Annotated in this window: 47 protein-coding genes, 1 rRNA gene and 1 pseudogene (1 of these 49 only partly in view); 33 read left to right on the forward strand and 16 right to left on the reverse strand. The window is 67.9% G+C overall.

Translation table 11 applies throughout. The features are described from left to right. Window positions 1-132 precede the first annotated feature (132 nt). From rrf to GRX31_RS14060, 11 genes are all read left to right on the forward strand, one after another. Window positions 133-245: ribosomal RNA gene (gene rrf / locus GRX31_RS14010) — 5S ribosomal RNA — on the forward strand. Window positions 246-542: 297 nt separating this feature from the next. Then, entirely contained in the window at window positions 543-944 is a 402-nt protein-coding gene (locus GRX31_RS14015) for a MerR family transcriptional regulator (RefSeq protein ID WP_013800379.1), read from the forward strand. Window positions 945-980: 36 nt separating this feature from the next. Further along, a complete protein-coding gene (locus tag GRX31_RS14020; protein WP_016452801.1) occupies window positions 981-1439 on the forward strand; it encodes a PaaI family thioesterase in 459 nt (152 codons plus the stop codon). A 43-nt stretch (window positions 1440-1482) separates the two neighbouring features. Then, window positions 1483-2670 (forward strand): isovaleryl-CoA dehydrogenase, encoded by a 1188-nt coding sequence (locus GRX31_RS14025; RefSeq protein ID WP_160853221.1) that lies wholly within the window; start codon window positions 1483-1485, stop codon window positions 2668-2670. Window positions 2671-2726: 56 nt separating this feature from the next. Then, a complete protein-coding gene (gene can / locus GRX31_RS14030) occupies window positions 2727-3389 on the forward strand; it encodes a carbonate dehydratase (protein WP_016450015.1) in 663 nt (220 codons plus the stop codon). Window positions 3390-3422: 33 nt separating this feature from the next. Further along, window positions 3423-5210, forward strand: a complete 1788-nt coding sequence (gene aceK, locus GRX31_RS14035; RefSeq protein ID WP_034363206.1) for a bifunctional isocitrate dehydrogenase kinase/phosphatase — start codon at window positions 3423-3425, stop codon at window positions 5208-5210. Window positions 5211-5254: 44 nt separating this feature from the next. Then, on the forward strand, window positions 5255-6442 hold the full coding sequence (locus GRX31_RS14040; RefSeq protein ID WP_016450017.1) for an acetyl-CoA C-acyltransferase: 1188 nt from the start codon (window positions 5255-5257) through the stop codon (window positions 6440-6442). A 180-nt stretch (window positions 6443-6622) separates the two neighbouring features. Then, window positions 6623-7246 (forward strand): pyridoxamine 5'-phosphate oxidase family protein, encoded by a 624-nt coding sequence (locus GRX31_RS14045; RefSeq protein ID WP_016450018.1) that lies wholly within the window; start codon window positions 6623-6625, stop codon window positions 7244-7246. A 28-nt stretch (window positions 7247-7274) separates the two neighbouring features. Further along, complete coding sequence (locus GRX31_RS14050) at window positions 7275-7937, forward strand: SDR family oxidoreductase (protein ID WP_061288570.1); 663 nt, start codon at window positions 7275-7277, stop codon at window positions 7935-7937. A gap of 47 nt (window positions 7938-7984) precedes the next feature. After that, window positions 7985-9115, forward strand: a complete 1131-nt coding sequence (locus GRX31_RS14055; RefSeq protein ID WP_047475068.1) for an acyl-CoA dehydrogenase family protein — start codon at window positions 7985-7987, stop codon at window positions 9113-9115. 141 nt (window positions 9116-9256) lie between these two features. Continuing rightward, window positions 9257-10048 (forward strand): alpha/beta fold hydrolase, encoded by a 792-nt coding sequence (locus tag GRX31_RS14060; RefSeq protein WP_016450021.1) that lies wholly within the window; start codon window positions 9257-9259, stop codon window positions 10046-10048. Window positions 10049-10050: 2 nt separating this feature from the next. Here GRX31_RS14060 and GRX31_RS14065 read toward each other — a convergent pair whose 3' ends face one another. Then, complete coding sequence (locus GRX31_RS14065; protein WP_043790438.1) at window positions 10051-10548, reverse strand: DUF421 domain-containing protein; 498 nt, start codon at window positions 10546-10548, stop codon at window positions 10051-10053. 157 nt (window positions 10549-10705) lie between these two features. On the opposite strand from GRX31_RS14065, the gene GRX31_RS14070 reads away from it, so the two are divergent. Both GRX31_RS14070 and GRX31_RS14075 read left to right on the forward strand, forming a co-directional pair. Beyond that, the gene (locus GRX31_RS14070) at window positions 10706-11119 is read left to right on the forward strand and encodes a YchJ family protein (RefSeq protein WP_043790439.1); all 414 of its coding nucleotides are present in this window, start codon (window positions 10706-10708) and stop codon (window positions 11117-11119) included. Further along, complete coding sequence (locus GRX31_RS14075; protein ID WP_160853223.1) at window positions 11103-12962, forward strand: ATP-binding response regulator; 1860 nt, start codon at window positions 11103-11105, stop codon at window positions 12960-12962. Before GRX31_RS14070 ends, GRX31_RS14075 begins: the two co-directional genes overlap by 17 nt. Here the strand turns inward: GRX31_RS14075 and GRX31_RS14080 are convergent. Then, window positions 12932-13669, reverse strand: a complete 738-nt coding sequence (locus GRX31_RS14080) for a response regulator (RefSeq protein WP_160853225.1) — start codon at window positions 13667-13669, stop codon at window positions 12932-12934. The two genes, GRX31_RS14075 and GRX31_RS14080, sit on opposite strands and share 31 nt — an antisense overlap. 187 nt (window positions 13670-13856) lie before the next feature. Here GRX31_RS14080 and GRX31_RS14085 point away from each other — a divergent pair, with 187 nt between their 5' ends. Then, window positions 13857-14906, forward strand: a complete 1050-nt coding sequence (locus tag GRX31_RS14085) for a hypothetical protein (protein ID WP_160853227.1) — start codon at window positions 13857-13859, stop codon at window positions 14904-14906. 99 nt (window positions 14907-15005) lie between these two features. Next, complete coding sequence (locus GRX31_RS14090) at window positions 15006-15698, forward strand: HAD family hydrolase (RefSeq protein ID WP_012207775.1); 693 nt, start codon at window positions 15006-15008, stop codon at window positions 15696-15698. Window positions 15699-15735: 37 nt separating this feature from the next. Here GRX31_RS14090 and GRX31_RS14095 read toward each other — a convergent pair whose 3' ends face one another. Together GRX31_RS14095 and GRX31_RS14100 are read right to left on the reverse strand one after the other, a co-directional pair. Further along, window positions 15736-16401, reverse strand: a complete 666-nt coding sequence (locus GRX31_RS14095; protein ID WP_017405399.1) for a glutathione S-transferase family protein — start codon at window positions 16399-16401, stop codon at window positions 15736-15738. 75 nt (window positions 16402-16476) lie between these two features. After that, complete coding sequence (locus GRX31_RS14100) at window positions 16477-17553, reverse strand: AraC family transcriptional regulator (RefSeq protein WP_160853229.1); 1077 nt, start codon at window positions 17551-17553, stop codon at window positions 16477-16479. Window positions 17554-17689: 136 nt separating this feature from the next. Between GRX31_RS14100 and GRX31_RS14105 the strand changes: the two genes are divergently transcribed. After that, window positions 17690-19408 carry an AMP-binding protein gene (locus GRX31_RS14105; RefSeq protein ID WP_160853231.1) on the forward strand — a complete coding sequence of 573 codons (1719 nt, stop codon included), beginning with the start codon at window positions 17690-17692 and terminating at the stop codon, window positions 19406-19408. Between the two features lie 44 nt (window positions 19409-19452). Here the strand turns inward: GRX31_RS14105 and GRX31_RS14110 are convergent, their stop codons facing one another. After that, window positions 19453-21186 carry a Na+/H+ antiporter gene (locus tag GRX31_RS14110; RefSeq protein WP_016450031.1) on the reverse strand — a complete coding sequence of 578 codons (1734 nt, stop codon included), beginning with the start codon at window positions 21184-21186 and terminating at the stop codon, window positions 19453-19455. A gap of 92 nt (window positions 21187-21278) precedes the next feature. On the opposite strand from GRX31_RS14110, the gene GRX31_RS14115 reads away from it, so the two are divergent. The 5 genes from GRX31_RS14115 to GRX31_RS14135 all read left to right on the forward strand — a co-directional run bounded on the left by GRX31_RS14115 (window position 21279) and on the right by GRX31_RS14135 (window position 27583). Next, window positions 21279-22886: a carboxyl transferase domain-containing protein gene (locus GRX31_RS14115; protein WP_016450032.1), complete on the forward strand. Its 1608-nt coding sequence runs from the start codon at window positions 21279-21281 to the stop codon at window positions 22884-22886. A 34-nt stretch (window positions 22887-22920) separates the two neighbouring features. Next, window positions 22921-23706 (forward strand): enoyl-CoA hydratase/isomerase family protein, encoded by a 786-nt coding sequence (locus tag GRX31_RS14120; RefSeq protein WP_034363212.1) that lies wholly within the window; start codon window positions 22921-22923, stop codon window positions 23704-23706. 66 nt (window positions 23707-23772) lie between these two features. Next, window positions 23773-24522 carry a DUF4126 domain-containing protein gene (locus GRX31_RS14125; RefSeq protein ID WP_043790440.1) on the forward strand — a complete coding sequence of 250 codons (750 nt, stop codon included), beginning with the start codon at window positions 23773-23775 and terminating at the stop codon, window positions 24520-24522. Between the two features lie 51 nt (window positions 24523-24573). Then, window positions 24574-26592: an acetyl/propionyl/methylcrotonyl-CoA carboxylase subunit alpha gene (locus GRX31_RS14130; RefSeq protein ID WP_160853233.1), complete on the forward strand. Its 2019-nt coding sequence runs from the start codon at window positions 24574-24576 to the stop codon at window positions 26590-26592. Between the two features lie 70 nt (window positions 26593-26662). Next, window positions 26663-27583: a 2-hydroxyacid dehydrogenase gene (locus GRX31_RS14135; protein ID WP_160853235.1), complete on the forward strand. Its 921-nt coding sequence runs from the start codon at window positions 26663-26665 to the stop codon at window positions 27581-27583. A 9-nt stretch (window positions 27584-27592) separates the two neighbouring features. Here GRX31_RS14135 and GRX31_RS14140 read toward each other — a convergent pair. Further along, window positions 27593-28434, reverse strand: a pseudogene (locus GRX31_RS14140) (tripartite tricarboxylate transporter substrate-binding protein). Beyond that, a complete protein-coding gene (locus tag GRX31_RS14150) occupies window positions 28431-29393 on the reverse strand; it encodes a 3-hydroxyacyl-CoA dehydrogenase family protein (RefSeq protein ID WP_016450038.1) in 963 nt (320 codons plus the stop codon). The pseudogene GRX31_RS14140 and the gene GRX31_RS14150 overlap by 4 nt, the downstream one beginning before the upstream one ends. 91 nt (window positions 29394-29484) lie before the next feature. Here GRX31_RS14150 and GRX31_RS14155 point away from each other — a divergent pair, with 91 nt between their 5' ends. From GRX31_RS14155 to GRX31_RS14185, 7 genes are all read left to right on the forward strand, one after another. Then, window positions 29485-30393: a LysR family transcriptional regulator gene (locus GRX31_RS14155; protein WP_012207762.1), complete on the forward strand. Its 909-nt coding sequence runs from the start codon at window positions 29485-29487 to the stop codon at window positions 30391-30393. Between the two features lie 109 nt (window positions 30394-30502). After that, the gene (locus GRX31_RS14160) at window positions 30503-31444 is read left to right on the forward strand and encodes a hydroxymethylglutaryl-CoA lyase (protein ID WP_016452781.1); all 942 of its coding nucleotides are present in this window, start codon (window positions 30503-30505) and stop codon (window positions 31442-31444) included. A gap of 2 nt (window positions 31445-31446) precedes the next feature. After that, entirely contained in the window at window positions 31447-31950 is a 504-nt protein-coding gene (locus GRX31_RS14165) for a YbaK/EbsC family protein (protein ID WP_012207760.1), read from the forward strand. Next, window positions 31947-32192: a DUF1289 domain-containing protein gene (locus GRX31_RS14170; protein WP_016450040.1), complete on the forward strand. Its 246-nt coding sequence runs from the start codon at window positions 31947-31949 to the stop codon at window positions 32190-32192. Before GRX31_RS14165 ends, GRX31_RS14170 begins: the two co-directional genes overlap by 4 nt. A 34-nt stretch (window positions 32193-32226) precedes the next feature. Continuing rightward, a complete protein-coding gene (locus GRX31_RS14175; protein WP_034363224.1) occupies window positions 32227-32862 on the forward strand; it encodes a DsbA family protein in 636 nt (211 codons plus the stop codon). Beyond that, window positions 32863-34716, forward strand: coding sequence for a putative nucleotidyltransferase substrate binding domain-containing protein (locus tag GRX31_RS14180; RefSeq protein ID WP_160853237.1), 1854 nt, complete (start codon window positions 32863-32865; stop codon window positions 34714-34716). After that, complete coding sequence (locus GRX31_RS14185) at window positions 34713-35402, forward strand: 3'-5' exonuclease (RefSeq protein WP_160853239.1); 690 nt, start codon at window positions 34713-34715, stop codon at window positions 35400-35402. The genes GRX31_RS14180 and GRX31_RS14185 overlap by 4 nt, the downstream gene beginning before the upstream one ends. Here the strand turns inward: GRX31_RS14185 and GRX31_RS14190 are convergent. The 4 genes from GRX31_RS14190 to GRX31_RS14205 form a co-directional block, all read right to left on the reverse strand. Beyond that, window positions 35378-36226, reverse strand: coding sequence for an AraC family transcriptional regulator (locus GRX31_RS14190; RefSeq protein ID WP_017407741.1), 849 nt, complete (start codon window positions 36224-36226; stop codon window positions 35378-35380). The two genes, GRX31_RS14185 and GRX31_RS14190, sit on opposite strands and share 25 nt — an antisense overlap. Next, window positions 36223-36858, reverse strand: coding sequence for a YbhB/YbcL family Raf kinase inhibitor-like protein (locus tag GRX31_RS14195; protein ID WP_016450045.1), 636 nt, complete (start codon window positions 36856-36858; stop codon window positions 36223-36225). Before GRX31_RS14195 ends, GRX31_RS14190 begins: the two co-directional genes overlap by 4 nt. Window positions 36859-37067: 209 nt before the next feature. Beyond that, entirely contained in the window at window positions 37068-38801 is a 1734-nt protein-coding gene (locus GRX31_RS14200) for a cation acetate symporter (RefSeq protein WP_016450046.1), read from the reverse strand. Continuing rightward, window positions 38798-39106, reverse strand: coding sequence for a DUF485 domain-containing protein (locus GRX31_RS14205; protein WP_012207753.1), 309 nt, complete (start codon window positions 39104-39106; stop codon window positions 38798-38800). The genes GRX31_RS14200 and GRX31_RS14205 overlap by 4 nt, the downstream gene beginning before the upstream one ends. Before the next feature lie 303 nt (window positions 39107-39409). On the opposite strand from GRX31_RS14205, the gene GRX31_RS14210 reads away from it, so the two are divergent. From GRX31_RS14210 to uvrA, 3 genes are all read left to right on the forward strand, one after another. Then, window positions 39410-41092, forward strand: coding sequence for an MFS transporter (locus GRX31_RS14210; RefSeq protein WP_016450047.1), 1683 nt, complete (start codon window positions 39410-39412; stop codon window positions 41090-41092). A 412-nt stretch (window positions 41093-41504) separates the two neighbouring features. Next, a complete protein-coding gene (locus tag GRX31_RS14215; RefSeq protein ID WP_016450048.1) occupies window positions 41505-42494 on the forward strand; it encodes a porin in 990 nt (329 codons plus the stop codon). A gap of 431 nt (window positions 42495-42925) precedes the next feature. Continuing rightward, the gene (uvrA, locus tag GRX31_RS14220) at window positions 42926-48883 is read left to right on the forward strand and encodes an excinuclease ABC subunit UvrA (protein ID WP_160853241.1); all 5958 of its coding nucleotides are present in this window, start codon (window positions 42926-42928) and stop codon (window positions 48881-48883) included. Between the two features lie 3 nt (window positions 48884-48886). On the opposite strand, the gene GRX31_RS14225 is transcribed toward uvrA, so the two are convergent. After that, the gene (locus GRX31_RS14225) at window positions 48887-50065 is read right to left on the reverse strand and encodes an MFS transporter (protein ID WP_160853243.1); all 1179 of its coding nucleotides are present in this window, start codon (window positions 50063-50065) and stop codon (window positions 48887-48889) included. Window positions 50066-50194: 129 nt separating this feature from the next. On the opposite strand from GRX31_RS14225, the gene GRX31_RS14230 reads away from it, so the two are divergent. Beyond that, window positions 50195-51160 carry a LysR family transcriptional regulator gene (locus GRX31_RS14230; protein WP_016452773.1) on the forward strand — a complete coding sequence of 322 codons (966 nt, stop codon included), beginning with the start codon at window positions 50195-50197 and terminating at the stop codon, window positions 51158-51160. A 22-nt stretch (window positions 51161-51182) separates the two neighbouring features. Here the strand turns inward: GRX31_RS14230 and GRX31_RS14235 are convergent, their stop codons facing one another. The 3 genes from GRX31_RS14235 to GRX31_RS14245 form a co-directional block, all read right to left on the reverse strand. Further along, on the reverse strand, window positions 51183-52043 hold the full coding sequence (locus GRX31_RS14235) for a hypothetical protein (protein ID WP_046237941.1): 861 nt from the start codon (window positions 52041-52043) through the stop codon (window positions 51183-51185). Between the two features lie 180 nt (window positions 52044-52223). Then, on the reverse strand, window positions 52224-53552 hold the full coding sequence (locus GRX31_RS14240; protein ID WP_013800415.1) for an MFS transporter: 1329 nt from the start codon (window positions 53550-53552) through the stop codon (window positions 52224-52226). 48 nt (window positions 53553-53600) lie between these two features. Continuing rightward, window positions 53601-55253 (reverse strand): GMC family oxidoreductase, encoded by a 1653-nt coding sequence (locus GRX31_RS14245; protein ID WP_160853245.1) that lies wholly within the window; start codon window positions 55251-55253, stop codon window positions 53601-53603. A 165-nt stretch (window positions 55254-55418) separates the two neighbouring features. Here GRX31_RS14245 and GRX31_RS14250 point away from each other — a divergent pair, with 165 nt between their 5' ends. Beyond that, the gene (locus GRX31_RS14250) at window positions 55419-56219 is read left to right on the forward strand and encodes an IclR family transcriptional regulator (protein ID WP_012207743.1); all 801 of its coding nucleotides are present in this window, start codon (window positions 55419-55421) and stop codon (window positions 56217-56219) included. A gap of 134 nt (window positions 56220-56353) precedes the next feature. On the opposite strand, the gene GRX31_RS14255 is transcribed toward GRX31_RS14250, so the two are convergent. Next, a protein-coding gene (locus tag GRX31_RS14255; RefSeq protein WP_034363235.1) for a TRAP transporter large permease crosses the window boundary here: on the reverse strand, window positions 56354-57288 show its 3' portion. It continues 352 nt past the right edge of the window; 935 of the gene's 1287 nt are visible here — the last part of the coding sequence; the start codon falls outside the window, past its right edge; it ends in the stop codon at window positions 56354-56356.

Below are 57288 nucleotides of genomic sequence, written 5' to 3' on the forward strand. Positions count from 1 at the left end.
GACCCTATAACTTTGATGACGTTGATCATCAAGGTGGTTATGCCAAGTAAGGCGCAGTCAAAATACAAAGCTGATTACAGACTCTATGAATTCGTTGTGTTGCTCGCAAGAGCAGCATGACAACAAGTTATGCCTGATGACCATAGCAAGTTGGTACCACTCCTTCCCATCCCGAACAGGACAGTGAAACGACTTTGCGCCGATGATAGTGCGGGTTCCCGTGTGAAAGTAGGTCATCGTCAGGCTCTTACAGCCCAAGAAACCCCGTAGCCCAAAGCTACGGGGTTTTTTGCATTGGGGTGCAGGAAACGGGGAAACAGGCTGAACCGCCAAAACGGACGGCTCAACGGAACATCCGAAAACGGACAACCCAAAAAAGAGAGCGCTGACGCGCTCTCTTTTTATTCCTGCCGGGCTTCTTCGCCGCACCCGGATGCAACATCCGGCGCAGTTTCCTGCGGACAATTCCGCTAGCATTGACGTTAACGTCAACGTCGCATTCCCATGGCCGCCGGCTGTGGATGCCGGCGGACTCTCCAGCCATGTCGACCACCTACACCATCAGCGATCTTGCCAAGGAGTTCGATCTCACGACCCGGGCCATCCGCTTCTATGAGGACATGGGCCTGCTTGAGCCCGAGCGTGCCGGGCCTGGCGGGCGCAATCGCGTCTACAGCGCGCGTGATCGCACACGTCTTCGCCTGACCTTGCGGGCCAAGCGGCTGGGACTGTCTCTGAACGAAGCCAAGGAGATCATCGATCTCTACGACAGCCCCCGTGACACGGGCGTGCAACTGCGCAAATTCCTGGAGGTGCTGGCTGTGCACCGTCGCCAGCTCGAAGACCGCCTGGCCGATCTGCAGGCCAACCTGGCCGAGGTGCGAGAGCAGGAATCCGAGGCCCGCACTTTGTTGAAACACCTGGATGGGAAAAATGCTTCATAATTGACGTTTACGTAAACGTAATTTGTGAGGCTTGCCTTGACCGTGCCCCGCCTGGAACCTGCCAACAGCGACTTTGCCCGCCGTGTGCAAGACAGTTTTGCACGCCAGGGCGCGATGCACACCCTGGGCGCCGAGCTGTCCTTGCTGGAGCCCGGTGCCGTCGATGTCTGCCTGGACTGGGCGCCCGGACTGACGCAGCAGCATGGCTTTTTGCATGCCGGCATGGTTTCCACGGCGCTGGATTCCGCCTGCGGCTACGCAGGGCTGACCCTGATGCCAGCAGATGCTGCCGTGCTCACCATTGAATTCAAGATCAACTTGCTGGCCCCTGCCAAGGGCCAGCGCTTTCGCATGGAAGGCCGTGTGCTCAAGCCGGGCCGCACCATCACCGTGACCGAAGGGCGCGCCTACGCCATCGACGAAGGCCGCGAGAAACTGATTGCCACCATGGGCTGCACGCTGATGTGCGTGCAGGGCCGCGATCTGGCCGATTGAGCCGGGCGGCGTTCTTTCCCCCAATTTCCACAGGAGACATGAGATGAGCCTTTCCAACCTGCCGGGCCTGAACTTCCAACTGGGCGAGGACATCGACGCGCTGCGCGATGCCGTGCGCGAGTTCGCACAGGCCGAGATTGCACCGCGCGCCGGCGAGATCGACCGCGACGACCAGTTCCCCATGGACCTGTGGCGCAAGTTTGGCGACCTGGGCGTGCTGGGCATCACCGTGTCCGAGCAGTACGGCGGTGCCGACATGGGCTACCTGGCCCACATGGTGGCGATGGAGGAAATCTCGCGTGCCAGCGCATCGGTGGGCCTGTCCTACGGCGCGCACAGCAATCTCTGCGTGAACCAGATCAACCGCAACGGCAATGAAGCGCAAAAGGCCAAGTACCTGCCCAAGCTGATCAGCGGCGAGCATGTGGGCGCGCTGGCCATGAGCGAGCCCGGCGCCGGCTCGGACGTGATCAGCATGAAGCTCAGGGCCGAGGACAAGGGCGGCTACTACCTGCTCAACGGCACCAAGATGTGGATCACCAACGGTCCTGATGCCGACACCCTGGTGGTCTACGCCAAGACCGAGCCCGAGCTGAACGCCCGCGGCGTGACTGCCTTCCTGATCGAGAAGGGCATGAAGGGCTTTTCCATTGCCCAGAAGCTGGACAAGCTGGGCATGCGTGGCAGCCACACGGGCGAGCTGGTGTTCGAGAACGTCGAGGTGCCGGCCGAGAACGTGCTGGGCGGCGTGAACAACGGCGCCAAGGTGCTGATGAGCGGCCTGGACTATGAGCGCGCCGTGCTGACGGGCGGGCCGCTGGGCATCATGCAGTCGGTGATGGACAACGTAGTGCCCTACATCCATGACCGCAAGCAGTTCGGCCAGAGCATCGGCGAGTTCCAGCTCATCCAGGGCAAGGTGGCGGACATGTACACCGTGCTGCAAGCGGGCCGCTCCTTTGCCTATACGGTCGCCAAAAACCTCGATCTGCTGGGAACCGAGCATGTTCGCCAAGTTCGCAAGGATTGCGCCAGCGTCATCCTGTGGTGCGCCGAGAAGGCGACATGGATGGCCGGCGAAGGCGTTCAAATCTATGGGGGTAATGGGTATATCAACGAATACCCACTGGGTCGCCTCTGGCGGGATGCGAAACTCTATGAGATCGGCGCCGGCACCAGCGAGATCCGTCGCATGCTGATCGGCCGCGAGCTGTTCGCAGAGACCTGCTGATCTTTCGCCTGCCTGCTGCGCCGTTCTTGAGTTTGACCCCAACAAAAGGATTGTTTATGAGCACAACCTCCATCGAAGAGCTGTTTGTCCACAACCGCGAATGGGCCCAGCAGGTGGAGCGTGACCGGCCCGGTTTCTTCACTGGGCTGATGGCGCAGCAAAAACCCCGCTACATGTGGATCGGCTGTTCCGACAGCCGCGTGCCCGCGAACCAGATCACGGGCCTGGAGCCCGGCGAGGTGTTCGTGCACCGCAACGTGGCCAACGTGGTCGTGCCCAGCGACCTGAACTGCCTGTCCACCATCCAGTACGCGGTGGACCAGCTCAAGGTCGAGCACCTGATGGTCGTCGGCCACTATGGCTGCGGCGGCGTGCTGGCGGCACTGGAGGATGTGCGCGTGGGCCTGGCCGACAACTGGATCCGCCACGTGAAGGACGTGCGCGACAAGCACCAGGCGCTGCTGGCCAGCCTGTCGCCGCAATGGCGCCATGACGCGCTGTGCGAGCTCAATGCCATCGAGCAGGTGATCAACGTGGCGCAGAGCACGGTGATGCAGGATGCCTGGGCGCGCGGCCAGAAGGTCACGCTGCACGGCTGGTGCTATGGCCTCAAGGACGGCCTGATCACCAATCTGCAGATGACCGTGCCCGGCGTCGGCGGCATCGCCAACATCCATGCCGAGGCTGTCGAGCTGGTCGCCAGCCGCCAGCGCGATTGAGCGGCCATGGCAGGCGGGACCCCGGGAGACTTCATGCCGATGCCTGCCCAGGACACCCTGCTTGCCCATGACATCGCGCGGGCGATGATGGATGGCTTCAACCGTCATTACCGCCTGTTCCGCGCCGAATCGGCCCGCGCCAAGCACCGCTTCGAGACGGCCGACTGGCTGGGCCAGCAGCGCGCGCAGCGCGAGCGCATCGAGTTCTACGACCTGCGCGTGCGCGAATGCGTGCGCCGGCTTGAAAAGGAGTTTTCGGCCGGCGCCCAGCCCATGCCGGTCTGGCAGCAGATCAAGCGCCACTACATCGGGCTCATGGTCAACCACCTGCAGCCGGAGCTGGCCGAGACCTTCTTCAACTCGGTCACCACCAAGATCCTGCACCGTACGCACTTCCACAACGACTTCATCTTCGTGCGGCCGGCCGTCAGTACGGAATACATAGAGAACCAGGAGCCGACCGCACGCCCGGCCTACCTGGCCTTCTACCCCACGCGCGAGACACTGTCGCAGACGCTGCGCGAAGTCGTGGAGCAGTTCGCGCTGCAGCGCCCCTTTGAAGACCTGGAGCGCGACATCGCCCGCCTGGCCGAGCGCCTGGAGCCCCAGCTGCAGGCCATGCGCCTGTACGCCAACTTCCAGATCCAGGTGCTGTCCAGCCTGTTTTTCCGCAACAAGGGCGCCTACATCGTCGGCAAGATCATCAACGGCTTTGCCGAGCTGTCCTGGGCCGTGCCCATCCTGCATGGGGACAACGGCCGGCTGGTGCTGCATGCGGCCCTGTTCGGCGAGAAGGACCTGCACGGCCTCTTCAGCTTTGCGCGTGCCTACTTCATGGTCGATACCGACGTGCCCAGCGCCTACGTGCAGTTCCTGCGCAGCCTCATGCCGCGCAAGCCGCGCGCCGAGCTGTACAACGCCCTGGGCCTGGCCAAGCAGGGCAAGACGCTGTTCTACCGCGACTTCCTGCACCACCTGCGCCATTCGCGCGACCAGTTCCGCATCGCACCCGGCATCAAGGGCATGGTCATGCTGGTGTTCGACCTGCCCAGCTTTCCCTATGTGTTCAAGCTCATCAAGGACCGGTTCGCCGCGCCCAAGGAGATCACCCGCGAGCAGGTCAAGGCCAAGTACCGCCTGGTCAAGCAGCACGACCGCGTGGGGCGCATGGCCGACACGCTGGAGTACAGCCTGGTGGCCTTCCCGCGCGAGCGCTTCTCGGAGGCGCTGATCGCCGAGATCCTGGAGCACGCGCCCAGCCAGGTCGAGATCAGCGACCGCGACGGCGATGGCCGGCAGGAGGTCATCATCTCCCACCTCTACATAGAGCGGCGCATGGTGCCGCTGAACCTGCTGCTGCAGGAGTGCTTCGATGACGGGCTGGACCTGCCGGGACCGCGGCAGCGGCTGGAGAGCGCCGTGATCGAATACGGAAATGCCATCAAGGACCTGGTGGCCGCCAACATCTTCCCGGGCGACATGCTGTGGAAGAACTTCGGCATCACGCGCGGCGGCAAGGTGGTGTTCTACGACTACGACGAGATCGAATACCTGACCGACTGCCATTTCCGCCAGGTGCCTGCGCCGCGCAACGAGGAAGACGAGCTCAGCGGCGAGGTCTGGTATCCCGTGGGCCCGCGCGATGTGTTCCCGGAAACCTTCGCGCCCTTTTTGCTGGGCAATCCGGCCGTGCGCGAAGTTTTCATGCGCCACCATGCCGACCTGCTCGATCCCGCCTTCTGGCAGGGGCACCAGCAGCGCATCCGCGAAGGCCACGTGCACGACGTCTATCCCTACGAGCGCAGCCGCTGGCTGGCCTGACCCGTTTGTTTTCCCCTCACCATCACCACATCCAGGAGATAAGCATGCAAGACCCCATCGTCATCGTCGGCGCAGCCCGCACCCCCATGGGCGCATTCCAGGGCGACTTCGCCGATCTCGCGGCCCACGATCTGGGCGGCGCCGCCATCAAGGCCGCCGTGCAGCGTGCCGGCGTGGCGCCGGAGAAGGTGGACGAAGTGCTGTTCGGCAACTGCCTGATGGCGGGCCAGGGACAGGCGCCTGCGCGCCAGGCAGGCTTCAAGGGCGGCCTGCCGCGCAGCACGGGCGCCGTGACCCTGTCCAAGATGTGCGGCGCCGGCATGGAGGCCACCATCCTGGCCCATGACCAGCTGGTGGCGGGCAGCCGCGATGTGGTGGTCTCCGGCGGCATGGAGAGCATGACCAATGCGCCCTACCTGCTCAAGAAGGGCCGTGGCGGCTACCGCATGGGCCACGACAAGGTCTATGACCACATGATGCTCGACGGTCTGGAGGACGCCTACGAGCCGGGCCGCTCCATGGGCACCTTTGGCGAGGATTGCGCCGCCAAATACCACTTCACGCGCGAGCAGCAGGACGCCTACGCCATCGAAAGCGTCAAGCGCGCCCAGGCCGCCACGGAAAGCGGCGCCTTCGCGGCCGAGATCACGCCCGTCACCGTCTCCACGCGCAAGGGCGATGTCACGGTCAGCATCGACGAAGGCCCGGCCAAGGCCAAGCTGGACAAGATCGCCAGCCTCAAGCCCGCCTTCAAGAAGGACGGCACGATCACGGCGGCATCGAGCTCCAGCATCAACGACGGCGCCGCCGCCCTGGTGCTGATGCGCGAGTCCACGGCCAAGGAGCTGGGCTGCAAGCCGCTGGCGCGCATCGTCGCCCATGCCACGCATGCCCAGGAGCCCGAATGGTTCACCACGGCCCCCGTGGGCGCCACGCAGAAGGCCCTCAAGAAGGCCGGCTGGACGGCGGCGGATGTGGACCTGTGGGAAGTCAACGAAGCCTTTGCCGTCGTGCCCATGGCCCTGATGGCCGAACTGGGCGTGCCGCGCGACAAGGTCAACGTCAACGGCGGCGCCTGCGCGCTGGGCCACCCCATCGGCGCCAGCGGTGCGCGCATCCTGGTCACGCTGCTGCACGCCCTGCAGGCGCGTGGCGGCAAGCGCGGCCTGGCCACGCTGTGCATAGGCGGCGGCGAAGGAACAGCCATGGCGATAGAAATGGTCACCCCCTGAGGCGCTGCGCGCCCTCCCCCTGAAAGGGGGACGACACCCTCGGTGCGGGGCGGCGCGGCCGGCCCAGGCCCTTCCTCGGTGTCTCTGATTTGCATTGCGCCAGTTTTATGGGCAGCGCCACAGACGTCCAGAGAGCTAGACTTGGATCGGCCGATCCGCTATTACTTTGACCTCTCGACCATGATCACCAGCGAAGAACAGTTGCGCAGCCTGTATGCCATGCCGGCCGAAAGGGCCTTGCTCAAGCAGCAGGTGGACCTGGACCGGCATTGCCTGCGCTTCATCGCGCTGTCGCCGCTGTGCATCGTGGCCACGGGGGGCGCGGCGGGCTCGCTGATGGATGCCTCGCCGCGCGGCGGAAAGCCGGGCTTCATCAAGGCGCCCGACAACCAGACGCTGCTGATCCCCGACTCGGGCGGCAACAACCGCCTGGACAGCTTCAGCAACCTGATCGCCGATCCGCGCATCGGCCTGCTGTTCATGGTGCCGGGCTTCGACGAGACGCTGCGCGTCAACGGCGTGGCCAGGCTGCGTGACGAGGCCCACTACACGGCGCTGTTCGCCAACGAAGGCTTCCGGCCCAAGATCGTTCTGGAGATCCAGGTGCAGGAGGCCTATCTGCACTGCGCCAAGGCCCTCATGCGCGCCCGGCTCTGGAAGCCCGAGTCCCAGGTGCCGCGCAACGTCATGCCGTCGGTGAACCAGATGGTCCACCAGCAGATCGGCCTGCCTGCGCCCACCGAGACGCAGGAGGCCATGGTCGAGCGCTACGAAAAACAGATCGCGGGCGAGCAGGGCCGCTGACCGCATTCCATTTGAAAGGTCGAAAGACATGGCAGTCACTCTGGTGTTGGGAGCCTCGCGCGGGCTCGGTTTTGCCTTGGTAGAGGCCTATGCGGCCCAGGACCGCAGCGTGGTCGCCACGGTGCGCAGCGAGGCCGATCGCGAGCGCGTCGAAGCCACGGGCGCCAAGGTGCTGCTGGTGGATGTGGCCGACCCGGCCAGCGTCAGCGGCCTGGCCTGGCAGCTCGATGGCGAGAAGATCGAGCTGGCGCTGTACGTGGCCGGAGTGTGGGATGCCCACAGCTCGGCCACGCCGCCCACGCGCGAGCAGTTCGACCGCGTCATGCACACCAATGTGCTGGGCGCCATGCAGGTGCTGCCCCAGGTGGCGCCGATGGTCGAGGCGGCGGGCGGCGTGTTCGGCCTGTTCTCCAGCGAGATGTCGCTGCTGGCCGGCGCCGAATCCGACGCCTGGCTCTACCGCGTCAGCAAGGCCGCGCTCAACATGGTCGTGGCCAGCGCCCAGCCGCAATGGCCCGGCGCCACCGTGGTCGCGCTGGACCCGGGCTGGGTGCAGACCGACATGGGCGGCGAGTCCGCCACCTTCACCGTGGAGCAAAGCGTGCAGGGTCTGGTCCGCACCCTGGCCGGCGTCACGCCGGCTGATCGGGGCCGCATGCTGCGCCACGACGGGCAGCGCATCGCCTGGTAGCTGCGGCCGGGACAACGAACAACGAAACAAGAATCAGGAGACAAGACATGCTGCTCAACGCAGACCAGGAAATGATCCGTGACGCGGTGCGCGACTTCGTACGCACCGAAATCACGCCCCATGCCGCACGCTGGGACAAGGAGCACCACTTTCCCAAGAACGTGCACCAGGGCCTGGCGGCGCTGGGTGCCTACGGCATCTGCGTGCCCGAGGAATACGGCGGCGCCGGCCTTGACTACCTGAGCCTGGCCCTGGTGCTGGAGGAAATCGCAGCCGGCGACGGCGGCACCAGCACGGTGATCAGCGTCACCAACTGCCCCGTCAACGCCATCCTCATGCGCTACGGCAGCGAGGCGCAAAAGCAGCAATGGCTGGCGCCGCTGGCGCGCGGCGAGATGCTGGGCGCCTTCTGCCTGACCGAGCCGCATGTGGGCTCGGACGCCTCGGCGCTGCGCACCACGGCCACCCGCGACGGCAACGACTACGTGATCAACGGCGTCAAGCAGTTCATCACCAGCGGCAAGAACGGCGACGTGGCCATCGTCATCGCCGTCACCGACAAGGCGGCCGGCAAGCGCGGCATGAGCGCCTTCATCGTGCCCACCTCCGCGCCCGGCTACCAGGTGCTGCGGCTGGAGGACAAGCTGGGCCAGCACAGCTCGGACACGGCCCAGATCCAGTTCGAGGGCTGCCGCATCCCCGCCGCCAACCTCATTGGTGCCGAGGGCGAGGGCTACAGGATCGCGCTGTCGGCGCTGGAGGGCGGGCGCATCGGCATTGCCGCGCAAAGCGTGGGCATGGCGCGTGCGGCCTTCGATTGCGCGCTGCAGTACTCCAAGGAGCGCGAGAGCTTCGGCCAGCCCATCTTCAACCACCAGGCCGTGGGCTTTCGCCTGGCCGACTGCGCCACGCAGATCGAGGCTGCGCGCCAGCTGATCTGGCATGCGGCCAGCCTGCGCGATGCCGGCCTGCCCTGCCTGAAGGAAGCGGCCATGGCCAAGCTGTTCGCCAGCGAAATGGCCGAGCGCGTGTGCAGCGCAGCCATCCAGACCCTGGGCGGCTATGGCGTGGTCAACGATTTTCCCGTCGAGCGCATCTACCGCGACGTGCGCGTGTGCCAGATCTACGAGGGAACGAGCGACGTGCAGAAAATTCTCATCCAGCGCGCCCTGGCCTGAGGCCCCTCACTATGCTGCGGGTCGGGCCGGATGGCCCCGTCACCCGCAGGGCTTAGCATGGAGCGTCGCCGGGACGGCGCCCGGGAGAGGCGGGCACCGGACTCCGGCAGGTTTGTGACCACCTTCGCAGGAGATCCCGACATGCCCATTGCTTCCGTCAACGGCCAGAACCTTTACTACGAGGACACGGGCGGGCGCGGCCCGGTCCTGGTGTTTTCGCATGGACTGCTCATGGACCACACCATGTTCGCTCCCCAGGTCCAGGCGCTGCAGGATCGCTATCGCTGCATCATCTGGGACGAGCGTGGCCATGGCCAGACGGCAGACCCCGCGCATTGCGCTCCCTTTGACTACTACGACTCGGCCGACGACCTGGCCGCCCTGCTGGCGCACCTGGGCGTGGAGCGCGCGGTGCTGGTGGGCATGTCGCAGGGCGGCTATCTGTCGCTGCGCTGTGCGCTCATCCATCCCGAGGTCGTGCGTGCGCTGGTGCTGATCGACACCCAGGCCATGCTGGAAGACCCCGAGCAGATGCCCCACCACGAGGCGTTGCTGAGGGCCTGGATGGAGCATGGCCTCAGCGACGACATGGCGGCCACGGTGGAGCGCACCATCCTGGGCCAGGGCTGGAGCGGCGCGGCCGCCTGGCGCGCCAAATGGAAGAAGGCCACGCCCATCAACCTGGGGCAGAGCTTTCTGGCGCTGGCCCAGCGCGATGACATCAGCCCGCGACTGCCCGACATCCACGTACCGGCACTGGTCATCCATGGCACGGACGACATCGCCATCACGCTCGACCGTGCACGCGCCATGGCCAAGGCCTTGCCCAGGGCGCAGTGGGTGGAGGTGCCGGGGGCCGGCCATGCAGCCAACCTCACGCATCCGCAGCCCGTGAACCTGGCCATCGAGCGCTTCCTGGAGCAGCTCGACTAGGCTCAGACCGGCGGATCGCCGTCGTTCTCGCTGTCGCGGCGGCGCAGGACGACGGTGATGCTGCCGTCGGTCTCCAGCGTGGCGCGCTCCACCTCTCTGAGGTGCAGGCAGCCGCCCGCACGCAGCGCGGCCTCGATATCGTCGCGCGTGATGCGTTCCTCGCGCATCAGATCCTTGTTCAGGTGGCCGTCCGTGATCAGGGCCTGTGCCTTGCCGTCGATGAGCCGCTCCAGCGCGGGATAACGGAAAGTCAGCCAGGACAGCAGCAGATGGCACAGGATCAGCGTGGAGGCCGAGATCATGCCGCCGATCAGCGAGTTGTCCCCGGCATTCATGGAGTTCTGAACGGCATTCGACAGGATGAGCAGCAGCACCAGGTCAAAGGGCGCGTACTGCCCCGTCTGGCGCCGCCCCGTCAGCCGAAGGAACACCAGCAAGAACAGGTAGACGGCCACGCCGCGCACCACGAACTCCCACCACGGGACCGACATTGAAAACATGGGCTCTCCTTACAGGCCCGAGGGCCCGCGGTCAGTATCATGGCCCGCCTGTCCTCCATCAAGAACCCGGTCGCAGCAAGGCGGCCGTGACTGACATGCACTCCTGCTCCCCCGCCGTCCTCTCCCAGGTTCCGCAAATTCCGCAGGGCCAGCCGCTATGAGCGCGGCCGCCACCTCCCCGGCCTGTCCCTGTGGCCAGCACGATGCCAAGGGCCGGTCCCTGGCCTTCGATGCCTGCTGCGGCCGCTACCTGGACCATTTCGACGACTGCCCTGCGCCCGATGCCCAGGCCTTGATGCGCTCGCGCTACAGCGCCTTCGTGCGTGAGGACGCCGCCTACCTGCTGGCCACCTGGCACGCCAGCCAGCGGCCCGCCACGCTGGACTTCGAGCCCTCGGCGCGCTGGCTGGGGCTGGCGGTCAGGGACTTCCGAAGCACCGGCGAGGACCGCGCCGAGGTGGAATTCGTCGCGCGCTACCGCGTGGCGGGCCGCGCCGTGCGCCTGCATGAGCGCAGCCGCTTCGTGCGCGAAGGCGGGCGCTGGTTCTACGTGGATGGCGACCAGTTCTGAACACGACGGCGGCCCTGCGGAGCCGCTGTGGAAGCTGCAGCAGCGCCAGCGGCTGCTGCTGTCCATCGCATCGCGGGGCTCGTCCGAGGCGGCGGCCCTCATCATCCCCGGCATCGTGGTCTGGCTGCAGCGGCACGAAACGGGTGCCTTCCAGGCGCCGCTGCTGCTGTGGTGGCTGGGCATGGCGCTCATGGCCTGCGTCTTCGTTGGTTTGCGGCGCCAGTTGCGTCGGGACCTGGGCGCTGCCGTGCCCTCGGCCGAGTTGCCAACGCGGCTGCAGCGCTGGGAGCGCGTGATGGGCCGCATGGCCTTGCTCAACGCCGGTTCCTGGGCGCTGGCCATACCGCTGACCCATGGCAGCGGCCATGAATTCCGGCTTTTCATCTACCTGGTGCTGTGCGGCGTCGTGGCCTCGGCCGCCACCTTCCTGGCGCCGGCGGCTGCCGTGTTCAAGCGCTTCTTCGGCGTGCTGTACGGCGCCATGCTGCTGGCCGTGGTCTGGTACTTCCCGAATAGGGGCCTGTACCTGCTGCCTCTGCTCATGCTGTATGGCGCCACCATCGCGCGCCATGCCTGGGGGGCGCGCCAGCTCATGCAGCAGCAATGGGCGCAGGAGCGTGACCGCCAGCTGCTGGCCGAGCGCTACCTGGCGGCCAAGGAGCAGGCCGAACAGGCGCTGGAGGCCAAGAGCCGCTTCCTGTCGGCTGCCAGCCATGACCTGCGCCAGCCCCTGCATGCCCTGGGCCTGCTGGTGGAGACCGCCCGCCAGCGCAATGCCGACGGCGCGCTGGCGGGCGTGCTTGACGATGCCCAGGCCTGTGCCCAGTCGCTGGGCACCATGTGCAACGACCTGCTGGACCTGTCGCGGCTGGAGAACGGCACCTGGGAGCTGCGCGCCCAGGTGATGGACCTGCGCATTCTGTTGGGCGATGCCACGCGCCTGTTCGCGGCCGAGGCGCGGCAGCGCGGGCTGGTGCTGCGCTGGCGCGTGGCGCGCGGCATGGACAGCCTGGTGCGTGCCGACGAGGCCCTGCTGCGCCAGATGGTGTTCAACCTGCTGCACAACGCCCTGCGCTACACCCAGCGCGGCGGCGTGCTGCTGGCCGCCCGCGTGCACGGCGGGGGCTGGCGCATCGAGGTCTGGGATACCGGCCTGGGCATTGCGGCCGAAGACCGGCCCCATGTCTTCGCACCGCACTTTCGCGCGCGTTCCGGCCAGGCGGCCCGGCGCGCGGCCCAGCCTGCGGCCGAGCACCTGCCCGGCGTGAGCAGCCAGGGCCTGGGCCTGGCCGTGGTGGCCGCAGCGGCGCGCCGCATGGGCGTGGAGCATGGTCTGCTGTCCACGCCGGGACGGGGTTCGTGCTTCTGGCTGCAGCTGTCGCCCAGCCTGAGCGTGCAAGCGGACCTGCCTCTGGGGCACGCGCAGGCAGGGGCCGAGGCTGCCGCGAATCCGCCAGGCCGTCCCCTGCTGCAGGGCCGGTGCTGGGTGGTCGATGACGATGTGCAGGTGGCACAGGCCCTGGCCGGCCTGCTGCGCGGCTGGGGGCTGACCGTGGACGTGGCGGCTGCGGGCCGCGAGGCGCAGGCCTGGCTGGCGGCGGGGCAGCATCCCGATTTCGTGCTGTGCGACCACCAGCTGGCCCAGGGCGAGAACGGCTTTGCGCTGCTGCAGAACGTGCTGGCGCAATCGCCGCAGGCGGCGGGCGCCCTGCTCAGCGGCGACCCTTCCGCTGCGCTGGAGCAGCAGGCGCAGGAACTGGGCTATCTGCTGCTGCGCAAGCCCGTGGATCCGCTGGCGCTGCGGGCCCTGCTTCAGCGCAGGCTGGCCGTGGCCGGCGCCTGAACCGTATCGGTCGGCGGTACGGAGGGCGGCAGCTCCAGCGCAATGCCCTGCATGCGCGTGATGGCGTCAATGCGGCTGTGCACGCCCAGGCGCTGCAGGGCGCCTGCCACATGCTCCTTGACCGTGTGCGGCGACAGGTGCAGCAACCGGGCAATGCTGGGATTGGGCAGGCCGCGCAGCACCAGGTCCAGAACCTGGGCCTGGCGCGGGGTGAGGCCCAGCTCGGCCGCCGTCATGCGGATGGCATGGGCGCCGCCCGGCGGCTGCGGCGCCAGCGGGGCGGCGGGGAACCAGGTCTCGCCGCGCAGCAGGGCCGCCACGGCCTGCTGCAGCACCTGCGGCGGCTGCGACTTGAGCACAAAGCCATGGGCCCCGGCCGCGCGTGCCTTCAGGGCAATCGCGCCATGCGTGTCGCCGCTGGTCATGAGCACGCGGCAGGCGGGCGCCAGCGTGCGGATTTCGCGCACCACGTCCGTGCCTGCGCTGGCACCCAGCCAGAAATCCACGATGGCCAGATGCGGCGATCCCCTGGCGGCCATGCACTGCAGGCCTTCGCCCGCATCGGCCACGGCATGGACTTCGAACAGGCCAAATTGTTTCAGGAACTCGGACACGCCCATGGCCGTCAGCGGGTGGTCGTCGATCACCAGGGCATAGCGCCCCGATTGGAGACAGGAGGGATCGGTCAGGAGGGAATGGCTGTGCATGGTCCGCGCGAAGGCATGTCGAAAGGGCTGGAGCGCCAGGGCGCGCCCGGATACACCTTGCGCACATCGTAACGATTACCCCCCGGCCGGGGGGTGACCGGATGTCGGCCAACTCCCCAAAATCGCCGCCGATGCCCTGAGATTCCGCATGGAACGGGCATGTATTCAACGAGAAGGGGAGATAGTCATGAAGATGGTACAGCTCACGCGCCGCAGCGCGGCATTGATGCTTCTGGGAACCCTGGCCGCCTGTGGCGGCGGCGGTGGTGGTGGATCGGGAGAGCCGGGCGGCGGAGATCCCGGCAATGGCGGAAATCCTGGCAACCCCGGTACGCCCGGCAACCCCGGCAGCACGCCCACGCCGGTGACCGGCCAGTACCGCATGGAGACCGGTGCGGAGAACTTCGACGCGGCCCTGTCCGCCATGAACGCGCTGGGGGCGCAGGGCTATGCCTTCACCTACAGCCTGGCCTCGGGCGGTACCGCCTTCCCCGTTCCCATCGGTGACTTCTACGTCACCGACACGGCCCACACCGGCACGCGCCTGGACTACCGCATGGTGCCGGACGTGGCGGGCGTCTCGGCCCTGGTGGCCCAGCTCAACGCACAGGGTGCGCAAGGCTACCTGTACAAGTCGGGCATGGCGTTCCCCAGCAGCACGCAGGACCTGCGCAACCTCTATGTGCGCAGCAGCAGCGCCGCCGCCACCTACAGCTACGAGACGCGCCCCGCCGTGGGTGCGCTGGACACGTCCGGCTTCACGCAGCAACTGGCCGAGATGAGCGGCCGGGGTTTCCGCTACATGGGCCCGCTGATCTCGGGCAACGAGATGTTCAACCTCTACGTCAAGGACTCCAAGGCGCCGGCCTTCGAGTACGCGGTGTTCGCATTGGCCGCGCCCTTCGGCATGGCCAACGGCACGGCGCTGAAGCAGCGCCTGGACGAGATGGGGGCCAAGGGCCACCTGCTGCGCGGCGCCCTGGTGCTGCGGGGCAATACCGAAGGCGTGCAGCTGTACGAAAAGAGCGGCGACCAGCAGGGCGCCATCGAGTACCGCGTCGAACCGGTGTCCCAAAGCGCCAGCCTCGCGCAGCGCCTGGAGCAGTTCAACCGCAATGCGGCCGAAGGCTTCTTCGCCTTCGGCGACGTGGTCACCGACGATGGCCGGTTCCATTCCATCTCGGTGCGCAACGTCCGCCGCATGGTGCATCCGCTGGCCGGTGCCTCCTTCCCCTGAGCAGGGCACAGGCATGCGCGGCCGGCGCATAATCCGGCCATTTTCCGCAGCAAGGGCGCCCCAGGGCGCCCTTGCTCAGTTTGTTTCGAGAATCCATCCATGACTGCTTTCGAGGCCGTGCTCTTCGACTGTGACGGCGTGCTCGTCGACAGTGAATCCATCACCAACCGCGTGCTGTGCACCATGCTCAATGAATCGGGCTGGCCCATCAGCACCGAGGAATGCCTGCGCGAATTCATCGGCAAGACCGTGCGCAGCCAGGCCGCGCTGATCGAGGCGCGCACCGGCAAGCCGCTGACCGACGCATGGATGGCCGCCTTCTACGAGCGCCGCAACGCCGCGCTGCGCGCCGAGCTGGTGGCCATTGACGGCGCGCTGTCCGCCGTCAGCGAATCCCATGCGCTGTGCGCTGGCCGCATCGCCTGCGCCTCGGGCGCGGACCGCGCCAAGGTGGAGATGCAGCTGGCCCAGGTCGGCATGGCCCCGTATTTCGAGGGCCGCGTCTTCAGCGGCCATGAGCTGCCGCGCAGCAAGCCCTTTCCCGATGTGTACCTGGCCGCCGCCGCCGCCCTGGGCGTGGAGCCGGCGCGCTGCCTGGTCATCGAGGACACGGTGACCGGCGTCACCGCCGGCGTGGCCGCAGGCGCCACGGTCTGGGGCTACTTCCCGGCCGACCAGGGCCACGCATCGGCCGAGCAACTGCTCGAGGCCGGCGCCAGCTGCGTATTCGGCGACATGGGCGAGCTGCCGGCCATGCTGCGCGCCATCGGGCAGGCCAGCGCCAGCGCCTGAGCCTGAGCCTGAGCCTGAGCCTGAGCCTGAGCCGGCCCTAGCGCAGCCGCGGCGAAGGCGTCTCGTCCACGGCCTGCGCACGCGCGGCCTGCTGCTCGGCCTGCAGCGCCCGCTGGAAGGCGGGCCGCTGTTGCAGGCGCTGCCAGTAGGCCTGGGTGGCAGGCCCCCATTGCGGCTCCATCTCCAGGTGCGCCGACAGCATCAGCGCATAGCCCACGGCCACGTCGGCAGCGGTGAAGCGGTCTGCCGCGAGCCAGTGGCGCTGTTCCACGGCCTGCTCCACGGCGCGCAGCCGCGCGAGGAACCAGCGCTGGTAGTCCTGGGCCACCTGGGGCTGGCGCCGTTCGGCTGGCTCGAAGTGGGTGTAGCGCAGCACCAGGGTCTGCGGGAAGGTCAGCGTGGCATCGCTCATGTGCAGCCAGTTGAGGTAGGCGGCGAAGTCTGCCTCCTGCGGCTGCACGGACAGGCCCGCCCCGGGGTGCAGGGCGGCCAGGTATTCGCAGATGGCGGCTGACTCGGTCAGCCTGGCCTCGCCGTGGCGCAGCAGCGGCACCGTGCCCAGCGGGTTGAGTTCCAGGTAGCTGCGCTGCAGCACGCGCGGCGGAAACGGCAGCATGTGCAGCGTGTAGGGAAGCTGCAGTTCTTCGAGCATCCACAGCGCGCGGAAGGAGCGCGCGCTGACGCAGTGGTGGAGATGGTGCATGCGCAAAGCCTAGGCCAGATGCGCGGACGGCGGCAGTCGCGCAGGATGCAAATCGCGCCAGGATGCGCGCGGCCCTCACTCGGGCCGGGCGCGCGCGCTCTTGCGGAATTCGGAAGGCGACAGCCCCGTCCACAGCCGGAAGGCGCGGATGAAGCTCTTGTCGTTGAGAAACCCGCAGGACTGGGCGATGCGCTTGATGGGCCGGCTGGTGCGCAGCAGCAGGGCCACTGCCCGCTCGCGCCGCACCTCGTCCTTGAGCGCCTGCAGCGAGGCGCCTTCTTCCTTGAGCTGGCGGTGCAGGCTGCGCTGGGACAGGTGCAGCTGGCGCGCCAGCGTGTCGGCCGTCTGCAGGCATTCGGCGTCGGCCGCCAGCAGCTGGCGCACGCGCTGCACCAGCTGGCGCTCGCGCCGGTAGGGGCGCACCTGCAGCGGCAGGGCGCGCTGCAGCATGCGCTGCAGCGCGGGCTCGTCGCGCGTCAGCGGCATATCCAGAAAACGCGCGTCGAACTGGAGGCAGGCCCGGGCCGCGCCAAACTCCACCTCGCCCGGCGGGAACAGCAGCGCATACACGCCCGCATGCGGCGGGGGATCGAAGGGAAAGCAGGCACGCCGCAGCGGCAGCGGCTCATCGATGAACCAGCTGGCCAGGCCGTGGATATTGCGCAGCACCGACAGCAGGCAGAACTCGCGCATGGCGCCCAGCGTGGACAGCTCCTCGATGGCCAGCGTGGCCAAACCGTCTTCCTGCGTCAGCGTGAGGCGGATGTCGTCGGCCAGCAGGCCATGGTGGCGGCACCAGCGCGCCAGCGCCAGGCCCAGCTGCTCGCTGCCCATGCTGGCGCGTGCCAGCATGCCGTAGCTGCCCCAGGGCAGGCGCCGGGAGAACCAGCCCAGGGACTCGTCGTCGAGTTCGCGCATGGCGGCATCGGACAGTGCCTCCATCTGCAGCGCCGTGATGCACTCGTTGCGCTGTTTGACGGAGTCTGGCGCGATTTGTGCCTTCTCCAGGGCGGACAGGGCGCTGATGCCCCGGCGTTCGTAGGCCAGCATAATGGCCTGCACAAAGGCCATGGGCGTGACTGCAGGGTGTGCGGAGGCCATGGTGGCGGCCGCCTGGGGCAGGGGGGTCTTGACCAGCGAGGGGGTGAACATGCTGGCAATTATTGCAACCTTCGTGGCCTGTTCTGCTCGGGGTTGGCCCTTATGCTGCCACGCAATAGCTGCCGTGACGGGGCAGGCCACTGCATTTGCCCGTCCCAGGCGCCGCCGACGACACAGGAGACAACGCATGCCCGCCCAGAACGCCCCGCTCGCTTCCAGCCATGCCCAAGGCCGCACCGATGTGCCGCTGATCGAGCAGACCATCGGCGATTTCTTTGCCGACATGGCGGCCCGGCAGCCCGATCGCGAGGCCCTGGTCAGCCGCCACCAGGGCCTGCGCTACAGCTATGCCGGCCTGCACACCGAGGCGCGCCGCCTGGCCAGCGCGCTGCTGGGCCTGGGGCTGGACAAGGGCGACCGCGTCGGCATCTGGTCGCACAACAACGCCGAATGGGTGCTGATGCAGCTGGCCACGGCCCAGGTCGGCCTGGTGCTGGTCAACATCAACCCGGCCTACCGCACCTCCGAGGTGGAGTACGCGCTCAACAAGGTCGGCTGCAAGGCCCTGGTGACCATGGCGCAGTTCAAGACCAGCGACTACCTGGGCATGCTGCGCGAACTGGCCCCCGAGCTGGCCACGGCCGAGCCCGGCCGCCTGCATTGCGCGCGCCTGCCCCAGCTGCGCAGCGTGGTCTGGATCGACGTGGCAGGGCAGGGCGAAGAGCAGCCCGGCATGCTGCGCTTTTCCAGCCTGCTGGCGCGCGGTGATGCGCAGGATGCGCGCATCGACGCCGTGGCCGCCACGCTCAAGAACACCGACCCCATCAACATCCAGTTCACCAGCGGCACCACGGGCTTTCCCAAGGGCGCCACGCTGACCCACCGCAACATCCTGAACAACGGCTTTTTCATCGGCGAGTGCATGCGGCTGACGCCCGAGGACCGGCTGTGCATTCCCGTGCCGCTGTACCACTGCTTCGGCATGGTGCTGGGCAACCTGGCCTGCTTCACGCATGGCTCGGCCATCGTCTACCCGAATGACGGATTCGATCCGCTGCTGGTGCTGGAGACCGTGCAGGCCGAGCGCTGCACGGGCCTGCACGGCGTGCCCACGATGTTCATCGCCGAGCTGGACCACCCGCGCTTCAAGGAGTTCGACCTGAGCACGCTGCGCACCGGCATCATGGCCGGCTCGCCCTGCCCCATCGAGGTGATGAAGCGCGTGGTCAGCGACATGCACCTGTCCGAGATCACCATCGCCTACGGCATGACCGAGACCAGCCCTGTCAGCTGCCAGAGCGATGCCGACACGCCGCTTCAGCGCCGCGTGTCCACCGTGGGCAAGGTGCAGCCGCACCTGGAGGTGAAGATCGTCGACCCGGCCACGGGCGAGGTCGTGGCGCCCGGCGTCTCGGGCGAGCTGTGCACGCGCGGCTACTCGGTCATGCACGGCTACTGGGGGGACGAGGCCCGCACGCGCGAGGCCATCGACGACGAGGCCTGGATGCACACCGGCGACCTGGCCACCATGGACGAGCAGGGCTACGTGAACATCGTCGGCCGCATCAAGGACATGGTGATCCGCGGCGGCGAGAACATCTACCCGCGCGAGATCGAGGAATTCCTCTACCGCCATCCGCAGGTGCAGGACGTGCAGGTCGTCGGCGTGCCCGACGTGCGCTACGGCGAGGAGCTGTGCGCCTGGATCATCGTCAAGCCCGGCCAGGCGCTGACCGAAGACGGCGTGCGCGACTTCTGCAAGGGCCAGATCGCCCACTACAAGGTGCCGCGCTACATCCGCTTCGTCGAGGCCTTCCCGATGACGGTGACCGGCAAGATCCAGAAATTCAAGATCCGCGACGAGATGATCGCCATGCTGGATCTGCGCCCGGCCAGGACCGCCTGAGGGCTGCTTTCATGCGCTGCCGCCAGCTGTCCACCGCGTGCCGCCTAGGGCGTGCCGCCCTCGGGCGCGGCCATGGCCGAGGCGGCAGCGCGGCGCGCCACGACCAGGCGCTTGCGCAGCGAGATCTCCTGCATGTCCAGCTCGCTGACCAGGCGGCGCAGCGACTCGTCGTTGATGCGGTGAGCCTGGCGCTCGGCGTAGAGCGCGTCGCGCTCCTGGTGGATGCAGCGCAGGCGCAGCTCGATCTCCAGCAGGTAGCGCAGCTTGCGCTGGCGCACGACTTCGGGCGCCTCGCGCTGGATCTCGATGCTGGAGGCCGTGCCGCTGCCGTCGTCCAGCAGCTGGACGCGGTTGCGGTACTCCTGCGTCAGGTGGCCCATGACCTCCTGGTGCATGGCCACCCATTCGGGCGTGTGGCCCTGGATCTCTTCCTCGCTCAGCGTCAGCCCGCCAATGGCGGACTGGCAGGCGGCCACGCGCGCCAGGCGCTCCTCGCGCACCGTGGGCGATTCGCCGGGCTGGGGCATGCGGCGCAGGATCAGCGGCAGGGCGATGCTGCCCAGCACCAGGGTGAACAAGATGGTGCCCGTGGCCAGGAAGACCAGCATCTCGCGGCCGGGGAAGGGCTGGCCGTTGTTCAGCAGCATGGGCACGGACAGCGCGCCGGCCAGCGTCACGGCGCCGCGTATGCCGGCCATGGTGGTGGCCAGGTTCAGCAGGTGCGAGGGGCGCTCTGCCATCTTTCCCTGGAAGTGGGCGCGAGCCAGGCTACGCTGCACGCCCAGCGTCAGCCAGATCCAGCGCATCAGCAGCAGCGCGCTGGAGATGATCACCACATAGCCCACCAGCACCCACCATTCGCTGCCCGCATCGTGCAGCGTCACGCCGATGATGGAGGGCAACTGCAGGCCCAGCAGCAGGAAGATGGCGCCGTTGAACGAGGCTTCCACCATGCTCCAGGTGCCCTCGGTCTGCAGCCGCTCGCTGATGTAGCTGCTGCGCTCCAGGTCGGCGAAGTTGGTGGCAATGCCCGCGGCCACGGCCGACAGGATGCCCGACACGCCGATCTTCTCGCCCACGATGTAGGCGGCGAAGGGCAGCAGGATCAGCAGCAGCACCATCTGCGTGGCCGCCACGTCGCCCAGGCGGCGCGTGATGGTGCTGCGCGCATAGGAAAAGCCCCAGCCGATCAGCGTGCCCACGCCCAGGCCGCCCAGGGCCATCCACATGAAATCCTTGGCCACCTCGGTCCACGAGAACAGGCCGGTCAGCGTGGCCGCGATGGCGAATTTCAGCGCCACCAGGCCCGAGGCGTCGTTGAGCAGGGACTCGCCCTCGAGGATGTGCATGGTCTTCTCGGGCATGCCCAGGTTGCGCGTGATGGCCGAGACGGCCACGGCATCGGTGGGCGAGACTACGGCGGCCAGCGCAAAGGCCACGGTCAGCGGCATGCCGGGCACCAGCCAGTGGATCAGCCAGCCCAGCCCCACCACCGTGAACAGCACCAGGCCCAGCGCCAGGCGCAGGATGGGGCGGTACAGCGCAAAGAACTCGCGCTTGGGGATGCGCCATCCGTCGGCAAACAGCAGCGGCGGGATGAACAGCAGCAGGAACAGCTCGGGATCGAAGGCGATGTGCAGGCCCTTTTGCGGCCAGGCCATCAGCGCTCCCAGGGTGATCTGGATCAGCGGCAGCGGGATGGCGCGCACGTAGCGCGCGGCAATGCCCGTCAGCGCTCCCAGCAGCAGGACGAGCAAGACGATTTCAACGGTGTGCATACGGCATTTTCCCCAGGCCGGACCGCCGTTCTTTGCAGGACATTCGGAAAAACCAAGCGCCCGCATCGGGCAAACACAAGAAGAGGCCACACATGAGCATTCTGGGCACCCAACTCAATCCGCGTTCGGCGGACTTCCTGGCCAATGCCGCGGCCATGCGCGCCGTGGTCGAGGACCTGCAGGCCCAGGTGGCCAAGGTCGCCGAGGGCGGCGGCGAGGCCGCGCGCGCCAAGCACGTGGCGCGCGGCAAGCTGCTGCCGCGCGACCGCGTGGCCATGCTGCTGGACCCGGGCACGCCCTTCCTGGAGATCGCCCCGCTGGCTGCGCTCAACATGTACCGCAACGATGCACCCGGCGCGGGCCTGATCGCCGGCATCGGGCGCGTCAGCGGCGTGGACTGCATGATCGTCTGCAACGACGCCACGGTGAAGGGCGGCACCTACTACCCGATGACGGTGAAGAAGCACCTGCGCGCCCAGGAGATCGCCGCGCAGAACCGCCTGCCCTGCATCTACCTGGTGGACTCGGGCGGCGCCAACCTGCCCAACCAGGACGATGTGTTCCCCGACCGCGAGCACTTCGGCCGCATCTTCTTCAACCAGGCCAACATGAGCGCCGAGGGCATTGCCCAGATCGCCGTGGTCATGGGCTCGTGCACGGCCGGCGGCGCCTATGTGCCGGCCATGAGCGACGAGTCCATCATCGTCAAGAACCAGGGCACCATCTTCCTGGGCGGCCCGCCGCTGGTGAAGGCCGCCACGGGCGAGGTGGTCAGCGCCGAGGACCTGGGCGGCGGCGACGTGCACACGCGCCTGTCGGGCGTGGCCGACCACCTGGCCCACAACGACACCCACGCGCTGGCGCTGGCGCGCCAGGCCGTGGCCAACCTCAACCATGCCAAGCAGCCTTCGGCTGGCGACCTGCCGCCCGAGGCGCCGCTGTTCGACGGCGGCGAGCTGTACGGCGTGATCCCCGTGGACACGCGCAAGCCCTTCGACGTGCGCGAGATCATCGCCCGCGTGGTGGACGGCAGCCGCTTCGACGAGTTCAAGGCCCGCTTCGGCGCCACCCTGGTCTGCGGCTTTGCGCGCATCGAGGGCATGCAGGTGGGCATCATCGCCAACAACGGCATCCTGTTCAGCGAATCGGCCGTCAAGGGCGCGCACTTCATCGAGCTGTGCTGCCAGCGCAAGATCCCGCTGGTCTTCCTGCAGAACATCACGGGCTTCATGGTGGGCCGCAAGTACGAGAACGAAGGCATTGCCCGCCACGGCGCCAAGCTGGTCACGGCCGTGGCCACGGCGGCCGTGCCGAAGTTCACCATCATCATCGGCGGCTCCTTCGGCGCAGGCAACTACGGCATGTGCGGCCGCGCCTACTCGCCGCGCTTCCTGTGGATGTGGCCCAACGCGCGCATCTCGGTCATGGGCGGCGAGCAGGCGGCCAGCGTGCTGGCCACCGTCAAGCGCGACGGCATCGAGGCCAAGGGTGGCCAGTGGACGGCCGAGGAGGAAGAGGCCTTCAAGGCCCCCATCCGCCAGCAGTACGAGGATCAGGGCCACCCCTATTACGCGACGGCGCGCCTGTGGGACGATGGCGTCATCGACCCCGCCGACACGCGCCGCGTGCTGGCGCTGGGCCTGGCGGCCACGCGCAACGCGCCCATAGCGGACACGCGCTTCGGCGTGTTCCGCATGTGACGGCGGCTTCCCTTTCCTTGCAGCGAGGTACTTCATGAAAACCACCGCACTGACCCTCGAATTCCAGGGCCCCCTGGCCACCATCACGCTGACCCAGCCCGAAGTGCGCAATGCCTTCAGCGACGAGGTCATTGCCGACATCACCCACGCCTTCCACGCCGTGGGCAAGCGCAGCGACGTGCGCGCCGTGGTGCTGGCCGCCGAGGGGCCGGCCTTTTGCGCGGGCGCCAACCTCAACTGGATGCGCCGCATGGCCGACTACTCGCGCGACGAGAACCGCGAGGACGCCGGCCTGCTGGCCGAGATGCTGCGCGTGATCTACGAATGCCCGCAACCCACCATCGCGCGCGTGCAGGGCGATGTCTATGCGGGCGGCATGGGCCTGGTCGCGGCCTGCGACATGGCCGTGGCCGCCGAGGGCGCGGGCTTTTGCCTGTCCGAAGTGAAGATCGGCCTCATCCCCGCCACCATCAGCCCCTACGTGATCCGCGCCATGGGCGCGCGCGCCGCCCACCGCTACTTCCTGACCGGTGAGCGCTTCGACGCGGCCGAGGCGCTGCGCATCGGCTTCGTGCACCGCGTCGTGCCCGCCGAAGAGCTGGACAACGCCGTGGACGGCCTGCTCAAGCACCTGGTCAGCGCCGGTCCCGCCGCCGCCCGCGCCTGCAAGCGCCTGGTGATCGACGTGGCCGAGCGCGAGATCAACGAGCAGCTGATCGCCGCCACCGTCGAAGGCATCGCCGACATCCGCGCCAGCGCCGAGGGCAAGGAGGGCGTGCAGGCCTTCCTGCAAAAGCGCAAGCCGGCCTGGCTGGCCTGACACGCGCAGGCTGCCCATTCATCGCGCCACCACCGAGCAACGCCGAGCCAACGCCGAGCCAACACCATGAGCACCCTGACCGACTCCCTCGTCCAGTGGCTGCAGTCCGTGGGCCTGTACCCGGGCCCGGCCGTGCACCACACGGTCAGCGAGGCGGCTGGCGAAGTGGCCGAGCGCGTGGGCCAGGCCACCAGCGGCATGGACATGGCCGGCCTGCTGGCGCTGGCCGCCGCACTGGGCTGGGCCAGCGGCTTTAGGCTCTACGCCGTGGTGTTCGTGACCGGGCTGCTGGGGGCGCTGGGCTGGGTGGCGCTGCCGGGCGGGCTGCATGTGCTGGAGCATCCGGCCCTGCTGTTCGCCAGCGGAGCGCTGCTGTTCGTGGAGTTCTTCGCCGACAAGATCCCCGGGGTGGACTCGGTCTGGGACTTGCTGCAAAGCGTGATCCGCATCCCGGCGGGCGCGGCGCTGGCGGCCGGCGTCTTCGGCGCCGACAGCGCGACCATGGCCACCATGGCGGCCCTGATGGGCGGCTCGCTGGCCCTGTCCAGCCAGGTGGCCAAAAGCACGACGCGCGCGGCCATCAACACCTCGCCCGAGCCGTTTTCCAACGTGGGCGCGAGCCTGGTGGAGGACGGCGCCTCGGTGGGCGCGATCTGGCTGGCGCTCACGCACCCGCTGGCCTTCGCCGCCGTGCTGCTGGTCGTGGTCATCGCGCTGTGGCTGCTGACCTGGGCGCTGTGGCGCTTTCTCAAGGCCGTGGTGCAGCGCCTGCGCGCGCTGTTCGGCGGGTCTCCCGCGATGAATCAAAAACCATAGCCGCCGGTCGCCGAATGACCGGGGCTGCAGAGAAAACACTGGAGATAACGCATGTTCAAGAAGATCCTGATCGCCAACCGCGGTGAAATCGCCTGCCGCGTCGCGGCTTCCGCCCGCCGCATGGGCGTGCGCACCGTGGCCGTGTACTCGGACGCCGATGCCCGCGCCAAGCATGTGCAGGCCTGCGACGAGGCCGTGCACATCGGCGGCAGCGCCCCCAAGGACAGCTATCTGCGCTGGGAACGCATCCTGGAGGCCGCCAAGGCCACGGGCGCCCAGGCCATCCACCCCGGCTACGGCTTTCTCAGCGAGAACGAGGAATTCGCCCAGGCCTGCGCCGATGCCGGCCTGGTCTTCATCGGCCCGCCGCCCTCGGCCATCCGCGCCATGGGCCTGAAGGCGGCCTCCAAGCAGCTCATGGAAAAGGCCGGCGTGCCCCTGGTGCCCGGCTACCACGGGGCCGACCAGGACCCGCAGCTGCTGCAGCGCGAGGCCGACCGCATCGGCTACCCCGTGCTGATCAAGGCCAGCGCCGGCGGCGGCGGCAAGGGCATGCGCCTGGTCGAGCGCAGCGAGGACTTTGCCGCCGCCCTGGCCAGCTGCCAGCGCGAGGCCATCAACAGCTTCGGCGACGACGCCGTGCTGGTCGAGAAATACGTGCTGCGCCCGCGCCATATCGAGATCCAGGTCTTTGGCGACACCCAGGGCAACTGCGTCTACCTGTTCGAGCGCGACTGCTCGGTGCAGCGCCGCCACCAGAAAGTGCTGGAGGAGTCCCCCGCGCCCGGCATGACGCCTGCGCTGCGCCAGAAGATGGGCGAGGCCGCCGTGGCCGCCGCCCAGGCCGTGAACTACGTGGGCGCGGGCACGGTGGAATTCATCGTCGAGCAGCCCGGCGGCTACGACCAGCCCGAGGCCATGAAGTTCTACTTCATGGAGATGAACACCCGCCTGCAGGTCGAGCACCCGGTGACCGAGGCCATCACGGGCGAGGACCTGGTGGACTGGCAGCTGCGCGTGGCCAGCGGCCTGCCCCTGCCCAAGCGCCAGGACGAGCTGCGCATCACCGGCCATGCCATCGAGGCGCGCATCTGCGCCGAAAACCCCGACAACGGCTTCCTGCCCGCCACCGGCACCCTGCATGTCTACCGCAAGCCCGACTGCGCCAGCTTCCATGTCGGCGACGTGCGCGTGGACGACGGCGTGCGCGAGGGCGATGCCATCAGCCCCTTCTACGACTCCATGATCGCCAAGCTCATCGTGCATGGCGACACGCGCGAACAGGCGCTGGCGCGGCTCGATGCCGCCCTGGCCGAGACACGCATCGTGGGCCTGGCCACCAATGTGCAGTTCCTGCGCCAGGTCATCGCCAGCGATGCCTTTGCAACCGCCAAGCTGGACACGGCGCTGATCGAGCGCGAGAAGCAGCATCTGTTCCACCAGCAGCGCCTGCCCCAGGCCCAGGCCGTGGCCGCCGCCGTGGCCCAGGTGCTGCAGGCAGAGCGCGCGCAGGAAACCGCCGATCCCTTCAGCCGCCGCGACGGCTGGCGCTCGCACGGCGTGGCCGAGCGGCGCTGGGACTTCCGCCAGGGCGAGGCCGCCGTGCCCGCGCGCCTGCGCTACCTGCATGACGGCGCGCTGCAGCTGGCCGTGGGCGAGGGCGAGTCCCTCGCCGAGGGCCTGCTGTCCTGGCAACAGGCCGGGGACGGCGCCTTCGACGTGCAATTCGCGGGCCAGCGCCTGCGCGCCCAGGTCCATGTGCTGGGCGAGCAATGCCATGTGTTCGCTCCCCAGGGCGCGGCCGTGCTGGGCCTGGCCGATCCGCTGGCCCATGCGGGCGATGTGCATTCGGAAGGCGGCCGCCTGACGGCGCCCATGCCGGGCAAGGTGGTCTCCTTTGCCGTCAAGGCCGGCGACAAGGTCAGCAAGGGCCAGCCGCTGGCCGTGATGGATGCCATGAAGATGGAGCACACCATCGCCGCGCCCGGCGACGGCGTGGTGGCCGAGCTGCTGTATGCGCCCGGCGACCAGGTGACCGAAGGCTCCGAGCTGCTGCGCCTGGAAAGCTGAGCCCGCAGGCAAGACAGTTTTGCGCAAAAGTCGCGCGTGGGCGTCGCCAGGCCGTTAGGCTTGGCCACCTATGCGAGTGACTTTCTGCTGCGAAGACACCAGGCCCGACGCCTGGCTGCAAGGACTGCGCGCGGCCCTGCCGGGCGCCGAGGTGGACATCTGGTCGCCGGGCGCGCCGCAGGCCGACTACGCCCTGGTCTGGGCGCCACCCCAGCGCTTCATCGACGAGCAGCCGGGCCTCAAGGCCCTGTTCAACATCGGCGCCGGCGTCGATGCGCTGCTGCCGCTGCGCCTGCCGCCCGACCTTCCCGTCTACCGCCTGGAGGACGCCGGCATGGCCGTGCAGATGGCCGAATACGTCAGCCAGGCCGTGATCCGCTTCTTCCGGGGCCTGGACGGCTACGAGGCCGACATGGCCGCCGGCCTGTGGCAGCACCGGCCCAATCCCCGGCGTGCCGACTACCCCGTGGGCGTCATGGGACTGGGCCGCATGGGCGAGCGCGTGGCGCGCGCGCTGGCGGTGTTCGATTTCCCCGTCAACGGCTGGAGCCGTACGCCGCATGCCATCGACGGCGTGCGTGGCTTCTGCGGCCCGCAGGACTTCGACGCCTTTCTGCGCGCCACCCGCATCCTCGTCAACCTGCTGCCGCTGACGCCCGAGACCGACAGCATCATCGACGCGCGCAGCCTGGCCCTGCTGCAGCCGGGCGCCTATGTGATCAACGTGGGACGCGGCGGCCATGTGGCGGACGAGGACCTCGTCGCCGCCATCGACGGGGGCCATGTGTCCGGCGCGTTGCTCGATGTGTTCCGCACCGAGCCGCTGCCCGACGGCCATGCCTTCTGGCGGCATCCGCGCATCACGCTCACGCCCCACACTTCGGCGCGCACCCTGGCGCGCGACAGCGTGGAGCAGATCGTGGGCAAGGTCGCGGCGCTGAGCCGGGGCGAGGCCGTGAGCGGCCGCGTGGACCTGCAGCGCGGCTACTGACGGGCGCGCTCAGTCCAGCGTCACGCCGGTGCTGCGCACCAGCGCGCCCAGGCGCTGGGAATCGCTCCTGATCAAGGCGCCGAATTCGGCCGCCGTGCCGCCCACGGCCGGCGTGCCGATGGCCTCCCAGCGCGTGCGGAAGGCCGGGTCCTTGAAGACGGCGTTGACCGTGGCATTGAGTTTGTCGATGGCGGCGGGCGGCGTGCCCGCGCGCACGGCAATGCCATGCCAGCCCGTGATCTGGTAGCCGGGCACGCCGGCATGGGCCATGGTGGGCACGTCGGGCAGCACCTTGGTGCGCTCGGCCGAGGTGACGGCCAGCGGGATCAGGCGCCCGCCCTGGATATGCTGCAGCGAGCTGCCCACGATGTCGAACATCACGCCCACCTGGCCGCCGATCAGGTCGTTGAGCGCCGGTCCCGCACCCCGGTAGGGCACATGGCCCAGCTTGACCTGCTCCATGGAGTTGAACAGCTCGCCCGCCAGGTGCTGGGGCGTGCCGTTGCCGGCCGAGGCAAAGCTCAGTGTCTTGCCCGTTTTGGCCAGGGCCAGCAGCTCGGCCACGGTCTTGACGCCCAGCGAGGGATGGACCTCCAGCACCAGCGGGAAGGCCGACAGCTGCACCACGGGCTCCAGGTCCTTGAGCGGGTTGAAGGGCATGCTCTTGTACAGCGAGGAATTCACGGCCATGGGGCCGCTGGCGGCCAGCAGCAGGGTGTGGCCGGCAGGGCTTGGTGGTCGGCCGGCTGCTTGTAGGCGCCGTTGGGGGCCACGGTGATGATCAGCGGGTCGCTCCACTGCGAGGTGGGTGACGTGGGCGACGTGGTTGACGTGGGGACCGGCGTGCTCATGGCGTGTCCTGTGCCTGCTCCGGCACCGGCAGCTCGCTGGCCAGCAGGGCCAGGCCCTGGCGCAGCAGCGCGTCGTAGCGTGCACGCTCGGCCAGGCGGCGGTCCTCGGGCCAGTCGAAGAAGCCCTTGCCGGTCTTCATGCCCAGATCGCCCCGCGCCACGCGATCGCGCAGGGCCTGGGCCGGCACATCGGTGTTGGACAGCGTGGGGTACATGGTGGCGGCCGCTGCGCAATGCACCTCGATGCCCGCATGGTCGCGCTGCAGCACGGGGCCGGCCGCCAGGAAGCGGAAGCCGAAGCCGAAGCGCACGGCGGCATCCACGTCCTCGGGCGAGGCAATGCCCTCGTCGATGAGGGCGAAGGCCTCGCGCGACAGCGCATGCTGCATGCGGTTGGCCAGAAAGCCGGGCTTGTCCTTCTTCACCAGTACCGGCACGCTGCCGCAGCCGCGCATGAAGGCGTGCAGCCACTGGCCCAGGGCCGGGTCGCTGCGCTCTCCCAGCACCACCTCCACCAGCGGCACCAGGTGGGCGGGCATGAAGAAGTGCAGGCCCAGCATGCGCTGCGCCGTGGGCAGGCCGCTGGCGATGGCGCTGATGGGAAAGCCCGAGCTGTTGCTGGCCAGCACGGCGTCGGCCGGCGCATGCGCCTGCAGCTCGGCGAACAGCGCCTGCTTGGCGTCCAGCCGCTCGGTGATGCATTCCACCACCAGGGCGACGCCGTCCCAGGCCACATCCTCCAGCGCCGCGCAGACCGAGACCTGGGACGCGCACCGGGCAAAGCCGGCCGTGGCCAGCTCGATGGCAATGTGCTGCAGCAGCAGCTCGCGCCGGGCCGCGCCGGGGTCGACCACGGTCACCAGGGCGCCGCCCCGGGCCAGGACCACGGCCACATCGGCACCCATGGTGCCTCCCCCGACGACCACCGTGCGCGCGTTGCGCGGCGAACTGCTGTGCATGCTGTCTCCTGCTGATTTCATGGATTTGAGGCGCAGTCTAGGCAGACGTCATTGAACGGTAAAGACGCATTTTTCGATAAACTGATCGGCCATGAAGATCAATTGGTCGGCCCGCGAGGTCGATGTCTTTCTGGCGCTGGCCGATTCGCTGAGCTTTCGGCGCACGGCGCTGCAGATGCACCTGTCGCAGTCGGCCGTCTCGGGCACGCTGGCGCGGCTGGAAGAGATGCTGGGCGCGCGCCTGTTCGAGCGCACCACGCGCGCCGTGGAACTGACCCAGGCCGGCGAGGTCTTCGCCGAGCAGGCGCGCATCCTGCGCCACCAGATGGACGAGACCGTGCGCCGCGTGCAGGAGGTGGCCCAGGTGCAGGTGGGCCGGCTGGCGCTGGCGGCCCTGCCGTCGCTGGCTGCGGGCCTGCTGCCCCGCGTGCTGGCGCGCTTCGCGGCCGAGCATCCGGGCGTGCACCTGGAGCTGTTCGACAGCCTGGCCGGGCCGGCCTTCGACATGGTGCGCGCGGGCCGCGTGGACTTTGCGCTCACGGCGGCCAACCCCGCCTATGCCGACCTGGACTACCTGCCGCTGGCCTCCGACCGCTTCGTGCTGCTGCTGGGCCGCGGCCATGCGCTGGCGCGCGGGCGTGGCGATCTGGGCTGGGCCGACGTGGCCCATCTGCCCCACATCTCCATGCCGGCCGGCACCAGCGTGCGGCAGTACGCCGACGAGGCCCTGCTGACCCACGGCATACGCTTTGCGCCCCAGTACGCCGTGGAGCACTTGGCCACCATCGCGGCCATGGTGGCTGCCGATCTGGGCGTGAGCGCGCTGCCCCTGCTGGCCGCCCAGGTGGTGCAGCGGCCGGAAGTGGTGGCGCGCCCGCTGGCACGGCCGGTGCTGCGCCGCCCCATCGGCCTGGTGCGCCTGAGCGGCCGCCGCCTGTCGCCGGCTGCCGCGCGCATGGTGGAGATGCTGCGCGAGGAAATGGCGGCCCTGCCGGGCTGAAGGGGGCGCTGGCAGCCGTTGTGCATGGCCCGGCAGGATATGGGGTGGTGTCCGGACCTGCAAGCCTGGACAATAGGGGCCGTACCCGTCATCCCGGTGAGAACACCCCATGAGCATTCCTTCCCGCGTCAAACTCGTCGATGTAGGCCCCCGCGACGGCCTGCAGAATGAAAAACAGCCCGTGCCCGCCGCCGTCAAGATCGAGCTGGTGCACCGCCTGCAGGAAGCCGGCCTCAAGGAAATCGAGGTCACCAGCTACGTCAGCCCCAAATGGGTGCCGCAGATGGCCGACAACGCCGAAGTCATGGCCGGCATCGTCCGCCGCCCCGGCGTGCGCTACAGCGTGCTCACGCCCAACATGAAGGGCCTGGAGGCCGCGCTGTCGGCGCCGCGTGAACTGTGGCCCGACGAGATCGTGGTCTTCGGCGCAGCCAGCGAGGCCTTCAGCCAGAAGAACATCAACTGCTCCATTGCCGAAAGCATCGAGCGCTTCGCCCCCGTGGCCGAGGCCGCACGCGCCCAGGGCATCTACGTGCGCGGCGCCATGAGCTGCACCGTGGGCTGCCCCTACGAAGGCGAGATCGCCCCCGAGCGCGTGGCCTACCTGGCCGGCCTCATGAAGGGCATCGGCGTGCAGCATGTGGGCGTGGCCGACACCATCGGCGTGGGCACGCCCGTCAAGGTGCGCAAGGCCATCGAGGCCACGCTGCAGCACTTCGCCATCGACGATGTCTCGGGCCACTTCCACGACACCTACGGCCAGGCCGTGTCCAACACGCTGGCCGCGCTGTCGCTGGGCGTGTGGCAGTTCGACACCTCGGTGGCGGGCCTGGGCGGCTGCCCCTACGCCAAGGGCGCCACAGGCAATGTGGCCACCGAGGACGTGGTCTACATGCTGCAGGGCATGGGCATAGAGACCGGTATCGACCTGGACAAGCTGATTGACGCCGGCCAGTTCATCAGCGACCACCTGGGCCGCCCCACGCAGTCGCGCGTGGCCAAGGCACTGCTCACCAAGCGCGCCAGCGCGTCTGCATGCGAGGCGGTGTGAGCATGTGCGGATCTGAACTCCACCATCTTCCCGAAGGCGTGCAGCGCGTGGCGGCCTTCCTGCAGCAGGCCGGCCATGGCGAGGGGCCGCGCATGCTGGACGGCGCGGCGCGCACGGCCCAGGAAGCGGCCGACCAGCTGGGCATCCTCGTGGGCCAGGTGGCCAAGAGCATCATCTTCCGCCGCCGCAGCGACGGTGTGGCCGTGCTGGTCGTGGCCTCGGGCGACCGCCGCGTGGACGAGAAGAAGGTCGCCGCCCTGGTCGGCCCCGTGGGCCGTGCCGACGCCGATTTCGTCAAGGCGCAGACGGGCTTTTCCATCGGCGGCGTCAGCCCCGTAGCCCATGCCAACACGCCCGTGACCCTGGTGGACCGGGAACTGCAGCGTTTCGACACGGTCTGGGCGGCCGCCGGCCATCCGCATGCGGTGTTCGCGGCCACGCCGGCCGCGCTGCAACTGCTGGCCGGCGCGCCCTGGGCTGACGTGGTGCAGGAGGTGGCGGCATGATGGGCCCCAAGGAAATGCTGGCCCACAAGGCCGGCGCAGCCTTCGCTGCGCGCGCTGACGACGAGCCCGTGCCATCGCCCTGCATCTCGGTCTGCCGCATGACGCCGGACCGCAGCCATTGCGAAGGGTGCTTTCGCACCATCGACGAGATCCGTGCCTGGTCCAAGTCCGATGCGTCGCAGCGCCTGGTCATCTGGAACGCGCTGCTCGAGCGTGCGGGCATCACGGTCGCCGTCCCCTAGACCCCCCTGGACTGCACTGCAGGAGCCTGCCGCCATGAAGCAGATCACCTTCCATCTCGACTTCGTCTCGCCCTATGCCTGGCTGGCCTTCGAGCAACTGCCTCAGGCCCTGCAGGGCATCAGCCACCACATGCAGTACCGCCCCGTGCTGCTGGGCGCGCTGCTGCAGCGCCATGCCAACCCGGGGCCGGCCGGCATTGCGGGCAAGCGCGAGTGGACCTACCGCCATGTGAGCTGGCTGGGCCATGCCACGGGCGTGGGGCTGGACATGCCGGCCCGCCATCCGTTCAACCCGCTGCCGCTGCTGCGCCTGGCGCTGGAATGCAGCGACGACGGCACGGTCAACCGCTTTGTCGCGGGCACGGTGCTGCGCCATGTCTGGCTGGGCGGCGCCGACGCGCTGGACCCGGCGCGGCTCGACGCACTGCGCGCCACGCTGGCGCCACAGCTGCGCACGGATGCGGCGGACAACGCCAAGCGCCTGCTGCGCGAGAACACCGACGCCGCGGCCGCGCAAGGCCTGTTCGGCGTGCCGGCCTGGGAAGTCGACGGCCGCCTCTTCTGGGGCCTGGACAGCCTGCCCATGCTGCGCGCCTACCTGGAAGGCGACAGCTGGTTCGACAGCGGCTGGGACGCGGCTGCAAGCGTGGAGCAAGGCCTGAAGGTTTGAATGGCGGGGCTGGAACAACGGCCCCGCCCCATGCCCAACGCCTTCAACTTCGCCGCCTCGCCCTTCGACTGCCTCACGCCCGACGAACAGGCGCTGGTGCGCGATGGCGTGGACATCGCCTACTTCCCCGAAGGCGCCGTGGTGCTGGATGCCGGCTCGGCGCCCACCCACCTCTTCGTCATCATCAAGGGCCATGTGGTGCAGACCGAGGGCGACGAGGTGCTGGCCAGCTACGGCCCCGACGACAGCTTCGACGGCCGCGCCCTGGTGGCCGGCCGCACGGGCAGCCGCTTCACCGTGGCCGAGGAGCTCATCGCCTACCAGCTTGCGCGCGAAACCGTGGGCGAGCTGATCGCGCGCAACACGGCCTTTGGCGCCCTGCTGTTCTCCGACCTGGGCCACAAGCTGGGCACATTGGCCCAGCGCGCCGACCGGCACGAATTGCAGTCGCTGACGCTGGCGCGCGTGGACCAGGCCTATCTGCGTGCCGCCCATGTGGTGGATGCGGCCACCGACATCGTCTCCGTGGTGCGCCTGTTCCATGCCGAGCGCACGACCAGCGTGCTGGTCTCGGGACTGCCGCAGGGCGGCCTGGGCATCTTCACGGGCACCACGCTGCAGCGCGCCATCCTCGACGGCCGCCCGCTGGAGCGGCTGGCCGTGGGCGAGTTCGCCAGCCAGCCCGTGTTCACCGTGCGCGCCGACGACCAGCTGGGCGACGCCCTGGTCGTGCTGCTGCGTGCGCGCGTGCACAGGCTGGCGGTGCTCGATGCACAGGGCCAGGTGCTGGGCATCCTGGAGGCGCTGGACCTGTTCAGCTTCCTGGCCAACCACTCCCACCTGATCACCGTGCAGATCGAGCAGGCTGCCGACCTGCAGGCGCTGGAGCAGGCGGCTGCCCAGATCACGCGCCTGGTGGCCGCCCTGCACCGGGGCGGCACGCGCATTGCCCTCATGGCGCGCCTGGTGCAGCAGCTCAACGCCCGTTTGTTCGAGCGTGCCTGGCAGATGCTGGCGTCGCCGGACCTGGTGGCCCACAGCTGCCTCTTCGTCATGGGCAGCGAGGGGCGCGGCGAGCAATTGCTCAAGACCGACCAGGACAACGGCCTGCTGCTGCGCGACGGCTATGTGCCGCCCCAGGACCTCGATGCCATCTGCGCGCGCTTTTCCGCGCAGCTGCAGCGCTTCGGCTACCCCGAATGCCCGGGCGGCATCATGCTCAGCAATCCGCTGTGGCGCGGCACGGTGGCCGACTTTGGCCGTCGTGTGCGCGAATGGCTGATCCTGCCCAGCCCGCAAGGGCTGATGCACCTGGCCATCTTTCTGGATGCCCACGCCGTGGCAGGCGATGCAGCCTTGCTCGCGCAGGTTCGGCGGGACCTGATGGCGCTGGCCCTGGACAGCGACGCCCAGGTGGCGCGCTTTGCCTCGGCCGTCGACGCCTTCGCGCACGAGCCGGGCAGCTGGTGGGAGCGGCTGCTGGGCCGTGGTGACGAGGGGGCGCCCGTGCACCTCAAGAAGGCCGGCATCTTTCCCATCGTCCACGGCGTGCGCAGCCTGGCGCTGGCCCACCACATCGCCGCCACGGGAACGGCCGAGCGCCTGGCGGCCCTGGTGGCCGAAGGCGTGCTCGATGAAGTCCAGGGCCGCGAACTGCTTGAAGGACTGCACTTTCTCATGGGCCTGCGCCTGCAGGCGGGCCTGGCCGAGATCGACCTGGGCCGGACCGTCACCGGCCATGTGGACCCGGCGCGCCTGAGCAGCCTGGAGCGTGATCTGCTCAAGGACACGCTGGCCGTGGTGCGGCGCTTTCGGGAACTGCTGCGCCAGCGCCTGCGGCTGGACGCGGTATGAGCGCGGCACCCCTGTCGAAATGGGTGGCGGGCCTGCGGCGCAACTGGCAGCGGCGCAGGCTGGCGGACCCCGCCTATGACTTCCTTTTCAATGCGCCGCCGCCCGGCGAATGGGTGGCGCTGGACTGCGAGACCACGGGCCTGGACGTGCGCAGCGACGAGATCGTCTCCATCGGCGCCGTGCGCATCGTGGGAGAGCGCATCCTGTCCAGCGAGCGCCTGGAGCTGCTGGTGCGCCCCTCGCGCAGCGTGCCCGGCGACAGCGTGCGCATCCACCGCCTGCGCGAGCGCGACCTGGCCCGGGGCCTGGCCATCGAGGACGCGCTCGCGCAGCTGCTGCGCTTCATCGGCAGCCGCCCGCTGGTCGGCTACTACCTGGAATTCGACGTGGCCATGATCGAGCGCGTGCTGCGCCCCTGGCTGGGCACGGGCCTGCCCAACGAGCGCATCGAGGTCTCGGCCCTGTACTACGACCACCGCTTCCGGCAGCTGCTGCCCTGGCAGCAGCAGGCGCCCGAGATCGACCTGCGCTTTGCCACGCTGATGGCCGATTTGGGCCTGCCCCGGCGAGAGGCCCACGACGCGCTCAACGACGCCGTGATGGCAGCGCTGGCCTTCATCAAGCTGCGCAGGCTGGCCGGCGGGACGCCGGCCCCGCTGCATCAGCGCAAGGCGGACGGCGAATAGCCGAAGCGCGCACGGAAGCGCTCCGAAAAGCGCGCACGCGACTGGTAGCCACAGGCCTGGGCGATGTGTTGCAGGCTCCAGCCGGTGGTCTGCACCAGCAGCATGGCGTGGTGCATGCGCGTGTCCACCAGCAGTTCCTCGAAGCGGACGCCCTCGCCGGCCAGGCGCCGGCGCAGCGTGGCCTCGCTCATGGCCAGCGCGCTGCCGGCACTGTGCGCTGTCCAGTGCTGCTGGGGCGCCTGGGCAATGAGGGTGCGCAGGCGCGAGGCCGTGCCGGGCGGGCCCGCGCGGCGCAGGATGTGGCCGCGCTCCGCGAGCGCGGCGAGCAGGTCCATCAGCCGGTAGCGCAGCCGTTCGTCGCTGAGAGTCGGCGACGGCACGCTGGCCAGCACCTGCCGCAGAGCGTCTTGCAGGTCATCGTCCAGCGGCAGTTGCCGAAAGGCCTGCTCGTCCAGCGGCAGCGCTGCGGGCTGGGCGCGTGTGCGGTGGAACGCCTCCAGCAGCTCGGGCGACAGTGCCAGCAGCACGGAGCGAAAGGGCTGTCCGCCGCTGCCCGGTGTCTTCATCAGATCGGCGCTGGTATGCGCCTGCACCAGCAGCAGGCAAGAGGGCGTGTCCACCGTGGTCTGGTGGCTGCCGTCGTGCAGGTCCAGCCTGCCTGCCGCCACCAGCAGCAGGCAGGCTTCATGGAACAGGAAGCGCGGCGTATGCCGGGCCTGGCGCAGGCTGGGCTGCGCCAGGCTGCACAGGCCGGCCCGCACCACAGGGGCGGCAGAAGGCAGCAGCCAGTGGCTGCCGGGCACCGGGTCGCCGTTCAGGTTCAAGCGGCGCAGACCGCAGGGTTCAGGCTGTACAGGCCGGTGATGCTGGCCTTGCCCAGCACCTGGCCGGCTTGCAGCGCCGCGCGCACATTGGCGCCGGTCAGTTCGCCGGAGACCGCCAGCGTGGGCGTGGCCAGCGCATAGACGGTGAAGACGTAGTGGTGGACGATGCTGTCGTTCCACGGGGGGCAGGGGCCGTCGTAGCCGTAGTAGTCGCCCTTCATCTGCTCGTCGCCCGCGAACCAGCCCGTGTAGTCGTTGATGCCGTGGCGCAGGCCGCCGGGGGCGGCCGGGCCGCTCTTGCCGCGCGGCGTGACGCCGTCGGACTGGGCACCTGCCGCGATCTCGGTGGTGGCGGCCGGAATGTCCAGCAGCAGCCAGTGGAAGAAGTCCACGCGCGGCAGGCTGGCCGGCACTTCGCGGCCTTCCTGGTTCACATCGTCGCCGCGGCTGGGCACGTCGGGATCGTGGCAGACCACGACGAAGGACTGCGTGCCCGCCGGTGCGCCGCTCCAGGCAAGGTGCGGATTGCGGTTGGACGACAGCGCCACGTGGGATGCCGCATCGGGCACGGCGAACGCGAATTCGCCGGGGATGGCCTGGCCGTCCTGGAAGCTTTGGCTGGTGAGTTGCATGTCGGATGGATCCTGTGCGTTGAAGAGAGAAGTCATGCTGCACGAAGCGCTCGGCAGACCCCCGAGTCTAGGGGCGGGGAAAACGCAGGACATCGCCCATCCGCTCAAAAGGCTTCTCCAGCCGGTCAAACTGAGTGTCTCTGGTGTGGCGAGGGATGAAAAAAGCCGGGCGCATGGCCCGGCTTGTGCGTGGTTGCCGCTTCGGCAGCTCAGTGGCCGGAGGCGCCCGAAGCTCCCAGACCCGTTTCCGAACGCACCTGCTGCGCGGGGAACACGGCGCGTTCCCTGGCGGCCTGGGCACTCTTGTCGAGCACCGAGAACAGCCACACGCCCACGAAGCCGATGGTCATGGAGAACAGCGCGGGTGAGGCATAGGGGAACCAGGCCGAGCCTGCAGGGTTGCCCAGCGTGGCTTCCCAGACCGGGGGCGAGACGATGGTCAGGCCCACCGAGGACGCCAGGCCCATGAAGCCGCCGATCACGGCGCCCTTGGTCGTGCAGTCCTTCCACAGCACCGACAGCAGCAGCGGGGGGAAGTTGGCCGAGGCCGCGACCGCGAAGGCCAGCGACACCATGAAGGCAATGTTCTGCTTCTCGAACACGATGCCCAGCAGCACGGCGATGGCGCCCAGCGTCAGCGTGGTGATGCGCGAGACGCGCAGCTCGGCGGCGCTGTCGGCCTTGCCCTTCTTGATCACGGTGGCGTACAGGTCATGCGACACGGCCGAGGCGCCCGACAGCGTCAGGCCCGCGACCACGGCCAGGATGGTGGCGAAGGCCACGGCCGAGATGAAGCCGTAGAACACGTCGCCGCCCACGCTCTTGGCCACCAGCACGGCCGCCATGTTGGCCGTGCCCGCGCCGCCGTGGATCACGCCCTTGACCGTGTCGGCCATCTCGGGGTTGGTCAGCACCAGGGTGATGGCGCCGAAGCCGATGATGAAGATCAGCACGTAGAAGTAGCCGATCCAGGTCGTGGCCCAGAACACGCTCTTGCGCGCTTCCTTGGCGTCGGGCACGGTGAAGAAGCGCATCAGGATGTGGGGCAGGCCCAGCGTGCCGAACATCAGCGCCATGCCGAAGCTGATGGCCGAGATCGGGTCCTTGATGAAGCCGCCCGGGCCCATGATGGCCAGGCCCGCCTTGGCGGCGGCCGAGGGGTCGGCGCCGTTGTTGGCAGCGATCTCGGAGCGCACGCGCACGCCTTCGGCGAACAGCGCCTCGGGGCTGAAGCCGTACTTGGCCAGCACCATGAAGCCCATGAAGGTCACGCCTGCCAGCAGCATGCAGGCCTTGATGATCTGCACCCAGGTCGTGGCCGTCATGCCGCCGAACAGCACGTAGATCATCATCAGGCCGCCCACCAGCACCACGGCGATCCAGTAGTCCAGGCCGAACAGCAGCTTGATCAGCTGGCCCGCGCCCACCATCTGCGCGATCAGGTAGAAGGCCACCACCACCAGCGTGCCGCTGGCCGCGAAGGCGCGGAACGGCGTCTGGGAGAAGCGGTAGCCGGCCACGTCGGCGAAGGTGAACTTGCCCAGGTTGCGCAGGCGCTCGGCCAGCAGGAAGGTCAGGATGGGCCAGCCCACCAGGAAGCCGATGGAGTAGATCAGGCCGTCATAGCCGCTGGCCATGACCGAGGCCGAGATGCCCAGGAAGGAGGCGGCCGACATGTAGTCGCCCGCAATCGCCAGGCCGTTCTGGAAGCCCGTGATGCCGCCTCCGGCCGTGTAGAAATCGGCCGCCGACTTGGTGCGGCCCGCGGCCCACTTGGTGATCCACAGCGTGGCCACGACGAAGGCCGTGAAGAGAATGATGGCGGTCCAGTTGGTGGCCTGCTTGGCGGCCACGCCGACATCGCCGCCGGCGGCCAGCACGGGCCCCGTCAGGGCCAGCGCCACGGCGGGCGCCAGCAGCATGCGTTGTGCGGAATTCTTCATTTCGTGGCGTCCTTCAGGATGTCCTGGGTGAGCTTGTCGTACTCGCCATTGGCACGGCGCACGTAGAGGCCGGTGACGATCACCGAGAACACGATCACGCCCATGGCGATAGGAATGCCCAGCGAGGTCACGCCCGCGCCAATGGGCTGGGCCAGAAAGGATTTGTCGAAAGCAATCAGCGCGATATAGCCGTAATAAACGACCAGCATCAGCAGCGTCAGAAAAAGGCCCAGGCGATTGCGTCTGGATCGCAGCTCCTGGTATTTGGGATGGCGCTGTATCTTGTCTACCACCGGATCGGTCATGGTTTGTCTCCTGAAGTTGGAATCGCGGCGGCAGCCCCATGGATCTGCAGCCTTGCGGCGCATTCTGGAAACTGCTTCTGACCGAGTGCTTACGCAGTGCAGCATGGTTTGCCAGGGTTTTTACGGTGCTTTTCACATGGAAAAAGACGGCATCAGGGTTGCTGCTGAGTTAGTAAGAAATCGTTCAGTTCGCCGTCAATTTCTGTAAGAGGTGAGTCAGATTCGCGTCAGCAGGCAGGCGGATAGTGAATCGGCGGGCCTATGGCAAGCCCGCTAAATATTCAATAAATCAAGGAGACAGACATGGCTATCAACGCATCGCAAGGCGCGGGGGTCAAGGCGACCCCGCGGCCCATGACTCCGGAAGAACGCAAGGTGATCTTTGCCTCGTCGCTAGGCACGGTATTCGAGTGGTACGACTTCTATCTCTACGGATCGCTGGCGGCCATCATCGCCAAGCAATTCTTCAGCGGGCTCGATGCGGGATCGGCCTTCATCTTCGCGCTGCTGGCCTTCGCGGCCGGCTTCATCGTGCGGCCCTTCGGCGCACTGGTGTTCGGGCGGCTGGGCGACATGATCGGGCGCAAGTACACCTTCCTCGTGACCATCCTGATCATGGGCCTGTCGACCTTCATCGTCGGCATCCTGCCCACCTACGCCAGCATCGGCGTGGCGGCGCCGGTGATCCTCATCGGCCTGCGCATGCTGCAGGGCCTGGCCCTGGGCGGCGAGTACGGCGGTGCGGCCACCTATGTGGCCGAGCACGCGCCGCACGGCAAGCGCGGCGCCTACACCTCGTGGATACAGACCACGGCAACGCTGGGCCTGTTCCTGTCGCTGCTGGTGATCCTGGGCGTGCGCACCTCCATCGGCGAGCAGGCCTTCGCGGACTGGGGCTGGCGCATCCCCTTCCTGCTGTCCATCGTGCTGCTGGGCATCTCGGTGTGGATCCGCATGACGCTGTCCGAGTCGCCAGCCTTCCAGAAGATGAAGGCCGAGGGCAAGGTCTCCAAGGCTCCGCTGTCCGAGTCCTTCGGCCAGTGGCGCAACCTCAAGATCGTGATCCTGGCGCTGATCGGCCTGACCGCCGGCCAGGCTGTCGTCTGGTACACGGGCCAGTTCTATGCGCTGTTCTTCCTGACCCAGCAGCTCAAGGTCGATGCGGTGACGGCCAACCTGCTGATCGCGGCGGCACTGATCATCGGCACGCCGTTCTTCGTGATCTTCGGTTCGCTGTCCGACAAGATAGGCCGCAAGCCCATCATCATGCTGGGCTGCGTGCTGGCCGTGGTGACCTACTTCCCCGTGTTCAAGGCGCTGACCGAAGCGGCCAACCCCGACTTGGCCGCGGCCCAGGCCAAGAGCAAGGTGGTGATCGTTGCCGATCCCAAGGAATGCTCGTTCCAGTTCAATCCCACGGGCACTTCCAAGTTCACCAGTTCCTGCGACGTGGCCAAGCAGCTGCTGGCCGCCGGCTCGGTCAGCTATGACTCCGAGGACGCAGCGCCCGGCAAGACGGCCTTCATCCGCATCGGCAGCACCGAGATCCCCTCGTTCTCCGTCAAGGGCCTGAGCCCCGAGGAAGCCAAGGCCAAGGACGCCGAGTTCAAGAAGACCGTGGCCAAGGTGCTGGCCGAGGACGGCTATCCCACCAAGGCCGACCCCGCGAAGATGAACAAGGTGATGATGGTCGCCATCCTGACCTACCTGGTCATCCTCGTGACCATGGTCTACGGCCCCATCGCCGCCATGCTGGTGGAGCTGTTCCCCACCCGCATCCGCTATACCTCCATGAGCCTGCCGTATCACATCGGCAATGGCTGGTTCGGCGGCCTGCTGCCCACCATGTCGTTCGCCATCGTGGCCCAGACCGGCAACATGTACAGCGGCCTCTGGTATCCCATCGTCATTGCCGGCGCCACGGCCATCATCGGCACGCTGTTCCTGCGCGAGACCAAGGATGTGGATATCTACGCGAATGATTGAGGGCTCCCCCTGAGGCGCTGACGCGCCTTCCCCCGTATGCACGGCGCCCTCTCTCGCTTCGCGGGAGGGGGACGACGCCATCGCCGCGAGGCGGCTCTTGCTCGGCGTCTCTGAGTTGGGCCGCGCCGGTTGCATGCGGTGTGCGCAGTATCCGACTGTGTTTTGTGGCGCTGCATTGACGAAAGCCCGTGGCGGTTTGCCATGGGCTTTTTTCGTATGGCGCTTCTACTGGTTTTCCATGTCATGCCTGTGGCAGCAAAGCATCAGATCGCGCATTTTCAGAGGCGGCCGTACATTTTTTGACATGCCCGCACCTAGAATTCGCAGCAGCCGCAAATGGCACTGATCTAGAGCCGGAGTCGGCCCTGAGATTTCAAGAATACCCACTCAACAATCCCAAGGAGATGCCGAGATGATCAAGATGAACCGCGTTGCCCTGGCCGTGCTGGCCGTGCTGGGTTCCACCACCGTGATGGCGCAAAGCAGCGTCACGATCTATGGCCGTATCAACACCACGATCGAGCGCCAGAAGATCGGTGACGAAAGCGTCAGCAAGATGGAGAACAACTCCTCGCGTTGGGGCATGCGCGGTGTCGAAGATCTGGGCGGCGGCCTGAAGGCCGGCTTCGTGCTGGAAAGCGGCTTCGCTTCCGACACCGGCATGGGCTCCTCCTCCACCGGCGCGCTGACCTTCGGCCGCCAGAGCGAAGTGAACCTGTCGGGCAACTTCGGTATGCTGCGCCTGGGCAACTTCTTCCCCGGCTCGTACTTCGCCACGGCCGACTACGTGAGCATGCACAACCATGACACGGGTTCGTCCTCCGACGCGCTGTACTTCGATCCCGTCTGGTTCGCCAGCGGCCTGGGCACCGCCAACAAGATCTCCTACACCACGCCCAACTTCGGCGGCCTGACGGTGGAAGGCTCGGTCTCCATGCACGAGAAGGCCACCGCCCTGGCCAAGAAGAAGAACGGCTACGACCTGGCCGCCAACTACAACGTGGGCCCCCTGGCCCTGGGCGCCGGCTACAGCCAGTTCGACGAAGACAAGCAGCTGGCCTTCCGCGCTGCCTACACTCTCGGCCAGTTCGTGCTGGGCGGCTACTACCAGCGCAACGACGAAGAAATCCGCGGCACGCGCAACAACTTCCGTCTGTCGGGCATGTACACCCTGGGCGCTTCCGAGTTCCACGTGAACCTGGGCCACGCCAACAAGTGGAGCAACATTGCCGACTCCGGCGCCAACCAGTGGACCCTGGGCTACAACTACAACCTGAGCAAGCGCACCAAGGTCTACGGCTACTACACCAAGGTGGACAACAAGGCCGGCGCCAACTACATGACCGGCGTGAAGGGCGCGGACTTCTCGTCCTTCGCCGTCGGCGTGCGTCACGCATTCTGATCGCCGCGCGGCGTAAGCCGCGAGCAAAGCAGGTCTGTTCCAATCAGCACCTGCCTGCCATCAGGCCTCGTACCGAAAGGTGCGGGGCCTTTTTGTCTGGGCCCGTCTTTTCACAGCCTGATCAAGGAAATACCCATGAGGATCATCGCGGCCGGTTGCCTGGCCTTTGTTGTCGTGTCGCTGCTGGCCATCACCCAGGTGAAGGGCGTGCCGGACGGGCAGGCCATGCCTGCCTCCGTGCAGATGGCCAAGTAAGACCTTGAAAGAGGCACGAGCCCCGGACTGGTTCCGGGGTTTTTTTATGGTCGCGCGGATGCGTTGAGGAGGCGTTTTTTGTTTAACCTGTATGAAAATACAGGTATTGAGAAGCGTCCGATGCCTGACGCATGGACTGCCTAGAATGTTTGGCTCCCACTGACCACACAACATCCATGACGCACGGTCTGATTCGAATTCGCGGCGCACGCCAGCACAATCTCCAGAACCTGGATCTCGACATCCGTACCGGCGAGCTGACCGTGGTCACGGGGCCCAGCGGCTCGGGCAAGTCCAGTCTGGTGTTCGATACCCTGTATGCCGAAGGCCAGCGCCGCTATGTCGAGACCTTCTCGGCCTATGCGCGGCAGTTCCTGGACCGCATGGACAAGCCGGCCGTGGACCGTGTGGAAGGTGTGCCGCCGGCCATCGCCATCGACCAGACCAATCCCGTCCGCAACTCGCGCTCCACCGTGGGCACGATGACCGAGCTCAACGACCACCTGAAGCTGCTGTTCGCGCGCGCAGCCCAGCTGTTCGACCGCGACACCGCCGTGCCCGTGCGCCACGACACGCCCGACAGCGTGCTGGAGGAGCTGGCCGAGCGTTGCCGGCAGGCCGGTGATCCGCGCATCGCCATCACCTTCCCCGTCGAGCTGCCCGCCAACACCACGGCCGCCGAGGTGGAGCAATGGCTGTCGGCCAGCGGCTTCACCAAGGTCCAGGCCGAGCGCGAGGCCGAGAAGGCCGGCGCCGTGGAGCCTGCCGCAGACGCCAAGGGCAAGAAGGCCAAGGCGGCGGCGCCGCTCAAGGTCAAGATGCTGGACGTGGTGGCCGACCGCTTCCGCCTGGGCAATGTGGAGCGGGCCCGCGCCTACGAGGCCATCGAGGTCGCGCTCAAACGCGGCAGCGGCCACATGACGGTCTATGTGCTGCCTGAATCCGCCGTGGAAGCCGCAGGTGCCCAGCCCACCGAGCCCCAGCTGTGGAAGTTCTCGCTGGGCCTGCACTGCCCCGAAAGCGGCCTGAGCTACCAGGAGCCGATTCCCTCGCTGTTCTCCTTCAACTCCGCCGTGGGCGCCTGTGAGGCCTGCCGTGGCTTTGGCCGCGTGATCGGCGTGGACTGGGGGCTGGTCATCCCCAACGACAAGCTCACCCTGCGCACGGGCGCCATCAAGCCCGTGCAGACACCGGCCTGGAAGGAGATCCAGGACGACCTGATGCGCCACGCCGAGGCCGAAGGCATCCCGCGCGACACGGCCTGGGCCAAGCTCACCGACGCGCAAAAGAGCTGGGTGCTGGACGGCTCGCCCAACTGGAACGGCAAGTGGACCCAGACCTGGTACGGCATCAAGCGCTTCTTCGAATACCTGGAGAGCAAGGCCTACAAGATGCACATCCGGGTGCTGCTGTCCAAGTACCGCAGCTATACCGAATGCCCCACCTGCGGCGGCGCGCGGCTGAAGACCGAAAGCCTGCTGTGGCGCCTGGGCGGCAAGCAGGCCGCTGATGCCGTGCTGCCGCCCGGCGACGAAGGCCGCTACCGCCGCTTCATGCCGAAGGGCGTGGCCTGGAGCCGCGAGCAGCTGGACGCGCTGCCGGGCCTGTGCCTGCACGACCTGATGCAGCTGCCCCTGGTGCGGCTGCGTGATTTCTTCCAGCAGCTGGCGCCGGCTGCCGACGCCCCGCTGCATGACGGCGAGGCCCAGGCCCTCAAGATGCTGCACGCCGAAATCATGGCGCGCGTGCAGTACCTGTGCGACGTGGGCATCGGCTACCTCACGTTGGACCGCCAGAGCCGTACGCTGTCGGGCGGCGAGGTGCAGCGCATCAACCTGACCACGGCCCTGGGCACCTCGCTGGTCAACACCCTGTTCGTGCTCGACGAGCCCAGCATCGGCCTGCACCCGCGCGACATGGAACGCATCACCGAGGCCATGCAGCGCCTGCGCGATGCAGGCAACACCCTGGTCGTGGTCGAGCACGACCCGGCCGTGATGTTCGCGGCCGACCGCATGATCGACATGGGCCCCGGCCCCGGCGCGCGCGGCGGCCAGATCGTGTTCGACGGCACGCCCGAGGACCTGCGACATGCCGACACGCTGACCGGCGCCTACCTGGGCGGCCGCAAGCAGGTGGGCTTCGGCCTCAAGCGCATGGTGACCGAGTCCACGCCACGCCTCATCCTCGAAGGCGCGCGCGAGCACAACCTGCGCAGCATCGACGTGGACTTTCCGCTGCAGCGCCTGGTCACCATCACCGGCGTCAGCGGCTCGGGCAAATCCACGCTGATCCAGGACGTGCTGGTGCCCGCGCTGATGCGCCACTTCGGCAAGCCCACGGATGCGGCCGGCGCCTTCGAGCGCCTGCTGGGCGCCGACCACCTGAGCGACGTGATGTTCGTGGACCAGTCGCCCATCGGCAAGACGGCGCGCTCCAACCCGGCCAGCTACGTGGGCGCCTGGGACTCCATCCGCGAGTTGTTCGCCATTGCGCCGCTGTCGCGCCAGCGCGGCTACACGGCCGCCAAGTTCAGCTTCAACAGCGGCGATGGCCGCTGCCCCACCTGCGGCGGCTCGGGCTTCGAGCATGTGGAGATGCAGTTCCTCTCCGACGTCTACCTGCGCTGCCCCGACTGCAACGGCACGCGCTACCGCCCCGAGATCCTGGAAGTCACGATCGAGCGCCACGCGGCCGGCGAGTTGCAGCCGCGCAAGCTCAACGTGGCCGATGTGCTGGAGCTCACCGTGGCCGAGGCGGCCCTGCTGTTCGCCCAGGACCGCGAGGTCATCCGCGCCCTGCAGCCCATCGTCGATGTGGGCCTGGAATACGTAAAGCTGGGCCAGCCCGTACCCACGCTGTCGGGCGGCGAGGCCCAGCGCCTCAAGCTCGCGGGCTTCCTGGCGGAGGCCGCCAAGGCCCAGGCCAAGTCGAAGCAGGCGCTGGCCAAGAAGGGCACATTGTTCCTGTTCGACGAGCCCACCACGGGCCTGCACTTCGACGACATCGCCAAGCTCATGCGCGCGCTGCGCAAGCTGCTGGAGGCTGGGCACTCGCTGATCGTCATCGAGCACAACCTGGACGTGATCCGTGCCAGCGACTGGCTGATCGACCTCGGTCCCGAAGGCGGCGACGGCGGCGGCGCCATCGTGGCCCAGGGCACGCCCGAGGAGGTGCGCCAGGTGCCTGGCTCGCACACGGCCCAGGCGCTGCGCGAGTACGACCTGGCCATGGGAGTGGGCGGTGAGGCCGTGCGCGAGGTCGCCCCCATGCTCTACAAGAGCCAGCGCAAGGCCCATGCCATGTCGGGGGCGGCCGCCAGGAATGCCATCGAGATCGTCAACGCCAAGGAGCACAACCTCAAGCAGCTGTCGGTGGAGATTCCTCGCGGCAAGTTCAACGTGGTGACGGGTGTCTCGGGCTCGGGCAAGTCCACGCTGGCCTTCGACATCCTGTTCAACGAAGGGCAGCGACGCTACCTGGAATCGCTCAACGCCTATGCGCGCTCCATCGTCCAGCCTGCGGGCCGGCCCGAGGTGGATGCGGTCTACGGCATTCCGCCCACCGTGGCCATCGAGCAGCGCCTGTCGCGCGGCGGGCGCAAGTCCACCGTGGGCACGACCACCGAGGTCTGGCACTTCCTGCGCCTGCTGTACGTCAAGCTGGGCACGCAGCACTGCATCCACGACGGCGCCGCGGTGCAGCCGCAGACGGAGGAAAGCATCGCGGCCCAGCTGCTCACGCAGTTCCGGGGCCAGACCATCGGCCTGCTGGCACCGCTGGTGGTCAACCGCAAGGGCGTCTACACCGAGCTGGCCGACTGGGCTCGGCCACGCGGCTACACCCATCTGCGCGTGGACGGCGAATTCCTGCCCACCACGGGATTCCCGCGCATCGACCGCTTCAAGGAACACACCATCGAGCTGCCCGTGGCCAGCATCACCGTCACGGCGGCCAGCGAGCGCGAGCTGCGCGGCCACCTGGCGCAGGCGCTGGAAACAGGCAAGGGCGTGCTGCATGTGCTGTCCGGCCTGGACAACCTGGCCGATGCCATGGCCGGCGGCCGGAGCACGGCCGGCATCGGCAGCCTGCAGGTGTTCTCCACCCAGCGCGCCTGCCCGGTCTGCGCCACCAGCTATGCCGAGCTGGACCCGCGCCTGTTCTCCTACAACAGCAAGCACGGCTGGTGCCCCGACTGCGTGGGCACGGGCGTCAAGCTCACCAAGGACCAGCGCAAGGTCTATGACGACACCCTGCTGGTCGAGGACAACCGGGGCCGCGAGGTCAAGTTCGAAGGCCAGGAAATCGAGGACCTGGCCGAAGTGACCTGCCCCACCTGCCAGGGCACACGCCTGAACGCCACGGCGCGCGCCGTGCGCTTCCATGGCGTGGGCATTGCCGAGATCGCCCAGCTGTCGGTCAACGACGTGCGCAAATGGGTGCAGGCGCTGGCGATGTCGGGCCGCGAGGCCGACATTGCCCGCGACCTCATCCCCGAGATCCAGAGCCGCCTCGAATTCCTCGAGGAAGTGGGCCTGGGCTACCTGACGCTGGACCGTGGCGCGCCCACGCTGTCGGGCGGCGAGGCCCAGCGCATCCGCCTGGCCGCGCAACTGGGCAGCAACCTGCAGGGCGTCTGCTATGTGCTGGACGAGCCCACCATCGGCCTGCATGCGCGCGACAACCAGATCCTGCTCAACGCCCTGCACAAGCTGGGCGACAAGGGCAACACCCTGGTCGTGGTCGAGCATGACGAAGACACCATCCGCCGGGCCGACCACATCATCGACATCGGCCCCAGCGCCGGCATACGTGGCGGCCGCCTCGTGGCTCAGGGCACGGCGGCCGACATCATGGCGGCCGAGGACTCCATCACGGGCCGCTATCTGCTGCACGCCATGCGCCACCCGTTCCAGCCGCGCCGCTGGGTGGGCGAGGGCCAGCCGCCGCAGGCGGCCGCCGAGCTTGCCGCCGTGGCCGAACCGGTGCCGGAACCCGCGCCTGTCAAGGTATCCAAATCCAAAAAGAAGGCCGCGCCTGTCGTTGTCGACGCCGAACCCGCCTCCGACGCGCTGGGCTGGCTGACCGTGCGCGGCGCCCATTTGCACAACCTGCAGAACGTGGATGCGCGCGTGCCGCTCAAGCGCCTGGTGGCCGTCACAGGCGTCAGCGGCTCGGGCAAGTCCACGCTGGCGCGCGACGTGATGCTGGCCAATGTGGCCGCCTGGGTGGGCCAGCGCGCCACCAAGGCCGGGCGCGATGCCATGGACGCGGGCAAGGCGCCTGCGCTGTCGGGCTGCAAGGGCCTGCAGGGCTTCGAGGGCATTGACCGCGTGCTGGAAGTGGACCAGACCCCCATCGGCAAGACCCCGCGCAGCTGCCCGGCCACCTACATCGGCTTCTGGGACACCATCCGCAAGCTCTACGCCGAAACGCTGGAGGCCAAGGCGCGCGGCTACGCGGCCGGCCGCTTCTCGTTCAACACCGGCGAAGGCCGCTGCCCGGCCTGCGAGGGCCAGGGCATGCGCACCATCGAGATGAGCTTCCTGCCCGACGTGAAGGTGCCGTGCGAGGTCTGCCACGGCGCGCGCTTCAACCCCGAGACCCTGGCCGTCTCCTGGCGCGGCAAGAGCATTGGCGACGTGCTGCAGATGGAGGTGGACGAGGCCGTCGAGTTCTTCGCCAGCATGCCCAGCATCGCCCACCCGCTGCAACTGCTCAAGGACGTGGGCCTGGGCTATCTCACGCTGGGCCAGCCCTCGCCCACGCTGTCGGGCGGCGAGGCCCAGCGCATCAAGCTCGTCACCGAGCTGACCAAGGTGCGCGACGACGTGACCCGGCGCGGCAACAAGGCGCCGCACACGCTCTATGTGCTGGACGAACCCACGGTGGGCCTGCACATGGCCGACGTGGACAAGCTCATCCGCGTGCTGCACCGCCTGGTCGATGCGGGCCACAGCGTGGTCGTCATCGAGCATGACCTGGACGTGATCGCCGAGGCCGACTGGATCATCGACCTCGGCCCCGAAGGCGGCAAGGACGGCGGCCGCATCATCGCGGCCGGCATGCCCGAGGATCTGGTGGCTGCGGGCACGCACACGGGCAAGGCGCTCAAGCCCGTGCTGGCCCGTTGAGCCTCAGGCGCAGGCCACGCCTGCGCTGCGTGCGGAGCCTGCGGGCAGGCGGCTGCTCCAGAAGACCAGCACCAGGCCCACGGCCGTCAGCGCGGCGGCGGCCCAGCCCAGGTTGACCAGGCCCAGGCCACCGGCCAGGGCCAGGCCGCCGACCCAGGCACCCAGGGCATTGCCCAGGTTGAAGGCCGCAATGTTCAGGCTGGAGACCAGGTTGGCGCCCTGGGGGCCGGCCTGGTCCAGCACGCGCATCTGCATGGGTGCCACTGTGGCGAAGGCCACGATGCCCAGCACGATCACATAGGCCATGGCCACGGCCTGGTTCCCGAAGGCCCAGCGGCCTGCCGCCAGCACCACCATCAGCGCCGCAATGCTCCACACCAGGGCGCGCATCACGCCCCGGTCGGCCAGCTTGCCGCCCAGCAGATTGCCTGCGGCCAGGCCCGCGCCGAACAGCAGCAGGGTCAGTGCCACCAGGCTGTCGCCCATGCGGGTCACCTGGGTCAGCAGCGGCTCCACATAGGTGTAGAGCGCAAACACGCCCGCAAAGCCGAAGGCCGTGATGCCCAGGCCCAGCCAGACCTGGCCGTTGGCCAGCACGGCCAGCTCCTGCGCCAGCGGCGTGACCTCGGGGCGGCCCTGGTCGCGCGGCACGAAGGCGGCCAGGATGGCGAAGGCCAGCACGCCGATCGCGGCCACGGCCAGGAAGGCGCTGCGCCAGCCGAACATCTGGCCGATCCAGGCGCCGGCAGGCACGCCCAGCAGGGTGGCCAGGGTCAGGCCCGAGAACATCAGCGCAATCGCCGACGCCTTCTTGTCCGCGGGCACCAGGCCCGTGGCCACCACGGCACCCACGCCGAAGAAGGTGCCGTGGGTCAGCGAGGTCAGCACGCGTGCCGACATCAGCCATTCATAGCTGGGCGCGAACGCGGCGGCCAGGTTGCCGGCGATGAAGATCAGCATCAGCGCCAGCAGCAGGCGCTTGCGCGGCCATTGGCGCGTCAGCAGCGTGAGCACGGGCGCGCCCACGGCCACGCCGATGGCGTAGCCCGAAATCAGCGAGCCCGCCGTGGGAATGCTGATGTGCAGATCCTGGCTGACCTGTGTCAGCAGGCCCATGATGATGAATTCCGTGGTGCCGATGCCAAAGGCACCGGCCGCCAGGGCGAGAAGGGAAAGAGGCATGGACGGATTCCTTGTGATCCTTGGTGTGATGTCCAGTAATGTCGCACTGCAACATACCTTTGTGTAGATGGAATAATGGAAACGGATCTGTTCCTGTGTGGAATAGATGATCCTTTTCTCGGAGACACCATGCCCGCACTTGTTCCTCTCGCCGCCGCCGACACGGGCAGCGCCGATGCCAACCGCTTTGCCGAGCTGGAAATGCTGATCCTGGTCGCCGAGCGCGGTAGCCTCTCGGCCGCTGCGCGCCACCTGGGCATCTCGCCCTCGGCCGTCAGCAAGAGCATGTCGCGGCTGGAGGCGCGCCTGGGCGTGCAGCTGCTCCAGCGCAGCACGCGGCGTCTGCATCTCACGCCCGAAGGCTGCCAGCTGTTCGAGCGCGGCAAGCGCGTGCTGGCCGACCTGGAGGAACTGGAGGCCTGCGTGGCCGTGCGCAGCGAACCACGCGGCCTGGTGCGCATCAACACCAGCTCATCGACCGGAAAAATGCTGCTCGTGCCCCTGGTGCCGCAATTGCTGCAGCGCCATCCCGGACTGAGCCTGGAACTGAGCTTCACGGACCAGATCGTGGACCTGGTCGAGGCCGGCACGGACATCGCCGTGCGCTGGGGTCAGCTTCCGCCCTCGGACATGGTCGCGCGGCTACTCGGCCACACGCGGCAGGTCATCCTGGCCTCACCGCAGTACCTGGCCCGCATGGGCAGGCCCCTGCATCCGGACGAGCTGGGCCACCATGTGCGCCTGGGCTGGAGCTACCAGCGCGCCATACCGCACTGGCCATTTCTGGTGGACGGCCAGCGCGTGGCCGTCGATATCGGGGAGGTGGTGCGCGTCAACGACGGCGATGTGATGCGCGAGCTGGCGCTGCACGGCACGGGCCTGGCCCGCCTGTCGCTGTACCACGCCTGGGCCGACGTGCTCGCCGGCCGGCTGGTGCCCGTGCTGGAGGAATTCAACACGGGCGACCTGGAACCCATCCACGCCGTCTACCTGGGCAAGCCCGACCGCCTGCCCCCGCGCACGCGCGCCGTGCTCGACTTCCTGCAGGCGCATGTGGATCTGCGGCATGCGGAGCAGCTGCCGGCGCTGCCCTGAGGGGTGGCCGGCAGCGAGGGCGTCACTCCTGCTCGGCTGGCAGAGGTGCGGCGTTGAAGGACAGGTTCTCGATGATGTCGTGCAGCACGGTGGGCACTGGGTCCACGGGTGCGTCGGCCGCGTAGACGATGCCTGTACCCACGCCCTTCGGGTCAAGCAGGCGTTTGACCACCAGCACCTGTTCGGGGCGGGTGCCATTGGTGCGGGAGCTGCCTTCACCCTCGTTCACGCTGTAGACGAAGTAGTAGGAGCGCAGCAATTGGCCGTAGTTGTTGACCTTGACGCACAGGACGCCGCCCGCCAGATTGCCCCGGATCTGGTGTTCGCAACCAAACAGCCTGTCCGCCGTTTCCATCAGGCCATTGCCGTTCGCGGTGGCAGGCGTTTGCAGCTGCATATTCACCACTTCGGAAGCAACGCCTTCGCTGCCGAACGAAGTCAGCGCCCAGAGTCCCCTCAGGCTGGATGCCACGGCGGGGTAACCGAAGTTGAAACGCGAAATCGCCACTTCCTGTTCGCCGGGCAGCGTGATGAAACCCGACACGCCGCTGGTGAAGCGCATGCTGACCTGGCCCATGTTCCGGTCTTCGGAGCCCGACATCGGGCCGCTGCCCAGAAAGCGGCCGCCCTTGTAGCGGATCAGCGGAGCGGCAAAGCGGTTATTGGTCAGCGCGCCCGAGGTCATGTAGAAGGTGGGCTGGCCGCTGGGCTCGTAGGCATACATCTGCATGACCAGCGTGCCGTTCTGTGCATCGATGGCCAGCCCGCGACCCGGCTTGCCGTTGAGTTCGGAAGTCACGACCCAGGTGCCATTGCTGGGCATGAATGCGTGCGCCAGGCCGCAGCCCAGCAAGATGGCTGCTGCCAATGCTTTCTTGAACATGGTCCCTCTCTGTCTGATTAAGAAAATGCATGGGCATTCTAGCCATCGTCTTTACAAAGAGAAACAGTGCGATGGTTTTGAGTGGCTTTTGCTGGAGTCCCTGAAATGGGTTCGTACGCCGGCAATGTGTTTTCCAGCGTGCGTATTCAAACTTCTTGAAAGCGCCCGAGTTCCATCCATTCACAGGCCTGCCCTGGCATTGCCCACGGGCCGAAAGGCGCGGGCACCCTGTCCATCCCGCCCGATCGCCCAGGCACACCAAGCCGATACCGCTCCCGCAAACACCACATACAGGCACACCAGCCATGGGCTGCCACCGGCCGTCTTGACCAGCGCCGTCGCAATGATGGGCGTGATGCCGGACGCGAAAATGCCCGAGAACTGGTAGACGAAGGAAATGCCTGTGTAGCGCACCTTGGCGTCGAACAGGTCGCAGAAGAGGGCCGCCTCGGGACCGTAGACCGCCGCGTAGAGAATGCCGAAGGGCACGACGATGGCGATCCATATCAGCAGCACATTGCCGCCGCTGTGGGCCATGAGCCAGAAGGCCGGGAAGGCCGAGACCGCGGTGATCAGCGATCCCCACAGATACACGCGGCTGCGGCCCAGGCGATCGGACAGGCGGCCGAACAGTGGAATCGTGAAGCACATCACCACGGCGGCGACCATCACGCCGATCAATGCATCGGTGCGGCTGATCTGCAGGGTGGAGGTCAGGTAGCTGATCGAGAACACGCCGAAGACGTTGAAGAAAACGCCGTCGATATAGCGTGCGCCCATGCCCTTGAGCACATTGCCCGGATAGCGGCGCATCATGTCCATGAAGGGAATCGCGGTCTCGGCATTGCGTGCCTTGACGGCTGCGAATTCGGGCGTCTCCTTCACATGCAGGCGGATGTACATGCCCACGGCCACCATCAGGCCCGAGATCAGGAAGGCGATGCGCCAGCCCCAGGCCATGAATTGCTCTTCCGTACACAGCCAGGACAGCAGGGCCACCACGCCCGAGGCCATGAACAGGCCGATGGCCAGGCCCACCTGGGGCAGGGAGGCATAGAAGCCCCGCTTTTCCTTGGGCGCGTATTCGTAGGCCATGAGCACGGCACCGCCCCATTCGCCGCCCAGGCCTATGCCCTGGGCCACGCGCAACAGCAGCAGCAGGATGGGGGCGGCCACGCCGATCTGCGCATGCGTGGGCAGCAGGCCGATCAGGAAGGTGGACACGCCCATGATCATCAGCGTGACCACCAGGATGCTCTTGCGCCCCACGCGGTCGCCGAAGTGCCCGAAGATCACCCCGCCCAGCGGCCGTGTGACAAAGCCCACGGCAAAGGTGGTGTAGGCCAGCAGGGTGGAGATCAGCGGATCGTCGCTGGGAAAGTACAGCTTGCTGAACACGATGCCGGCGACCACGCCGTACAGGAAGAAGTCATACCACTCGATGGTTGCGCCGATGAGCGCGGAGGTCACCACCTTGCGGATGACCCTGGGATCGGTTGCCGTCGTCATGCTGTCTCCTGGTTGTCTGTCGCATTGCCGGGATGCAGGAACGGGCAGTCATGCGACCTTGAGCTGCCCTGTCTCTCCGTGCCTGTCTTCGCGAACCATGTCGGCGGCCTTCTCGGCCATCATCACCACGGGCGCATTGGTGTTGCCCGAGACCAGGGTGGGCATGACCGAGCAATCGACCACGCGCAGCCCGGCCATGCCGTGCACGCGCAGCCGCGCATCGACCACGGCCAGGGCATCGCTGCCCATGCGGCAGGTGCCGCTGGGGTGGAAGATGGTGGCGCCGTGGTTGCGGCAGAACTCCAGCACCTCCGCATCGCTGTGCGCATCGGGGCCGGGCTTGACCTCGCGCTTCACGAAGGGGCGCATGGCCGGCGTGTCGGCAATGGCGCGTGCCGCGCGCACGGCCGCCACGTTGGTGCGGCGGTCCAGGTCGGTGGCCAGGTAGTTGGGCTGGATGGAAGGCGGCTCGAAGGCATCGCGCGAACGGATGCGCAACTGCCCGCGTGACTCGGGCCGCAGCTGGCAGACCGACATGGTGAAGCCCGAGTACGGATGGACCTGCCCGCCTGCCATGTCGGCCGACAGCGTGGAGACGTGGAACTGGATGTCGGGCGTGTCCGCCACGGGCCGGCCCTGCGCGTCCCTGAGCGCACGCATGAAGCAGCCGCCCTGGTTGATGCCCACGGCCAGCGCGCCCGAGCGGAACAGCAGCCATTCCAGCCCCAGCCTGGTCCTGCCCACCCAGGAATTGAGCTGGTCATTGGTGGTGATGGGCTGGCTGCATTCGTAGCCCAGGCGGATCTGAAGATGGTCCTGCAGGTTCTCGCCCACGCCCGGCAGATCGTGCACCACGGGAATCCCCAGGGACTGCGACAGCGCGGCCGGGCCTATGCCCGACAGTTGCAGCAGCTGCGGCGACTGGATGGCGCCTGCCGACAGAATCACCTCGGCCCGCGCCTGGGCCTGGCGCTCCTGCCCGCCTTGCCGGTAGCGGATGCCGGTGGCGCGCCGGCCGCGCAGCACCAGCTGCGTGGCCATGGCGTCGGTCTCTATGCGCAGATTGGGGCGGCGCCGGGCCTCGCCCAGATAGGCCTTGGCCGTGCTGCAGCGCAGGCCCTTGTGGGTGGTGAGCTGGTAGTAGCCTGCGCCCTCCTGGTCGCGGCCGTTGAAGTCCTCGGTGCGGGGCACGCCGACCTGGCCTGCACCGGCAATGAAGGCCTCGATCAGCGGATGCTGTGCGCCGATGTCCGAGACCTTGAGCGGCCCGTCCGCGCCATGGCCCGGGAAGGCGCCGCGCGCATTGCCTTCGGACTTCACAAAGTAGGGCAGCACCTCCTCATACGACCAGCCTGCATTGCCCAGCGCCGCCCAGTGGTCGTAGTCCTCGCGCTGGCCGCGCACGTAGATCAGGCCGTTGATCGAACTGCTGCCGCCCAGCGTGCGGCCGCGCGGCCAGTAGATGCGCCGGCCGTTCATGTTGGGGTCCGGGTCGGTCTCGAACTTCCAGTTGTAGACGGGGCTCCACATGGTCTTGCCGTAGCCGATGGGCAGGTGGATCCAGGGCGAGCGGTCCGGCGGGCCGGCCTCCAGCAGCAGCACGCGCGTGGCCGGGTCCTCGGACAGGCGCGCGGCCAGCACGCAGCCGGCAGAGCCTGCTCCCACGATCACGTAGTCATAGCTGTCGATGGGGTCCGGCATGCAGTGGCTCCTTTTAAGTTTCTTTTGAAGGAACTATTTGTTCCTTTGGGTGAAACTTATTCGTTGCCGCCGTGGACCGCAACCCCGCGCAAACCCTTGCCGCCTCCTGGCGATCAGGCATGATCGAAAGCGTTTCCGGCCTTTCACACGACACGACACCGCCCCATGCCGCCATCCCTTGCCAGCGCTGCCCCGGACCCCACCCCTGCACGGCAGGACGAAGCGAACTCGGTCTCCGATCGCTCCCTGGCCGTGCTCGATTTCGTGACCCAGGCCGAGGCCCCGCCGGGCCTCATGGACATCGCAGCCGCGCTCAACCTGCCCAAGGCCACGGCCTCGCGCCTGTGCTCCCACCTGGAGGCGCGGCAATGGCTGCTGCGCCACGAGGGTGACCGCAGCTTCTCCCCGGGCCCCAAGCTGCTGAGCCTGGCCGTGCGCGCCCTGCAAGCCGACCCGCGGCAGGCCCTGCGCCATGAGCTGCTGTCCCAGCTGGTGGCCCGTCTGGGCGAGACCTGCAACCTCACCGTGCTGGACGGCACGCGCGTGCGCTACCTGGACCGTGTCGAGACCCACTGGCCGCTGCGCATCCAGCTGGAGGCCGGATCGATGGTGCCCATCCACGCCACGGCCAGCGGCAAGCTGTTCCTGGCCCATATGCCTGCGGCCCGGCGCGCCGCCATCCTGGACAGCGTGGAACTCACCGCCTGCACGGCCAACACGCTGACCACGCCCGAGGCGCTGGCACAGGAGTGCGCGCGCATCGTGCGCGAAGGCCACTCCTGCGACCGCGAGGAATTCATGCGCGGCATGATCGCCGTGGCCGTGCCCGTGCGCGATGCCAAGGGCCAGTGCCGCGCCACGCTGGCCGTGCATGCGCCGGAGGCGCGCATGCCGCTGGCGCAGGCGCTGGAGGGCCTGCCGCACCTGAAGGAAACGGCCCAGCGCATGGCCGGCCTGCTCTTCTGAGGCGCTGGGCGCCCCAGAAAAAAGGCCCCCACGCTACCCTTGCTGCGCAAGGTCCGTTGCCCCCAGGGGGCCGCTTCTTGCCTTGGGGCGGCCCGGCGGCAAAAAAAAAGGGCCTCACTCGGAGGCCCTTGTCGTCACTGGAAGCCCAGCGTATGCGGCAACCAGGTGGACAGCGCGGGGATGAAGGTCAGCAGGCACAGCACCACGAAGTGGGCCAGCAGGAACAGCGGCATCTCACGCGTGAGATCGGTGATGGACACGCGCGTGGCCACCGAGGTCACGAACAGCAGCCCGCCCACGGGCGGCGTGATCATGCCCAGCGTCAGGTTCACGATCACCACCATGGCGAAGTGCGTGGGATCGATACCCAGGCTGAACGCAATGGGCGCCAGGATGGGCACCAGGATCATCACGCCGGGCAGCGGCTCCATGAAGATGCCGAACACCAGCAGCAGGATGTTCACCGCGATCAGGAACAGGGTGGGCGACAGCTGCCAGCTCACGATCAGCTCGGACAGGTACTGCGGAATGCCCTCCACCGTCAGCACCCAGGCAAAGGCGGCCGAAGTCGCCATCACCAGCAGCACCGAGGCCGTCAGCATGGCCGAGCGCGCCGCAATGCCCGGCAGCGCCGACCACTGCAGCGTGCGGTACACCCACTTGCCGCAGACCAGGGCGTAGAACACGGCCACCACCGACGCCTCGGTGGGCGTGAAGATGCCGAAGCGGATGCCCACCACGATGAGCACGATCAGCATCAGCGCGGGAATCGCCTTGAAGCTGTTGATCCACATCGTGCGGCCGTCGGGGCGCGGCTCGGTGGAGCGGTAGTCGCGCTTCCTGCACACCCACCAGTTCACGGCGGCCATGGCCAGCGCGATCAGGATGCCGGGGATGAAGCCGGCCATGAACAGCCCGCCCACCGACACGTTCTCATCCTGCAGCGCGTAGATGATCATGCTCACCGACGGCGGAATGATGGGCCCCACGATGGCCGTGCTGGCCGTCAGCGCCGCCGCGTAGGAGCGCGCGTAGCCGGCCTTGTCCATCATCTTGACCATCATCGAGC

Source organism: Delftia sp. CH05, assembly GCF_009827015.1.
GTDB lineage: Bacteria > Pseudomonadota > Gammaproteobacteria > Burkholderiales > Burkholderiaceae_C > Comamonas > Comamonas tsuruhatensis.

Bases quoted from the DNA above. Each gene is read 5' to 3' on its own strand.
- GRX31_RS14110 (WP_016450031.1), bottom strand. From the start codon at position 21,186: ATGCACACCGTTGAAATCGTCTTGCTCGTCCTGCTGCTGGGAGCGCTG.
- GRX31_RS14180 (WP_160853237.1), top strand. From the start codon at position 32,863: ATGGCGGGGCTGGAACAACGGCCCCGCCCCATGCCCAACGCCTTCAAC.
- can (WP_016450015.1), top strand. From the start codon at position 2,727: ATGAGCACAACCTCCATCGAAGAGCTGTTTGTCCACAACCGCGAATGG.
- GRX31_RS14070 (WP_043790439.1), top strand. From the start codon at position 10,706: ATGAGCGCGGCCGCCACCTCCCCGGCCTGTCCCTGTGGCCAGCACGAT.
- GRX31_RS14100 (WP_160853229.1), bottom strand. From the start codon at position 17,553: ATGTTCACCCCCTCGCTGGTCAAGACCCCCCTGCCCCAGGCGGCCGCC.
- GRX31_RS14225 (WP_160853243.1), bottom strand. From the start codon at position 50,065: ATGCCTCTTTCCCTTCTCGCCCTGGCGGCCGGTGCCTTTGGCATCGGC.
- uvrA (WP_160853241.1), top strand. From the start codon at position 42,926: ATGACGCACGGTCTGATTCGAATTCGCGGCGCACGCCAGCACAATCTC.
- GRX31_RS14170 (WP_016450040.1), top strand. From the start codon at position 31,947: ATGATGGGCCCCAAGGAAATGCTGGCCCACAAGGCCGGCGCAGCCTTC.
- GRX31_RS14085 (WP_160853227.1), top strand. From the start codon at position 13,857: ATGAAGATGGTACAGCTCACGCGCCGCAGCGCGGCATTGATGCTTCTG.
- GRX31_RS14120 (WP_034363212.1), top strand. From the start codon at position 22,921: ATGAAAACCACCGCACTGACCCTCGAATTCCAGGGCCCCCTGGCCACC.
- GRX31_RS14125 (WP_043790440.1), top strand. From the start codon at position 23,773: ATGAGCACCCTGACCGACTCCCTCGTCCAGTGGCTGCAGTCCGTGGGC.
- GRX31_RS14235 (WP_046237941.1), bottom strand. From the start codon at position 52,043: ATGTTCAAGAAAGCATTGGCAGCAGCCATCTTGCTGGGCTGCGGCCTG.
- GRX31_RS14080 (WP_160853225.1), bottom strand. From the start codon at position 13,669: ATGCACAGCCATTCCCTCCTGACCGATCCCTCCTGTCTCCAATCGGGG.
- GRX31_RS14045 (WP_016450018.1), top strand. From the start codon at position 6,623: ATGATCACCAGCGAAGAACAGTTGCGCAGCCTGTATGCCATGCCGGCC.
- GRX31_RS14175 (WP_034363224.1), top strand. From the start codon at position 32,227: ATGAAGCAGATCACCTTCCATCTCGACTTCGTCTCGCCCTATGCCTGG.
- GRX31_RS14165 (WP_012207760.1), top strand. From the start codon at position 31,447: ATGTGCGGATCTGAACTCCACCATCTTCCCGAAGGCGTGCAGCGCGTG.
- GRX31_RS14115 (WP_016450032.1), top strand. From the start codon at position 21,279: ATGAGCATTCTGGGCACCCAACTCAATCCGCGTTCGGCGGACTTCCTG.
- aceK (WP_034363206.1), top strand. From the start codon at position 3,423: ATGCCGATGCCTGCCCAGGACACCCTGCTTGCCCATGACATCGCGCGG.
- GRX31_RS14185 (WP_160853239.1), top strand. From the start codon at position 34,713: ATGAGCGCGGCACCCCTGTCGAAATGGGTGGCGGGCCTGCGGCGCAAC.
- GRX31_RS14160 (WP_016452781.1), top strand. From the start codon at position 30,503: ATGAGCATTCCTTCCCGCGTCAAACTCGTCGATGTAGGCCCCCGCGAC.
- GRX31_RS14200 (WP_016450046.1), bottom strand. From the start codon at position 38,801: ATGAAGAATTCCGCACAACGCATGCTGCTGGCGCCCGCCGTGGCGCTG.
- GRX31_RS14055 (WP_047475068.1), top strand. From the start codon at position 7,985: ATGCTGCTCAACGCAGACCAGGAAATGATCCGTGACGCGGTGCGCGAC.
- GRX31_RS14230 (WP_016452773.1), top strand. From the start codon at position 50,195: ATGCCCGCACTTGTTCCTCTCGCCGCCGCCGACACGGGCAGCGCCGAT.
- GRX31_RS14130 (WP_160853233.1), top strand. From the start codon at position 24,574: ATGTTCAAGAAGATCCTGATCGCCAACCGCGGTGAAATCGCCTGCCGC.
- GRX31_RS14040 (WP_016450017.1), top strand. From the start codon at position 5,255: ATGCAAGACCCCATCGTCATCGTCGGCGCAGCCCGCACCCCCATGGGC.
- GRX31_RS14205 (WP_012207753.1), bottom strand. From the start codon at position 39,106: ATGACCGATCCGGTGGTAGACAAGATACAGCGCCATCCCAAATACCAG.
- GRX31_RS14245 (WP_160853245.1), bottom strand. From the start codon at position 55,253: ATGCCGGACCCCATCGACAGCTATGACTACGTGATCGTGGGAGCAGGC.
- GRX31_RS14210 (WP_016450047.1), top strand. From the start codon at position 39,410: ATGGCTATCAACGCATCGCAAGGCGCGGGGGTCAAGGCGACCCCGCGG.
- GRX31_RS14240 (WP_013800415.1), bottom strand. From the start codon at position 53,552: ATGACGACGGCAACCGATCCCAGGGTCATCCGCAAGGTGGTGACCTCC.
- GRX31_RS14105 (WP_160853231.1), top strand. From the start codon at position 17,690: ATGCCCGCCCAGAACGCCCCGCTCGCTTCCAGCCATGCCCAAGGCCGC.
- GRX31_RS14090 (WP_012207775.1), top strand. From the start codon at position 15,006: ATGACTGCTTTCGAGGCCGTGCTCTTCGACTGTGACGGCGTGCTCGTC.
- GRX31_RS14135 (WP_160853235.1), top strand. From the start codon at position 26,663: ATGCGAGTGACTTTCTGCTGCGAAGACACCAGGCCCGACGCCTGGCTG.
- GRX31_RS14015 (WP_013800379.1), top strand. From the start codon at position 543: ATGTCGACCACCTACACCATCAGCGATCTTGCCAAGGAGTTCGATCTC.
- GRX31_RS14250 (WP_012207743.1), top strand. From the start codon at position 55,419: ATGCCGCCATCCCTTGCCAGCGCTGCCCCGGACCCCACCCCTGCACGG.
- GRX31_RS14215 (WP_016450048.1), top strand. From the start codon at position 41,505: ATGATCAAGATGAACCGCGTTGCCCTGGCCGTGCTGGCCGTGCTGGGT.
- GRX31_RS14060 (WP_016450021.1), top strand. From the start codon at position 9,257: ATGCCCATTGCTTCCGTCAACGGCCAGAACCTTTACTACGAGGACACG.
- GRX31_RS14075 (WP_160853223.1), top strand. From the start codon at position 11,103: ATGGCGACCAGTTCTGAACACGACGGCGGCCCTGCGGAGCCGCTGTGG.
- GRX31_RS14050 (WP_061288570.1), top strand. From the start codon at position 7,275: ATGGCAGTCACTCTGGTGTTGGGAGCCTCGCGCGGGCTCGGTTTTGCC.
- GRX31_RS14095 (WP_017405399.1), bottom strand. From the start codon at position 16,401: ATGCACCATCTCCACCACTGCGTCAGCGCGCGCTCCTTCCGCGCGCTG.
- GRX31_RS14155 (WP_012207762.1), top strand. From the start codon at position 29,485: ATGAAGATCAATTGGTCGGCCCGCGAGGTCGATGTCTTTCTGGCGCTG.
- GRX31_RS14195 (WP_016450045.1), bottom strand. From the start codon at position 36,858: ATGCAACTCACCAGCCAAAGCTTCCAGGACGGCCAGGCCATCCCCGGC.
- GRX31_RS14025 (WP_160853221.1), top strand. From the start codon at position 1,483: ATGAGCCTTTCCAACCTGCCGGGCCTGAACTTCCAACTGGGCGAGGAC.
- GRX31_RS14065 (WP_043790438.1), bottom strand. From the start codon at position 10,548: ATGTTTTCAATGTCGGTCCCGTGGTGGGAGTTCGTGGTGCGCGGCGTG.
- GRX31_RS14150 (WP_016450038.1), bottom strand. From the start codon at position 29,393: ATGCACAGCAGTTCGCCGCGCAACGCGCGCACGGTGGTCGTCGGGGGA.